The organism is [Ruminococcus] torques ATCC 27756 (assembly GCF_000153925.1).
Taxonomy (GTDB): domain Bacteria; phylum Bacillota; class Clostridia; order Lachnospirales; family Lachnospiraceae; genus Mediterraneibacter; species Mediterraneibacter torques.
This window is the reverse complement of record NZ_DS264358.1, coordinates 1-57,671: the sequence shown is the minus strand read 5'-3', so window position 1 is coordinate 57,671 and position 57,671 is coordinate 1. Positions and strand designations below refer to the sequence as shown.

41 protein-coding genes, 3 pseudogenes and 1 other annotated feature (1 of these 45 running past the window's edge) are annotated in these 57,671 nt (G+C 42.9%); of the genes and pseudogenes, 42 read left to right on the top strand and 2 right to left on the bottom strand.

All coding sequences use genetic code 11. From position 1 onward, the window contains the following. The 38 genes and pseudogenes from RUMTOR_RS07715 to malQ form a co-directional block, all read left to right on the top strand. On the top strand, nucleotides 1-1,023 hold the final stretch of the coding sequence (locus RUMTOR_RS07715; protein WP_009320101.1) for an aminopeptidase. 1,071 nt of this gene lie to the left of the window's left edge; 1,023 of the gene's 2,094 nt are visible here — the last part of the coding sequence; the start codon falls outside the window, past its left edge; it ends in the stop codon at nucleotides 1,021-1,023. Between the two features lie 25 nt (nucleotides 1,024-1,048). Continuing rightward, nucleotides 1,049-1,555, top strand: coding sequence for a 5-(carboxyamino)imidazole ribonucleotide mutase (gene purE / locus RUMTOR_RS07710; RefSeq protein WP_009243603.1), 507 nt, complete (start codon nucleotides 1,049-1,051; stop codon nucleotides 1,553-1,555). Nucleotides 1,556-1,568: 13 nt separating this feature from the next. Then, nucleotides 1,569-2,594 carry a phosphoribosylformylglycinamidine cyclo-ligase gene (gene purM / locus RUMTOR_RS07705; RefSeq protein ID WP_004846773.1) on the top strand — a complete coding sequence of 342 codons (1,026 nt, stop codon included), beginning with the start codon at nucleotides 1,569-1,571 and terminating at the stop codon, nucleotides 2,592-2,594. Continuing rightward, nucleotides 2,588-3,217 carry a phosphoribosylglycinamide formyltransferase gene (gene purN, locus RUMTOR_RS07700; protein ID WP_004846771.1) on the top strand — a complete coding sequence of 210 codons (630 nt, stop codon included), beginning with the start codon at nucleotides 2,588-2,590 and terminating at the stop codon, nucleotides 3,215-3,217. The genes purM and purN overlap by 7 nt, the downstream gene beginning before the upstream one ends. A 94-nt stretch (nucleotides 3,218-3,311) precedes the next feature. Beyond that, entirely contained in the window at nucleotides 3,312-4,598 is a 1,287-nt protein-coding gene (gene purD, locus RUMTOR_RS07695) for a phosphoribosylamine--glycine ligase (protein WP_004846769.1), read from the top strand. Nucleotides 4,599-4,904: 306 nt separating this feature from the next. Next, nucleotides 4,905-6,233, top strand: coding sequence for an ABC transporter substrate-binding protein (locus RUMTOR_RS07690; RefSeq protein ID WP_009243601.1), 1,329 nt, complete (start codon nucleotides 4,905-4,907; stop codon nucleotides 6,231-6,233). A 43-nt stretch (nucleotides 6,234-6,276) separates the two neighbouring features. After that, complete coding sequence (locus tag RUMTOR_RS07685) at nucleotides 6,277-7,143, top strand: carbohydrate ABC transporter permease (protein ID WP_004846765.1); 867 nt, start codon at nucleotides 6,277-6,279, stop codon at nucleotides 7,141-7,143. Between the two features lie 4 nt (nucleotides 7,144-7,147). After that, nucleotides 7,148-7,972: a carbohydrate ABC transporter permease gene (locus RUMTOR_RS07680; protein ID WP_004846763.1), complete on the top strand. Its 825-nt coding sequence runs from the start codon at nucleotides 7,148-7,150 to the stop codon at nucleotides 7,970-7,972. A 20-nt stretch (nucleotides 7,973-7,992) separates the two neighbouring features. Further along, nucleotides 7,993-9,141 carry an ROK family transcriptional regulator gene (locus RUMTOR_RS07675; protein WP_009320100.1) on the top strand — a complete coding sequence of 383 codons (1,149 nt, stop codon included), beginning with the start codon at nucleotides 7,993-7,995 and terminating at the stop codon, nucleotides 9,139-9,141. Nucleotides 9,142-9,150: 9 nt separating this feature from the next. After that, nucleotides 9,151-10,374, top strand: a complete 1,224-nt coding sequence (locus tag RUMTOR_RS07670; protein WP_004846760.1) for an AGE family epimerase/isomerase — start codon at nucleotides 9,151-9,153, stop codon at nucleotides 10,372-10,374. After that, complete coding sequence (locus tag RUMTOR_RS07665; RefSeq protein ID WP_009243599.1) at nucleotides 10,374-11,309, top strand: N-acetylglucosamine kinase; 936 nt, start codon at nucleotides 10,374-10,376, stop codon at nucleotides 11,307-11,309. The genes RUMTOR_RS07670 and RUMTOR_RS07665 overlap by 1 nt, the downstream gene beginning before the upstream one ends. Nucleotides 11,310-11,530: 221 nt before the next feature. Then, nucleotides 11,531-12,277, top strand: coding sequence for an SDR family NAD(P)-dependent oxidoreductase (locus RUMTOR_RS07660; protein WP_004846756.1), 747 nt, complete (start codon nucleotides 11,531-11,533; stop codon nucleotides 12,275-12,277). 137 nt (nucleotides 12,278-12,414) lie between these two features. Beyond that, nucleotides 12,415-13,227, top strand: a complete 813-nt coding sequence (locus tag RUMTOR_RS07655; protein WP_004846754.1) for a glucosaminidase domain-containing protein — start codon at nucleotides 12,415-12,417, stop codon at nucleotides 13,225-13,227. Nucleotides 13,228-13,537: 310 nt separating this feature from the next. Next, on the top strand, nucleotides 13,538-18,373 hold the full coding sequence (locus tag RUMTOR_RS07650; RefSeq protein ID WP_004846752.1) for an InlB B-repeat-containing protein: 4,836 nt from the start codon (nucleotides 13,538-13,540) through the stop codon (nucleotides 18,371-18,373). Between the two features lie 303 nt (nucleotides 18,374-18,676). Further along, complete coding sequence (locus RUMTOR_RS07645; protein ID WP_009242193.1) at nucleotides 18,677-19,930, top strand: IS4 family transposase; 1,254 nt, start codon at nucleotides 18,677-18,679, stop codon at nucleotides 19,928-19,930. Nucleotides 19,931-20,597: 667 nt separating this feature from the next. Beyond that, nucleotides 20,598-20,872: a binding site (T-box leader), on the top strand. Nucleotides 20,873-21,170: 298 nt separating this feature from the next. Then, nucleotides 21,171-23,816, top strand: a complete 2,646-nt coding sequence (locus RUMTOR_RS07635) for a valine--tRNA ligase (protein ID WP_004846750.1) — start codon at nucleotides 21,171-21,173, stop codon at nucleotides 23,814-23,816. Further along, nucleotides 23,809-26,007 carry an LTA synthase family protein gene (locus RUMTOR_RS07630; RefSeq protein ID WP_009243591.1) on the top strand — a complete coding sequence of 733 codons (2,199 nt, stop codon included), beginning with the start codon at nucleotides 23,809-23,811 and terminating at the stop codon, nucleotides 26,005-26,007. Before RUMTOR_RS07635 ends, RUMTOR_RS07630 begins: the two co-directional genes overlap by 8 nt. Further along, nucleotides 26,004-27,309 (top strand): annotated as a pseudogene (locus RUMTOR_RS07625) (bifunctional folylpolyglutamate synthase/dihydrofolate synthase). Before RUMTOR_RS07630 ends, RUMTOR_RS07625 begins: the two are co-directional and overlap by 4 nt. A 1-nt stretch (nucleotide 27,310) precedes the next feature. Further along, the gene (locus RUMTOR_RS13640) at nucleotides 27,311-27,445 is read left to right on the top strand and encodes a hypothetical protein (RefSeq protein ID WP_004846746.1); all 135 of its coding nucleotides are present in this window, start codon (nucleotides 27,311-27,313) and stop codon (nucleotides 27,443-27,445) included. A 20-nt stretch (nucleotides 27,446-27,465) separates the two neighbouring features. After that, a complete protein-coding gene (locus RUMTOR_RS07620; RefSeq protein WP_004846744.1) occupies nucleotides 27,466-28,788 on the top strand; it encodes a tetratricopeptide repeat protein in 1,323 nt (440 codons plus the stop codon). A gap of 182 nt (nucleotides 28,789-28,970) precedes the next feature. Further along, nucleotides 28,971-29,285, top strand: a complete 315-nt coding sequence (gene spoIIAA, locus RUMTOR_RS07615; RefSeq protein ID WP_004846741.1) for an anti-sigma F factor antagonist — start codon at nucleotides 28,971-28,973, stop codon at nucleotides 29,283-29,285. Then, nucleotides 29,282-29,737, top strand: coding sequence for an anti-sigma F factor (gene spoIIAB / locus RUMTOR_RS07610; RefSeq protein ID WP_004846740.1), 456 nt, complete (start codon nucleotides 29,282-29,284; stop codon nucleotides 29,735-29,737). The genes spoIIAA and spoIIAB overlap by 4 nt, the downstream gene beginning before the upstream one ends. After that, nucleotides 29,716-30,447: an RNA polymerase sporulation sigma factor SigF gene (gene sigF, locus RUMTOR_RS07605; protein ID WP_004846739.1), complete on the top strand. Its 732-nt coding sequence runs from the start codon at nucleotides 29,716-29,718 to the stop codon at nucleotides 30,445-30,447. The genes spoIIAB and sigF overlap by 22 nt, the downstream gene beginning before the upstream one ends. Before the next feature lie 76 nt (nucleotides 30,448-30,523). After that, nucleotides 30,524-30,709, top strand: coding sequence for a hypothetical protein (locus RUMTOR_RS07600; protein WP_004846736.1), 186 nt, complete (start codon nucleotides 30,524-30,526; stop codon nucleotides 30,707-30,709). Next, nucleotides 30,681-31,343 (top strand): stage V sporulation protein AA, encoded by a 663-nt coding sequence (locus tag RUMTOR_RS07595; protein ID WP_004846731.1) that lies wholly within the window; start codon nucleotides 30,681-30,683, stop codon nucleotides 31,341-31,343. The genes RUMTOR_RS07600 and RUMTOR_RS07595 overlap by 29 nt, the downstream gene beginning before the upstream one ends. Next, nucleotides 31,327-31,791 (top strand): stage V sporulation protein AB, encoded by a 465-nt coding sequence (locus tag RUMTOR_RS07590; protein WP_004846726.1) that lies wholly within the window; start codon nucleotides 31,327-31,329, stop codon nucleotides 31,789-31,791. The genes RUMTOR_RS07595 and RUMTOR_RS07590 overlap by 17 nt, the downstream gene beginning before the upstream one ends. A gap of 210 nt (nucleotides 31,792-32,001) precedes the next feature. Then, entirely contained in the window at nucleotides 32,002-35,610 is a 3,609-nt protein-coding gene (locus RUMTOR_RS07585) for an ABC transporter ATP-binding protein/permease (RefSeq protein ID WP_004846725.1), read from the top strand. A 104-nt stretch (nucleotides 35,611-35,714) separates the two neighbouring features. Continuing rightward, nucleotides 35,715-35,882 (top strand): AAA family ATPase, encoded by a 168-nt coding sequence (locus tag RUMTOR_RS12710; RefSeq protein WP_004846721.1) that lies wholly within the window; start codon nucleotides 35,715-35,717, stop codon nucleotides 35,880-35,882. 56 nt (nucleotides 35,883-35,938) lie between these two features. Then, nucleotides 35,939-36,883, top strand: coding sequence for an AEC family transporter (locus RUMTOR_RS07580; RefSeq protein ID WP_004846720.1), 945 nt, complete (start codon nucleotides 35,939-35,941; stop codon nucleotides 36,881-36,883). A gap of 402 nt (nucleotides 36,884-37,285) precedes the next feature. Next, nucleotides 37,286-41,521 (top strand): InlB B-repeat-containing protein, encoded by a 4,236-nt coding sequence (locus RUMTOR_RS07575; protein WP_416983982.1) that lies wholly within the window; start codon nucleotides 37,286-37,288, stop codon nucleotides 41,519-41,521. A 373-nt stretch (nucleotides 41,522-41,894) separates the two neighbouring features. After that, entirely contained in the window at nucleotides 41,895-42,230 is a 336-nt protein-coding gene (locus tag RUMTOR_RS07570; protein WP_004846714.1) for a nucleotidyltransferase family protein, read from the top strand. Next, nucleotides 42,217-42,630, top strand: a complete 414-nt coding sequence (locus tag RUMTOR_RS07565) for a HEPN domain-containing protein (RefSeq protein WP_004846709.1) — start codon at nucleotides 42,217-42,219, stop codon at nucleotides 42,628-42,630. Before RUMTOR_RS07570 ends, RUMTOR_RS07565 begins: the two co-directional genes overlap by 14 nt. Before the next feature lie 577 nt (nucleotides 42,631-43,207). After that, nucleotides 43,208-44,086, top strand: coding sequence for a class I SAM-dependent DNA methyltransferase (locus tag RUMTOR_RS07560; RefSeq protein ID WP_009243579.1), 879 nt, complete (start codon nucleotides 43,208-43,210; stop codon nucleotides 44,084-44,086). Between the two features lie 114 nt (nucleotides 44,087-44,200). Beyond that, nucleotides 44,201-45,076 carry an Hsp33 family molecular chaperone HslO gene (gene hslO, locus RUMTOR_RS07555; RefSeq protein WP_004846703.1) on the top strand — a complete coding sequence of 292 codons (876 nt, stop codon included), beginning with the start codon at nucleotides 44,201-44,203 and terminating at the stop codon, nucleotides 45,074-45,076. A gap of 114 nt (nucleotides 45,077-45,190) precedes the next feature. After that, complete coding sequence (locus RUMTOR_RS07550) at nucleotides 45,191-47,110, top strand: NAD(+) synthase (RefSeq protein ID WP_004846701.1); 1,920 nt, start codon at nucleotides 45,191-45,193, stop codon at nucleotides 47,108-47,110. Nucleotides 47,111-47,240: 130 nt separating this feature from the next. Beyond that, a complete protein-coding gene (locus RUMTOR_RS07545; RefSeq protein WP_004846699.1) occupies nucleotides 47,241-48,257 on the top strand; it encodes a molybdopterin-binding protein in 1,017 nt (338 codons plus the stop codon). Between the two features lie 53 nt (nucleotides 48,258-48,310). Continuing rightward, on the top strand, nucleotides 48,311-50,578 hold the full coding sequence (locus RUMTOR_RS07540) for a glycogen/starch/alpha-glucan phosphorylase (RefSeq protein ID WP_004846697.1): 2,268 nt from the start codon (nucleotides 48,311-48,313) through the stop codon (nucleotides 50,576-50,578). Between the two features lie 34 nt (nucleotides 50,579-50,612). Beyond that, complete coding sequence (malQ, locus tag RUMTOR_RS07535) at nucleotides 50,613-52,118, top strand: 4-alpha-glucanotransferase (RefSeq protein ID WP_004846695.1); 1,506 nt, start codon at nucleotides 50,613-50,615, stop codon at nucleotides 52,116-52,118. Here the strand turns inward: malQ and spoVAC are convergent. Then, nucleotides 52,111-52,572, bottom strand: coding sequence for a stage V sporulation protein AC (gene spoVAC / locus RUMTOR_RS07530; RefSeq protein WP_004846693.1), 462 nt, complete (start codon nucleotides 52,570-52,572; stop codon nucleotides 52,111-52,113). The two genes, malQ and spoVAC, sit on opposite strands and share 8 nt — an antisense overlap. A 233-nt stretch (nucleotides 52,573-52,805) precedes the next feature. Here spoVAC and RUMTOR_RS07525 point away from each other — a divergent pair, with 233 nt between their 5' ends. Beyond that, nucleotides 52,806-53,852, top strand: coding sequence for a stage V sporulation protein AD (locus RUMTOR_RS07525; RefSeq protein ID WP_004846691.1), 1,047 nt, complete (start codon nucleotides 52,806-52,808; stop codon nucleotides 53,850-53,852). Nucleotides 53,853-53,942: 90 nt separating this feature from the next. Beyond that, nucleotides 53,943-54,299, top strand: coding sequence for a SpoVA/SpoVAEb family sporulation membrane protein (locus RUMTOR_RS07520; protein WP_004846688.1), 357 nt, complete (start codon nucleotides 53,943-53,945; stop codon nucleotides 54,297-54,299). A 111-nt stretch (nucleotides 54,300-54,410) separates the two neighbouring features. Here RUMTOR_RS07520 and RUMTOR_RS07515 read toward each other — a convergent pair whose 3' ends face one another. Further along, complete coding sequence (locus RUMTOR_RS07515; RefSeq protein ID WP_004846687.1) at nucleotides 54,411-55,223, bottom strand: hypothetical protein; 813 nt, start codon at nucleotides 55,221-55,223, stop codon at nucleotides 54,411-54,413. Nucleotides 55,224-55,441: 218 nt separating this feature from the next. Here RUMTOR_RS07515 and RUMTOR_RS07510 point away from each other — a divergent pair. Both RUMTOR_RS07510 and RUMTOR_RS07505 read left to right on the top strand, forming a co-directional pair. Next, a pseudogene (locus tag RUMTOR_RS07510) lies at nucleotides 55,442-57,086 on the top strand (Na/Pi cotransporter family protein). A gap of 356 nt (nucleotides 57,087-57,442) precedes the next feature. Further along, nucleotides 57,443-57,671, top strand: a pseudogene (locus RUMTOR_RS07505) (hypothetical protein); the annotation flags it as partial.

Sequence of the window (57,671 nt, the reverse complement as noted above, 5' to 3'; positions counted from 1 at the left end):
GTGATGGAAACATTCGGAGAAAAGCCGTTTTCACCGAAAGCAGTACCGGAAGCTCCGGCTTACTGTGAAGAGCAAAGGGAGCTTGCGCTTCAATACGACAGCAGATCCGGTCAGATCACAAATGAATATATCAAAGGAGAAGAGAGAAGTTTTACGATCATTGCATATCCTGTGCCGGAGATCGGTCCGAAATATGAAGAAATTTTCGATGAAGTAATACGAATTAATACGTTAGATGCAAAATTATATGAGAAAGTTCAACAGACGATGATCGATGCGCTCGATCAGGGAGAAAAAGTCCGTGTGATCGGAAAGGGAGAGAACCGGACGGATATGGAGATTCGGCTTTGGTCGTTAAAAGATGCTCGGAAAGAGACGATTTTTGAAAACTGTGTGGCAGATGTAAATATTCCGGTAGGCGAGGTGTTTACATCACCGGTGCTGGAAGGAACGAACGGAGTTTTGCATGTCAGCCGGGTGTATCTTGACGGTTTGCAGTATAAAGACCTTGAATTGAAATTTAAAGACGGAAAGATCGTTGATTATAGATGCGGCAATTTTAAAGACGAGGAAGAAGGCAGACGATATATTTTTGATAATGTTTTGAAAAATCATGATACTCTTCCGCTTGGCGAATTCGCGATCGGAACAAATACGACTGCTTATGCCGCGGGAAAAAAATACGGGATCGAAGATAAGATGCCGATTTTGATCGCAGAGAAAACAGGACCTCATTTTGCAGTGGGCGACACATGCTATTCATGGAGCGAAGACGTCCGTGTATATAATCCGAACGGAAAAGAAATCGTTGCAAAGGATAATTCTTGTTCGCTGAAAAGAAAAGAAGATCCGTCTGCGGCATACTTTCAATGTCATACAGATATAACCGTACCTTATGAAGAGTTAGAAGAAATAAGTGTAGTGACAAAAGACGGGAAACACATTATACTAATTAAAGACGGAAGATTTGTGCTTCCGGGAACTGAGATTTTAAATGAACCATTAAAACAACTCGAAAATTGATTTGAGATTTTAAGGAGGAAATAACGTGCCAAAAGTAGGAATCGTAATGGGCAGTGACTCTGACCTGAAAGTGATGAGCAAAGCTGCGTCAATGTTGGAAAAATTCGGAATTGATTATGAAATGACGATCATTTCCGCACATCGTATGCCGGATGTATTTTTTGAGTGGGCAAAAGCTGCGGAAGGAAAAGGGATTAAAGTAATCATCGCAGGAGCCGGAATGGCTGCACATCTTCCGGGAATGTGTGCGGCGCTGTTCCCGATGCCGGTGATCGGAGTGCCGATGTCAGGAAAGAATCTGGATGGTATGGACGCTCTTTACTCGATCGTTCAGATGCCGCCGGGAATTCCGGTTGCGACTGTTGCGATTGACGGTGGAATGAACGCTGCGATTCTTGCGGCAAAAATCCTCGCTGTATCAGATGAAGAGGTATTAAAAAAGTTAAAAGACTATTCGGCAGAGATGAAAGATACCGTTCAGGCGAAAGCCGATCGTCTTGCCGAGGTCGGATATGAGGAGTATTTAAAGTAAAGGAGAAAGTGGTATGGATTATAAGAAAGCAGGAGTTGACATAGAGGCCGGTTACAGATCAGTAGAACTTATGAAAGAGCATGTGAAAAAGACGATGCGTCCGGAAGTGTTCGGAGGACTCGGAGGATTTTCGGGAGCATTTTCTCTTGATAAGATCAAAGAAATGGAAGAGCCGGTACTGCTGTCGGGAACAGACGGCTGCGGAACGAAAGTGAAGCTGTCGATGGTGCTTGATAAGCATGACACGATCGGAATCGATGCTGTGGCAATGTGTGTGAATGATATTGCCTGTGCGGGAGGAGAACCACTGTTTTTCCTTGATTATATTGCATGCGGCAAGAATGAGCCTGAGAAGATCGCATCAATCGTAAGCGGAGTGGCAGAAGGATGTCTTCAGTCGGGAGCGGCGCTGATCGGAGGCGAAACGGCGGAACATCCGGGACTTATGGCAGAAGACGAGTACGATCTTGCCGGATTTGCGGTAGGAGTATGCGATAAAAAAGATATGATCACAGGAGAAAATCTGTCTGCCGGAGACGTTTTGATCGGAATGGCGTCTACGGGAGTTCACAGCAACGGATTTTCACTTGTAAGAAAAGTATTTGATATTACAAAAGAATCTCTTGATACATATTACGATGAATTGGGATGTACTCTCGGAGAGGCGCTTCTCGCTCCGACAAGAATTTATGTGAAAGCGCTTAAGAGTATTAAAGAAGCGGGAATAACGGTGAAAGCATGCAGCCATATTACAGGCGGCGGTTTCTATGAGAATGTTCCGCGTATGCTGATCGACGGTACTCGAGCGGTGATCGAAAAAGACAGTTATCCGATCCCGCCGATCTTCAAGATGCTTGCAAAAGAAGGCGATATCGAAGAGCAGATGATGTACAATACGTTTAACATGGGACTTGGAATGATCGTTGCCGTTGATCCGGCAGATGTGGAGAAAACTCTGGAAGCGATCAAAGCGGCAGGAGATGCGCCGTATGTAGTCGGCCGCATCGAAGCGGGAGAAAAAGGAGTAGACTTATGCTAAAGGTCGTTGTGCTCGTATCCGGAGGAGGTACGAATCTGCAGGCGATCATTGACGGCGTAAAAGGCGGCGTCATCAGGAATACAAAGATCGTCGGAGTTATCAGCAATAACAAGAATGCATATGCGCTTGAGCGGGCGAGAGAGAATCACATCCCGGCAAAATGTATCTCGCCGAAAGATTATGAATCCAGGGATGTGTTTAATGAAAAACTTTTGGAAGCCGTCAACGAGTACGAACCGGATCTGATCGTTTTGGCAGGATTTCTTGTTGTTATCCCTCCGGAAATGATCGCGGCTTACAGAAACCGGATGATTAATATTCACCCGTCGTTGATTCCGGCGTTTTGCGGGAAAGGATATTATGGATTAAAAGTGCATGAAGCAGCGCTTGCAAGAGGTGTTAAAGTAGTCGGCGCGACCGTTCATTTTGTAGATGAAGGAACCGATACAGGCCCGATCATCCTGCAGAAAGCAGTAGAAGTTGAGCAGGGTGACACACCGGAGATGCTTCAAAGAAGAGTGATGGAGCAGGCAGAGTGGAAAATCCTTCCGGAAGCGATCCATTTGATCGCGAACGGAAAAGTGCATGTTGAAAACGGACATGCTTTTATAGAAAATTTATAGAATGTCGAAACATTAAAAAATGACCGCCGGGACGAAAAAACCGGGCGGTCATTTCGGAACGTAAAACGGTTTGTACAGACAGGAGGAATCTATCATGAAAATATTGATCGTCGGAAGCGGCGGAAGAGAACATGCCATTGCGGCAAGTGTGGCAAAAAGTCCCAGAGCAGATAAGATATACTGCGCGCCCGGAAACGCGGGAATTGCAGAATACGCAGAGTGCGTGGACATCGGAGCAATGGAATTTGAAAAACTGGCAGAATTTGCCAAAGAAAAAGAGATCGATCTTTGCATCGTCGGAATGGATGATCCGCTTGTCGGAGGTCTTGTGGACGTATTGGAAGATGCGGGAATCCGTACGTTCGGTCCAAAGAAAAACGCCGCTATTTTGGAAGGATCAAAAGCGTTTTCAAAAGATCTTATGAAAAAATACGATATTCCTACGGCAGGATATGAGAATTTTACAGATCCAAAGGAAGCAATCGCCTATCTTGAGAATGCAAAGTTCCCTATCGTATTGAAGGCAGACGGACTTGCACTTGGTAAAGGAGTGCTGATCTGTCAGAATTTTGAAGAGGCAAAAGAAGGCGTAAAGACGATCATGCTTGACAAAAAATTCGGCACAGCCGGAAACGAGATGGTCATTGAAGAGTTCATGACAGGTCGCGAAGTATCTGTTCTTTCATTTGTAGACGGAAAGACGATCAAAACGATGACAAGCGCGCAGGATCACAAACGTGCCGGTGACGGTGATACAGGGCTGAATACAGGCGGAATGGGAACATTTTCACCAAGTCCGTTCTATACAAAAGAAGTAGAAGAATTTTGTGAAAAATATATTTACCAGAGAACGGTAGATGCTATGGCTGCAGAGGGCCGCCCGTTTAAAGGCGTTATTTTCTTCGGTCTGATGCTTACAGAAGAAGGACCGAAAGTGTTGGAGTACAACGCCCGCTTCGGAGATCCGGAGGCTCAGGTTGTGCTTCCGCGTATGAAAAATGATATTTTGGACGTTGTTGAAGCATGTGTGGACGGAACTCTGGATCAGATCGATCTTCAGTTTGAAGATAATGCGGCCGTGTGCGTTGTGCTTGCATCTGAAGGCTATCCGGTTCAGTACGAAAAAGGCTATCCTATCACAGGTCTTGAAGAATTCAGTAAACATGAAGGGTATTACTGTTTCCATGCAGGAACAAAATTTGAGGACGGAAACATCGTGACAAACGGAGGCCGTGTGCTTGGTGTAACTGCAAAAGGCGCTAATCTGAAAGAAGCAAGAAAAAATGCCTACGCAGCGACAGAATGGGTACAGTTTAAAAACAAATATAAGCGTAATGATATCGGAAAAGCGATAGATGAAGCTTTTTCTGACGGTCAGTAATGCAAAAATAAAAGAAAATCCATATTCAGAATGACTGCAATCCCCCTTACTATTTAGAAAATGATAGTAAGGGGGATAGTTTTTTGTATATGGTTTTCAAAATAGGAATCTTGCTTATGATATAGCTATACTATCTTTTGAATCCTCCACCCGGAATTAATCAGAAAAAAAACAGTACAAAACAATGCAAAACAGAAAAACATAAAATAATACATAAATATTCAGACAAATATTGACAAATATATATTTTATGATATTATTTAATTAAATTAATAAATGTACTTAAATAAAAGAAAGGAGAAAAGTATGAAAAAGATTTCTGTGGTGTTGATTGCGGCGTTGGTCGTATCTTTGCTTTTTGGATGTGGAAAGAGCGACGATGCGAAAGGTACAGGGAAAACAACTTTGAGCGTTTGGTATTGGGGAGAACAAGAAGTGCCGGGATATAAGGCGTATATGGAAGAGATGGTAAAACGGTATGAAAAAAAGAACCCTGATATTAAAGTGGAAGCTGTTCTTCAGGAAAGTGATAATCTGTATACGGCATTTCGTACGGCAGAGGCGGCAGGGGAAGGTCCGGATATTCAATATATGTGGGGCGGAACTCAGGCAATGGAAGATGTTTGGAAAGGAAACGTAGCTCCGATTAGTGACTATATTTCTGAAGAAGAACTCTCGGTTATTCCGAAGTCGGCATTGGCTCAGACGAATTGGAACGGGAAACAATGGGGAATCCCGGCATATGGATTTACATATGGGATTGCCTATGATAAAGAAGCAATGCGTACTGCCGGAGTAGATCCGGAAAATCCGTTTACTACATGGGATGAATTTTTAGAGTGTTGTGAGAAATTAAAATCATCAGGAATTACGCCGTTAGGAATGGGGTTAAAAGACGGATATTTACCGGCGTGGATCGGGATTTTTTTGGGACAGCAAAATATGGACAGCGTGAATGATATGATTTCCCTTATGAGTGGACAAGAAAGCTTTACAGATAAAAAATACTCTGAATGGCTGGAAAAAATTGCAGAGCTGAAAGAAGCCGGATATATTAACGAAGATATACTTTCATTAGACTTATATCAGGGGCAGCAGTTGATCGAAAGCAAAAAAGCGGCAATGACACTTCATACACAGCCGTATGCGGTATCATTGGAAAAATCATTAGGGTCAGATCAGATCGGTTTTGCAAAAGCGCCAGTATTCGGAACCGGAAAATTTGCGGATTCAGTTGCAACTCCGAGTCAGGTATATGTAATACCAAACAGTGCGAAACATAAAGAAGAGGCGGCAGACTTCTTATTGTTTTTACAGGAAGAAGATAATATTAAATATCTGTATGAATCGGCAAATGCGATGATGCCGAATAATAACTTTGATGAAAGCTGGGTATCCAGCGAAATTGACAGAAAAGTTTTGGAATGGCAGAAAGAAGACAATAATTTTTGTTATCAGTTGTATTTTGCACCTATGTTTGAAACAGATGGTCTGATTCCGACGGTACAGAAGATGTTTTCAGAAGGGTTAGCGCCAAAGGATGCAGCGGTGGAATTAGATGAGGCACTCGGGAAATGTATGGAACAAAATCCTGAGGTTCATGATGCGTTTTTAGAATGGAGTGTAGAAGAATAGTTCTGAAAAGAGGAAAGCCTCTGTTTCAAAGGAAGGGATTGATATGAAAACGAACAGGATGAAAAAGTTCACGCCGTATTTCTATATATTACCAACCTTTATCATTTTGGCGGTTGTAATTGTAATTCCGATTATTTATGTTATTATCCAAAGCTTCTATACGACCTTTGCAAATGAGAGTGTTTTTGTAGGTCTGAGAAATTATAAGATGGCATTTGAAGACGAACTTTTGCTGACTGCGTTGAAGAACAACTTGAAATTATTTTTATGCGTTCCGATATTGACAGTGCTTTCACTTGCCATTGCATCAATTTTATATAACAAAATCAGAGGGTGGAGGTTTTACAGAAGCGTTATTTTTATTCCGTACATACTGGCAATTCCGGTTGTGGGCATTGTATTTTCATATTTACTGCAGTACAACGGAGTTATCAATTCTATTTTGCGGACAATCGGGTTGGAGAATATGGCGTTGGATTGGTTGGGAGATCCGAATTTGGCATTCCCGAGTGTGGCAATAGTTATTATGTGGAAGCAGATCGGTTTCGGAGTTGTTTTGTTTTTGGCGAGAATGATGTCAATAGATAAAACATTGTATGAATCGGCTGATGTAGACGGAGCTACATGGTTTCAGAAATTTATGCACATTACCGTGCCGCAGACAAAATCGATTATTGAATTTTATGTGATCATCACTCTTATTGAAATGTTGAGTTGGGTGTTTAATTTCATTTATGTCATGACGGCAGGCGGCCCGGGAAATAAGACGCTTGTGTTGGAATATTTGATTTATAAGAAAGCGTTTGGCGGTGGTGATTTCAATATTGCAATGGCGATCAGCGTAGTACTTCTTGCTATTGCGGCAATATTGATTGTAATACATCAGATTGTTATGAGAAAAGAGGAGTGAAAGAATGAAACGAAAAAGAGGAGGAATAGTCTCCCAGCTATTGATGATTTTACTTGTGGTCGTTATTATCTTTCCGTTATATTTTATGACAGCGAATTCGTTTAAAACGCATGAAGAATATGTCAATAATATGGCAGGCCTTCCGCAAACATTTACAGTACAAAACTTTGTGGAAGCTTTCCGGGGAAAACCGTTCGGACAATGGTTTATGAATAGTTTGATTCTTACAGTTGCAGCGGTTTTTATTACGGGAATCATTGCACTGCTGGCAGGATATGCCTTTGCAAAGATGAGGTTTAAAGGGAAAAAAGTGTTGTTCAACATGATCGTTCCGCTGATGTCTGTTCCTCCGGTTGTTATGATTATACCGCAGTTCCGGATTATTAAAATATTGGGTCTGGTAAATACACGTGTTTCTGTGATATTAATATATATAGGAATTATGTTGCCTATGACGATATATTTGATGAGAAATTTCATGAAAACAGTACCGGATTCTTTGTTAGAGGCAGCGGAGATTGACGGGTGCAGTAAGCGGAAGGCGTTGACAAAGATTATGATTCCGCTGAGCGTTCCGGCGCTTATTACTTCATCACTTGTAAATCTTGTATGGGTATGGAACGAGCTGTTGATTTCGCTTGTTTTTCTTCAGAAAGAAGAATTGCGAACCTTAATGGTAGGGATTACTTTATTTAAAGGACGTTTCACATTAAATATACCTGTTATTATGGCAGGGTTGGTTATTGCGACAGTGCCGATCGTGTTGATATATATATTTGCGCAGAAATATCTTGTTGAAGGTATGTTGGCAGGTTCGGTCAAAGAGTAAGAAATAAAGGGGGATATGCTTTGAAAATCTATAATCCGACAGATATAGGAGATCGAAATAAACTAATGATCTTACGGCTGATAAAAGTATATGATGGAATTTCCAGACAGGAAATTTCAAAAAGGATGCATTTAAGTGCACCGGCGGTAAGTAATAATGTAGCGGCCTTGATCGAAAACGGGATTGTATATGAAAACGGCTGTGACGATACGAGCTTGGGAAGAAAGCCGAGACAATTAAGTTATAAAGGAGACCTTTATTATGTGATTTCGGTTGAATTGATGCCTAAAAAAGTTCGTGCAGGTATTGCAGATCTGTACGGTGAAGTTCAGCAGTGGACAGAAAAGGAGATCATAGTAGAAAACGGAGTGGACGAGGTTCTCGGGCAGTTGGATTCTGCGATAGACGAGTTGCTTGAAAAGCGAAAAAAGGATGTAGATGTGATTGTGATCGCAGTAGGTGTTCCTGCGCTGACAGGCCAGAATGATTTAAACGATCTCTTTGGAACATATTTGCCGGAATGGAAAAATGTCGATTTGAAAGAGCATATTTTACAGAAATATAATGTAGAAGCGATTATTGTAAATGACGTTGAATTGGCGCTGATCGGAGAACGTGAAAGAGGCGTAGGAAAAAAACAGACGAATATTGTTTACATAAAATACGGAGAAGGCTTTGCGGCAAGGGCGATTGTGGACGGATATCTTCTAAAAGGAAATAATATGGCGGCGGGAGAATTAGGTTATTATCTAGAATCATTGGAAGAGATGACAGATGAGTTTGTATGTCCCGGACGATTTGAAAAAAAGGTGTGTCAAAATATTTTCTCAGAATGCGGTGAAAAAAACGGCTTGTCAGATCTTATTTTGCGAGCTGAACAAGGTGATGAGGCGGCAGATGCCATTGTGAAAAAAATTATAAGAAAAATCGCCGTTGTCATCGCCAATACCGTATTGATGTTAAACTCTGAGATGGTGATATTAGGCGGAGATTCAGAAATTTTTACAGAGGAAAATATTGTTGAGATCAAGAAAATATTAGAAAAAGTTTGTCCGTTTGTTCCTGAAGTCGTAACTTCAAAGTTAGGCGCAGATGCTCCGATCATAGGTGGGATAAAAGTTGCATTGGATTATGCGGAAGAGCAGATCATTATGCTCTGGAAATCATAGGAGAATGATATGGAGGCATATATGGACATATTACTGAAAGAAAGACTGGTATCTTATTATGAAAAACATATTTTAGAAGATGTGATGCCATTTTGGGATCGGAGGTGCATAGATAAAGAATACGGCGGATATATTACTTGTTTTGACAGAGAAGGAAAGATGACAGATGATAAGAAATATATTTGGTTTCAAGGGCGTCAGCTATATATATATTCACTGCTTTATAACAAAGTACGCAAAAAGAAGGAGTGGTTGGAAAATGCAAAGCATGGTTTTTCATTTCTTGTAAAATATGGGTATGCGGGCGATGGAAGATGGAATTATGTATTGGACAGAAAAGGGAATGTTTTGGAAGGTACAATCTCAATATTTTCTGATTTTCATGTTTTGCAGGGGGTGGCAGAATACCTTAAAATAGAAGAAGTAAGAACGCCGGAAAATATGGAACTTTTAAAAACTTGTTATGAAACGATGGAAAAAAATGTATTTGATCCATGGTTTAAAGAAATATATGAAAATACATGGAGCCCGGTTTTTATATGGCATGACATGTATCTGACATGTCTGTCTACAACGGAAACATGTGCGGAAGTATTGGGGACGGATGTTACAAAAAAACTTTTGAATGAATGTGTCGATAAGATTGCTAACTGGTTTGCAAATGATGAATATAACGTAGTGTTTGAAGCGGTTACAAGAGAAAATAAAATTGATATTGAGTCAGACAAAGGCCGCTTTATTAATCCGGGACATATGCATGAATCAGCATGGTTTCTTATGAAGGCAGGAGTATTGCTGGAAGACAAGCAGATTACTATGCGCGGTATACAGATTGCCCGTTGGGCAAATGCCGTCGGAAAAGATGAAGAGTATGGTGGAATTATTTCATATGCAGACGCATTGGGGGAAACACCTCGCCCGATCGACTGGTTTAAAGAAACGAACTCTTTATGGAATGAAAAAGTATGGTGGCCGAATGCAGAGGCGTTGACAGCTTATGCACAGGCGTATTGCTATACGAAAGACAGTTATTTTCTTCAAGAATTTTTAGATCAGCATAATTATTGTAAAGAAAAGTTTTTTGATTCACAATATAAAGAGTGGTTTGAACGACTGGAATATGACGGAACCGTAAAAAACAGTGCAAAAGGAACACCGTGGAAATGTGCGTTTCATCTTGTGAGAGCGCTTGTGTTTACATTAGAAGCATTTTCGGAAATGGAGGCGGTATAGTGTATTTTCTGGGGATTGACGGAGGGGGAACAAAAACTGATTTTTTACTGTTAGATGAAAACGGAAAAACGATTGCACAGCGCAAGATAGGAACTATTTCTTATAAGCACGTTGGAATGGATTATGTGACAGAATTACTGAGAGAAAATATAAATCAAATATTAGACGGGAATGATGCCTATATATGTCTTGCCTTTCCGAATTGGGGAGAATCAAGAGTAAATGATGAACGCTTTTTATGCCGGATTGACAAAATTACAGATAGGCCGATGAAAATTGTAAACGACAGCGCCGCGGGATGGGCAGGATCTTTGGGATTAGAAGAGGGGATCAATCTTGTGGCAGGAACAGGTTCGATCGCTTATGGACAAAATAAGTTTGGCACAGAAGCTCGTGCGGGCGGATGGGATGATGGTTTTTCTGATGAAGGCTCTTGTTATTGGTTGGGAAAGAAAGCGTTGGAGCTGTTTTCAAAAGAGAGTGACGGAAGGGTAAAAAAAGGAAAGTTACTCGAGATTTTCCGATACAATTTTAATTTAAAAAATGACTTTGACCTTATAGACATTTTTGATGAAGTGTATAAAAATAATCGTACAAAAACAGCTGAACTTCAAAAATTGCTTTTACAGGCAGCGATGCAAGGAGATGAAGAAGCAATACGTTTGTATGAGGCTGCGGCAGAAGAATTAGCGCTGATCATAGGCGCTGTTTATAGAAAACTGGAATTTTCGGGAGACACGATCGTATCTTATTCAGGTGGATTGTTTCATGCAGGAGATTTTATATTAAAGCCACTGGTGCGGAAGCTCGAGGAAAATGGAATTTGTCTTTGTCCTCCTAAATATTCGCCTGTACAGGGAGCGGCGCTTTTGGCGGCGAGAGAATATAGCAGAGACGGTGAATTTTTATCACGAATAAAAGCAGGCTTAGAATAAGAAAAAGAGAATATCCGCGGCAGATTGCGATTTTTTGCTGCGAGATATTCTCTTTTATTTTATATTATGTTTATAATTATTTTGCCGGATATTTTTATTTGGTGATAAAATCACAGACATAATTTCTATTATGTGTTATTATACTTATATAATGTGCAATGAAAATTATAAGAGAGTAAGATCGACACATAAAAACAAGAGAAAAACAGGAGGAACGATTTATGAGATTAAAAGATAAAGTAGCGATTATTACAGGAGGAAGCCGTGGAATCGGATTTGCGACAGCAGATGCATTTTTAAGAGAGGGTGCGAAAGTTGCTGTTGCGGCGAGCAGTGAAAAAAACGCGGAAGCGGCAGTCGAGAAGTTAAAAGCGATTCATCCGGATGCAGAAGTGGTAGGGATCAGTCCGAACCTCGGAAGTTTTGAAAGTGTGAAAGAAGAATTTGATAAAGTAGAGAAACAGTTCGGACGTATTGATATTTTGGTGAATAATGCGGGGGTTTCCGAGAGCACTCCGTTTACATCTTATACAGAAGCTGATTTTGATCGTGTGATCGATCTGAATGTAAAAGGTGTATTTAACGCAACACGCGCGGTAGTTGACGGAATGATTAAAAATCACAGCGGGGTTGTCCTGAATACGTCTTCAATGGTAAGTATTTCCGGTCAGCCGAGCGGATTTGCTTATCCGGCGTCTAAGTTTGCGGTAAACGGTACGACGATCTCTCTGGCAAGAGAGCTTGGGCCAAAAGGAATCCGTGTCAATGCAGTTGCTCCGGGAATTACGGAAACAGACATGATGAAAGCCGTTCCGAAAAACGTGATCGAGCCGATGATCGCACAGATTCCGCTTCGCAGACTCGGACAGCCGGAAGACATTGCAAATGCATTTGTATTTCTTGCATCTGATGAAGCGTCCTATATTACAGGCGTAGTTCTTAGTGTAGATGGAATGGCGCGCGCGTAAATATGGCGTTGCAATATTGTTTGCAAAATAATTTACCGGGAAGGGATTCCTTTTCATATATTTGAACATGTGCTAATATAATATCTCAGCGGAAGTTGTTCCGTTGAGATATTTTAAATTTCTGGGATGGTGAATATATGGCGCGTCAAAATGAGCGGAAAATGAAATTATATATGGAAGCGGGTCTGGCGGTACTTCTTGTTTTAACGATTGCACTGGCATCAGTATCAGGGCGGCTCTCTTCGCAGGCACATGAGAAGGACAAGAATAAGCAGGAAGCGGCTGTACAAGGAGAAGCGGAAGTTTACGAAAAAAACAAAGGAAATGATCAAGAGAAAAATGAAGTGAAAGACCAAAGGGAAAACAACGCTCAAAATACAGCGGGAAATGCTGAAGAATCACAGGAAACGATCGCTGACGGACAGTATCCGATTATGGGAAACAGCCGCGTAACAGTTGATGAGATGGTAGATTATTTTCAGACGGCAGGAAAACCTTATCCGAAAGAAGCTCTTTCCAAAGGTGGAGCAGAGTCTATAGAAGTGTTTTGCAGGATGTATTATGATGAAGCGGTGGCAGAAGGCGTTCGTCCGGAAGTTGCTTTTGTGCAGACGATGAAAGAAACGGGATTTTTGCAGTATGGCGGAGATGCTTCTGTCGAACAGTTTAATTTTGCGGGATTAGGTACAACAGGCGGGGGTGTGCCCGGGAACTCTTATCCTGATGTGCGGACCGGGATCAGGGCGCAGATTCAACATCTGAAAGCATATGCCACAGCAGACCCTTTGAATGGGAAGTGTGTAGATGATCGGTATGAGTATGTAAAAAAAGGAACGGCTCCATATGTGGAATGGCTGGGGCAGCAGGAAAATCCTGAAGGGCTTGGCTGGGCAACGGGAGATAACTACGGATATGATATCGTCCGAATGATCCACGATATGAAGAAATAGAAATATTGTTAGCTAAAATTGTGTAAAATACACAAAAAATTGAAGGGAAACACTGTTGTTTAGCACGAAAAATTCAGTGGTTTTGTCAAGGGCAATCTCATTGAAAAACAATATGGCGAATAGTATAATTTAAAATAAGGTGTAAAATGGAAAATCGTAGATGGTTTAATACGGTTTTTCTTTTTTGTAATGGCGATAAGCCAAAGTCTGAGTTCGCCGAGAACTTGGCGATCGCTTACAATCCCGGAATATGCCTTTTGGCACTTCGGGGGGATTGACATGAGCCTAAAAATAAACGGAGGGAAAAAGTATGAAAAAAAGAGGAAGGGCTTTAGCGCTTCTGCTTGCCGCGGTTTTAACGGTCAGTAGTGTGCCGGGAACAGTTATGGCGGCAGATGGCGTGAAGCCCCAAGACGGAACAACGAAAGAACAGCCATTCTGGAGTGGAACGGGAGGAAGTACAAGGTTTAGAATTCCGTGTCTTGTATCTCTTGATGACGGCACATTGGTAGCCGGCTGCGATGCCAGATGGAATACGAGTTTAGACGGTGGTGGACTGGATACGATCGTATCCCGTTCGACAGACAAAGGAAAGACATGGCACTATACGTTTGCTAATTACCTTGGTGATAACGGGAACACGCATAATAACAATTCTACAGCGTTTATCGATCCTGCCATGGCAACGGACGGAGAAAAGGTGTACATGATTGCAGACCTTTTTCCGGCAGGATATGCGCTGAATGGCGCGAGTCATGCACCGGTCGCAGGTAAAAGTCATGATGAGAACGGAAATATTCTTCTGGCAGACGCAAGGAAATGGCAGAATTGTTGGGTAAATGATCGTCAGAATGAAGCTAACTATACATATCATTTGGAAAAGAATGATAAGAAAGAATCTGATTCTGCATATGTGATTAAAGATGCGAATGACGCAATCGTAGAAGGTTATACAGTTGACGCTTATTTTAATATTAAAGGGAAAGATGTAGATGCGAATCTGTTTGAAGCTGATTCGCCGTTTCAGGTATGGCCGACAGATTATTTGTACCTGACAACATCGGAAGATGCAGGAGCAACGTGGTCTGTACCTACGATTGTCAATATGAGAAAAGATCATGAGCAGTCTCTTTTAGTAGGACCGGGACGAGGTATGGTTACTTCTAAAGGCAGGATCTTATTTACGGCATATGAATTTACAGGTTCAGATAAAAATAGCGTGGCTATTTATTCGGATGATGGCGGTAAGACGTGGGAAAGAGGAAAGTCTGTATCTGGATGGAGTTCAGAAGCAGTTGTAACTGAGGCAGATGGAAAATTGTATATGTTTACTCGCCATGGCGGATATTATACATCGGATGATTTTGGAGAAACATGGTCAACGCAAAAAAATATGGGGATTAGTTACTGGCTGAATTGTCAGTTGACAGCAATTACATATCCGAAGAAAATTGATGGTAAAACAGCAATCTTGTTTGCAACTCCATCGTCTTCATCGGGACGTGCGGCGGGAAAGATTTTCGTAGGCTTAGTGCAGGATGACGGAACACTTGACTGGAAATATAACTACAGCATTAACGGATCTGCATATTACGCATACTCTTGTCTGACAATTCTTCCTGACGGAACGATCGGTCTTCTTTATGAGAGTGACGGAACTGTGATTACGTATGAAGATTTTGATATTGAAGACGTTGCAAAAGGCGCAGCAATCGGAAATATCTGGTGCACAGACGAAAACGGTACTGTGGCAGATGTTACAATGACATCTGATATATCGAAAAAACTGACAGTAAACGGCTTAAAAGATGGCGCAAAAGTGGAAGTTTCTTCTGACAATGAAAACGCAGTAACAGCAGCATATGCTGACGGCGAAGTGACATTGACATCTAAAACAGTAACAGGAATGGAAAAAGCGACTGTAACAGTTGAGTCTGAAGGTGAAAAGACGACAGTCGATGTAATCGTAACAGATGAAAAAGATTATGAGATCGTAGATCTTCGTGTAGGAGATACGAAAACATATACAGACAAGACAGGAAATTACAGTGACAGCACATTAGACGGTCTTGATAAAAATATTGCAGATGTGACATTGGTAGGAGAGGATGCACAGGCAGTTGAGAAACAGGTAAAAGCACAGCTTGCAACTGCACAGGCGAATTTTAATGGAGAGAAAGTCTCCTTGGATAACTGCATGTTTACATTTGAGAGTGTGGCAAATAAAGAAAATACATATAAAATTTCCGCACAGGCTGGAGATAAGAAAGTATATGTGAACCATAAAAAAGCACCGTCACAGTGTGTAAGCACAGAGACAGAGACAGAAATTTTATTAGAGTCACATGAGGATGGAACGGTATCTTTAAAAGATATGACAGAAGGAACAGGCGGTGCATATCTTTATTTCTGGAAGGGCGATACTTCTAAGCTGCACTTTGACAGATACAGCAGTGATGTGGCACAGTGTCATATGGAATTATGGAAAGCGGCGCCAGGTGCAAAAAATGATCTGGGAATGCCGGGGTATGAGAAAGTGACAGATATTTCTCAACTTACAAGCGGTACGAAATATTTAATTACGGCAAAGGCGGATGATGGAACTTATTATGCGGTAAATCCATCTGCTGCAAGCAGTAATTTTAATCATGTTGCAAAAGTAGTTGAAGAAAATATCCCGATAAAAGAAGAGGCTTCGGTAGCGCTTGGAACTAATGCACAGTTTGATAATGGCGGTGAGAAGAAGATCAGTAAATGCCTGTTTACGTTTGATAAACAGGAGGGAACAGAAAACCAGTATAAGATCACAGCAGTAACAGAGGATGGGAAAAAGGTTTATCTCGGACCAAAATCATCATCAGGAGCTAACAGACCACTTGTCGAGACAGAGGCGGTTATTACGGTTGCTAAAAATGGAGAAGCATTTACGTTACAGCAGGCAGAAGACGCTTCAAACAGCAAATATTTGTATTTTTGGAAAGATGATGCAAGTAAATTCCATTTCGATAGAAATGGTTCTGTAGATAGTAAAGGCAAATGTGATTTTGAACTTTATCGAAAAGATGACAATGTAGTTGATAGTGAGATCCCAGGATATACAAAAATCAGTGAACTCTCAGAAATTGAGAACGGTGGTCAATACTTGATCGCTATGAAGGCAACTGTAGAAGGCAATAATTACTATTTGTTGAATCCGGCAACGGGAAATGAAAAATATAGCTATGTTGCGAAGGTAACAGGCAAAATGTATGAAGATGAGACAATCGGTGCTAAGACAGATATCACAATTACCGGAAAAGCAGAAGGCAAAACATCTGTGAAGATCGGTAACAAGACATACTTCATCTTCGTGAAAAATGATGTGGAAGAAGTAACAATCAAGATCGGCGAGACATATAACGTACCGGGCAAGATTTTAAATGAATCCGAAGTGACAAAAGACGGTATCGTAAGTTTGGAAAAACGTGAGAACATGCCGCCTTACAAAGCAATTTCAGAAATCACAGAAGGAACATATTTATTCGGAAATAATAGTCATATCATGCTGAATACGGTAAGTACAGCAGCAGGTTCTGAAAAAGGTCTTGGAATGAAAGCGGTCAACTTTAATAATGATGAGACTGCGAAAGACTTTATGTGGACGCTTACCAAATCAGGCGAAGGCTATACGATGAAAGATGCCGCGTCAGGCAAATACATTAATATTTCTGGAAATAATGTGGAACTGAAGGATGCAGAGCAGGTATTGACGATCAGAGCAAGAGCAAACGGAGGATTCTCTGTTTCGGCAAATAATTATTATCTGAACAACTGGGCAGGAAATAATAATAAAGTTGCAGCTTATCCGAGTGATGATAACGGATGGAGCTTCTACAAAGCATCTGCCGGAAACGTAGTAACAGGTGTGAAAGAAGGAACAGTAACTGTAGCGGCATCAGAAGGAATAAACTATAAGATCACGGTGGTAAAAGACGTTCCTGAAGTAAAAGAGTACACAGTAACGGCAACAGTAAATGATGAAGCGATGGGTACGGCAAAGCTTAGCCCGGAAGTTGATAAGTACAAAGAAGGAACAGAAGTAACGGCAACTGCGAAAGTAAAAGACGAAAGCAAATATGAGTTCGTAAACTGGACAGTAGGCGATGAAGAAGTTTCTAAGAAGGCAGAGTACAAGTTTACAGTTGACAAAGACATGGAGCTTAAAGCGAACTTCAAAGCAAAAGAAGAGCCGCAGCCGCCTGTAGAAAAGACATACACAGTAACGGCAACAGTAAACGATGAAGCGATGGGTACGGCAAAGCTTAGTCCGGAAGCTGATAAGTACAAAGAAGGAACAGAAGTAACGGCAACTGCGAAAGTAAAAGACGAAAGCAAGTATGAGTTCGTAAACTGGACAGTAGGCAATGAAGAAGTTTCTAAGAAAGCAGAGTACAAGTTTACAGTTGACAAAGACATGGAGCTTAAGGCGAACTTCAAAGCAAAAGATCCTGTAGAAGAAACATTTACAGTAAAAGTAAAAGCAAATGACGACAAGATGGGAACTGTAGCGGTCGATCCGGTGAAAGAAAACTATGCAAAAGGCGATACAGTAATCGTGATCGCAGAAGCAAAAGAAGGATATGAGTTTGTAAACTGGACATCGGAAGGTAAAGTATTCTCCGATTCTGCAGCGTACGAGTTTGCTGTAGAAAAGGATATGGAACTGACAGCGAACTTCAAAGCGAAAGAAGAGCCGAAACCGCCGGTAACAGAAGATACATTCAAGCTGAACGTAACTGTAAACGACGACAAGATGGGAACAGTAAAACTTGATCCTGCAAAAGAAAGCTATAAAGCAGGAGATGTCGTAACGGCAACTGCAACGGCAAAAGACGGATACAAGTTCGTGAACTGGACAGTAGACGGTAAGGAAGTTTCCGATAAAGCAGAGTATGCATTTAAAGTGGACAGAGATGTAACATTGAAAGCAAACTTTGAAAAAGTAGCGGCAGATCCGAAACCTGAAACTCCAAAACCGGAGGATCCGAAAGATGAGGATAAAGCAATTCAGACAGGAGACAACGGCGTATCACCGATCATTCCGCTTGCAGGATTAGCATTAGCGGCAGGAGCGGCAGTTACAGTTCTTCGGAAAAAAGAAGACTAATCGCCGGATATTCAAACTGATGAGAATAATTTGAAATCAGAATGAAAAAATAAAGATTTAAAACAGTGAGACGGCGCTGATCTATTTTACGGATCAGCGTCGTTTTTACATATTAGGCTTTAGCCTGTCTCAAATAAGTGCGTGGTGTGCAGTTATTTGAGACTAAAATCCACCTGCTATGCGGGCAATGTCATCAACTTAAGATATATCAAAAATATAAAATAAAAATGTCTAAAAGCACTTGATAAAATGCGAAAAAAATGTTGCCTTGCGTTGATTACTTTTTCAATGCGAGGTGATTTTATGAATACAAAACTTTTAACATCCATTTTACAATCTTCCAATGACCTTATTACATCAGAAGATTTCTTGACAAGGCATCGTATAGGTAATGCTTTTACACGTTCTGGAAAGCTTTCTTTTTCTAACTTGATTTATTTTGTGCTCCAGTCGGTTCATAAATCCATTCCTATAAACTATGCCCGATTTTTAGAAAATTTTCCATCTGATCTTCCAATATTTGTATCAAAACAGGCAATTTCAAAGGCAAGACAGGGTATTTCTCATAAAGCATTTCTTGAATTATTCCGTCTTTCTGTGAAACAATTCTATTTTCAACCAGTAAATTTACGCACTTGGAATGGTTTCCATATTTATGCCGTTGACGGAAGTACGATACAGATTCCGGAATCAAAAGAGAATTATGAAGTGTTTGGAGGTAACCCAAACAAGACAAAAATCATATCGCCTCTTGCTTCCGCATCCGTTCTTTATGATGTAATAAACGATATTCTGATTGACGTTTCTCTTCATCCCTATCGTTACAATGAACGGGAATCGGCTAAAGCTCATGTAGATTTTTTACCTAGGTTTCCAAACAGTATCATACTTTTTGACAGAGGATATCCTTCCGAAGACATGTTTCACTATCTAAACTCCAAAGGAATTCTGTTTCTTATGCGTGTGCCAAAGACGTTTAAGAAAGCTATATCGGAACAGGAAGATGCTTTGTTTACATATCCTGCTTCTTGTAATAAAGAATCCCTTACTTTAAGGAGCATTCACTTTTTATTGGAAGACGGCAGCACAGAATATCTAGTGACAAATCTGATGCCCGAGCAGATAGCTAAGGAGAACTTTCCAGATTTATACCAGTTTCGTTGGGGAGTTGAAAGCAAATATAGAGAACTTAAGAACAGGCTTGAAATAGAAGCCTTTAACAGCATTAAGCCTGCCAGTATCCAACAGGAGTTCTTTGCAGCAATGTATTTATCCAATCTAGTTGCGGTTATAAAGTCGGAATCAGATTCAAAAATCATTGTGTCTATCAATAATAGGCATGCTTACCAGGCTAACCGTAGTTATATATTAAACCGTATAAAAAACTGTATCGTACACCTTTTGCGGTCGCCCTTGTCCATATGTTACGAGATGATATGCCGGATAGTGGAAGAAGCTTCCAAAACATGTCCCATTATCCGCCCTGATAGAAAGTTTGGTAGATACCGAAAACATACACGTCGGAGATATTACAGCCATATGAAAAGCTGTATTTAAATAAAAACATAACCAAAAGGCTATCGGACTGTTAAAAAAATCAGCAGTCCTATTTGTGATGCGATTATTTGTAACAATAAATCCAATCACTTTATTAGCATACAGCTTTTTTTAACAAATACTCTTAAGTTAACGACATTGCCCGTTTTACGGGTGGGGGGGGGGGGCGACTGGCGCTCGGCACATACAGATGTCCGCTCGCAAAAACATGCAAGCATGTTTTGTGCTTCCCGAACACTGTATGGCAGGCTTGGTTGAGAGCAACAGTTCCGCCCGCGCCATTCGTAAAACCGCACTGCGTGCTTATTGTGGCTGCCGCCACTGTTTTACTCATAAAAAGGCGCTCAGCACATACAGATGTCCGCTCGCAAAAACATGCAAGCATGTTTTGTGCTTCCCGAACACTGTATGGCAGGCTTGGTTGAGAGCAACAGTTCCGCCCGCGCCATTCGTAAAACCGCACTGCGTGCTTATTGTGGCTGCCGCCACTGTTTTACTCATAAAAAGGCGCTCAGCACATACAGATGTCCGCTCGCAAAAACATGCAAGCATGTTTTGTGCTTCCCGAACACTATATGGCTGAACTGTTGCGTTAAAGTCTTAAGATTCTCTAAAAATCTTGACAAATACGGCGCTTATGTCTATAGTATGTGGTAGTTATTTTAAGGTAAAGGTATTGATGAAGAGGAGTACATTATTCCAACCGCCAGAGAGAACTGCCCGGAGAATTTAAGGAAGCTTTGCAGGAGATTGAGCAAAAGATGAAGAAGATCCGGCTGAAAGGCAGTTTCGGAAAAAGGATGATGGAAGGTAGCTTCTGAACCGGATGATTGAACGATTGAAGTAGGTTATCCCGGAGTAGTTCCCGTTATAGAATGTGAGAGATATATGTGTGACAGCATATATGAAATAAGGTGGTACCGCGGAGAATTCGCCCTTTACAGATGTAAAGGGCGTTTTTTGTATAGGCGACGAGCCAAAGTCCGGGCTTGCCCGAGACCTTGGCGACCGCTTACAATCCCGGAATGTGCCGTTTGGCACTTCCGGTGATTGTTGCCAAGCATGCGATAAAACAGTCCGGTGGACTGTTTTGAGTATCGGCGGCTGGTCAAAGTCGGGTTTGTCCGAAATTTTGGCGCGTGCAAAGTGCCAAGCCCCTCACTTATGAGGGGCGGAGAGTTGAAGTGGGCTTGCTCACTTTGTTCAATAAAATGAGGGAAAGCAAAGAAAGGAAAAAAGAATGAGCAAAGAACTGGCAAAGACATATGATCCGAAAGCGATCGAAGAAAAATTATATGAGAAGTGGTGTGAAAACAAATATTTTCACGCTGAGGTTGACAGGAGCAGAAAACCGTTTACAACGGTGATGCCGCCTCCGAACATTACCGGAAAACTTCATATGGGTCATGCGCTTGACAACACATTGCAGGATATCCTGATCCGTTATAAGAGAATGGAAGGCTACAATGCGTTATGGATTCCGGGAACGGACCATGCGGCTATCTCTACAGAAGTAAAAGTTACGAATCAGCTCAAAGAAGAAGGTATTGATAAGAAAGAACTTGGACGGGAAGGATTCCTTGAGCGTACATGGCAGTGGAAAGAAGAGTATGCCGGAACAATCGAGAATCAGCTTAAGAAGCTCGGTATTTCCTGCGACTGGGACAGAGAGCGTTTTACGATGGATGAGGGATGCTCGAAAGCGGTTGAAGAAGTATTTATCAAATTATATGAAAAAGGATATATTTACAAAGGATCAAGGATCATCAACTGGTGTCCGAAATGTAAGACATCTCTTTCAGATGCAGAGGTAGAGCATGAAGAGCAGGAAGGACATTTCTGGCATATCAAATATCCGATCGTAGGAACAGACCGTTTCCTTGAGATCGCGACAACGCGTCCGGAGACGCTTCTTGGAGATACGGCGATCGCGGTACATCCTGATGACGAGAGATATCAGGATATTATCGGCAAAAACGTGATCCTTCCGCTTGTAAACAGAGAGATCCCGATCGTGGCGGATTACTATGTAGACAAAGAGTTCGGAACAGGAGCGGTAAAGATCACTCCGGCACATGACCCGAATGACTTTGAAGTAGGAAAACGTCATGATCTGGAAGAGATCAATGTAATGAACGATGACGCTACGATCAATGAAAAGGGCGGAAAATACGCAGGTATGGAACGCTATGAGGCGAGAAAGGCAATCGTAAAAGATCTTGAAGAGCAGGGATATCTCGTGAAAGTTGTTCCGCATACACATGCAGTCGGAACACACGACCGATGCGGTACGACAGTTGAGCCGCTCATCAAACAGCAGTGGTTCGTGAAGATGGAAGAGCTTGCAAAACCGGCGATCGAGGCGCTCAAAAGCGGAGAATTAAAATTTGTGCCTGAACGTTTCGATAAGATTTATCTTCACTGGCTTGAAAATATCAAAGACTGGTGTATTTCCAGACAGATCTGGTGGGGACACAGAATTCCGGCATATTACTGTGACGAATGCGGAGAATTTGTCGTAGACAGACACGCTCCGGAGAAATGCCCGCATTGCGGATGCACGCATTTTACACAGGATGAAGATACGCTTGATACATGGTTTTCATCAGCGCTCTGGCCGTTCTCTACACTCGGCTGGCCTGATAAGACGGAAGATCTTGATTACTTCTATCCGACAGACGTGCTTGTGACAGGATACGACATCATTTTTTTCTGGGTGATCCGTATGGTATTCTCAGGATATGAGCATACAGGAAAATCTCCGTTCCACACAGTACTGATCCACGGACTTGTAAGAGATTCACAAGGCCGAAAGATGAGTAAGTCTTTAGGAAACGGAATCGATCCGCTGGAGATCATCGACAAGTACGGCGCGGACGCACTTCGTCTGACTCTTGTTACCGGAAATGCACCGGGAAATGACATGCGTTTCTATAATGAGAGAGTTGAGGCAAGCCGTAACTTTGCCAATAAAGTATGGAACGCATCCCGTTTCATTATGATGAATATGGATGAAAATATTATTGACGAACCGTCTCATGATCTGTTTACTCCGGCAGACAGATGGATCTTATCGGCTGCGAATACGCTTGCAAAAGACGTGACGGACAATATGGACAAATTTGAGCTTGGTATTGCGGTTCAGAAAGTATATGACTTTATATGGGATGAGTTCTGCGACTGGTATGTAGAGATGGCAAAATTCCGTATTTACCACAAAGAGGAAGCTCCGGAGGCCGCAAACTGCGCTCTCTGGGTATTGAAAACTGTGTTGGCTCAGGGATTGAAACTGCTTCACCCGTTTATGCCGTTTATAACAGAAGAGATTTACGGGGCGCTCGTTCCGGAGGAAGAGTCGCTTATGATGTCCGAGTGGCCGAAATACAAAGAAGAGTGGAATTTTGCGCAGGATGAGTTTGTCATGGAACGCGTGAAAGCGGTGACAAGAGGCATCCGAAACATCCGTGCGGAGATGGACGTTCCGAACAACCGTAAAACAAACGTATTCATCGTCAGCGAAAAAGAAGAACTGACAAAAGCGATTGAAGGATTTAAACAGTCGGTAATGCCGCTTATGTTGGCGTCCGACATCATCGTGCAGAGCACAAAAGAGGGAATAGAGGACAATGCGGTATCCATCGTAGTTCCTGATGCGGTCGTATATCTGCCGCTTGAGGATCTTGTGGATTTCGAGCAGGAAAAAGAGAGACTTACAAAGGAAGAAGAGAGACTGAACAAAGAGATCAAACGTGCGAAAGGAATGCTTGCAAACGAGAAGTTCGTAAGCAAAGCTCCGGAGGCAAAAGTTCAGGAAGAGAGGGACAAACTCGAGAAATACGAGCAGATGCTCGCACAAGTAAAGGAGAGAATGGTAGGTCTTGGCTAATATAAAAGGTTTTTTTACAAAAGTCAGAAATCTGAAAAAAGAAGATATTAAGGAACACTTTAAAAAGAGGAAAGAACGCAGGCAGATGATCTTGGAAAAACGGCGCAATGGAAAGTTCGCCAAGAAGATGCAGCCGGTTTATAAGTGGATGAACCGGCTGTCTGTTCCGCTTCAGTTTCTGCTTGCATGTATCATTAACTTTTTCATCGAAGTCATCTCAAGACTTTCGTTTGGAGAGGCGTGGGCGTATCTTACAAAAACGCCGCTTGTGTTTTTGTATAATTCATGCATGATATTCGTTACATTTACGATCGTTTATCTGGTGCGAAGGCGTGTGTTTACAAGAATATTGCTCAGCGTGTTCTGGCTGTTTTTGGGAATCTGCAACGGATATCTGCTGACGAAGCGTGTAACCCCCTTTAATGCACAAGATTTGAAAGTCCTTTCAGACGCATTGGAGTTGACGGGAAATTATTTTAACACGTTTGAGCTTATTATGATCATTATCGGTGTGACCGCTTTGATCGTATGGGTCGTTTCGATGTGGAAACGGGGCGGACAGTACACAGGAAAGATGCACCGCTGGATCGCGCTTGGCGGAGTTGTCGCTTCCTTTGTCGGCTGTATGGCGCTGACAAATCTGGCGATTGACAAACGTGTCATTTCTAATTACTTCGGAAACATTGCGTTTGCATATGAAGATTATGGATTTCCGTATTGCTTCTCGGCAAGTTTGTTTAATACAGGGATCAACGAGCCGACAGGATATGGCAAAGAGACGATGGAGAAGATCAACGAAGAAGAAAAACTGACGAAAAGTTCGACGGGAAGATCGGAAGAACAGCGTCCGAATATTATTTTCGTACAGCTTGAGTCGTTTTTCGATCCGACAGAGGTAGAGTGGCTTCGCTTCTCCGAAGATCCGATCCCGAATTTGAGAAAAATGTTCAGCGAATATTCAAGCGGATACTTTAAAGTGCCGTCAGTCGGCGCGGGAACGGCAAACACAGAATTTGAAGTTCTCACAGGAATGAGTATGCGTTTCTTCGGACCGGGAGAATACCCATATAAAACATATGCAAAGACTCGTACGTTAGAGAGCGCGGCGTCTGCCCTTAAAGGGCTTGGATACGGCGCCGAAGCTCTTCATAATAACGGAGGAAATTTCTACAGCCGCGCCCAGGTATTTAACAACATGGGATTTGATCATTACACAAGTAAGGAGTTTATGAATATACTCCAGACAACGCCGAAAGGATGGGCGACAGACGATATTCTCGTTCCGAATATTATGGAGTCTATGGATACGACCGAAGGGCAGGACTTTGTGTTTACAGTCAGCGTAGAAGGTCACGGAGAGTATCCGACAGAAAAAGTGTTGGAAGATCCGGAGATCGTTGTAAGCGGCGTGGAAGATGAAGGCGAAAGAAATGCATGGGAATATTATGTAAATCTTGTCCATGCAATGGATGAATTTGCCGGAGATCTCGTACGCGCCGTGGAGGAAAGAAACGAGCCGACTGTACTTGTGTTCTACGGCGATCATCTTCCGACGATGAATCTGGAAGCAAAAGACCTAAAGAGCAGATATCTGTACAATACAAATTATGTTATATGGGATAACATCGGGTTAGAGAAAAAGGACGGAAACGTAGCGGCATATCAGGTGATGGCAGATGTGTTTGAAAGACTGGATATCCATGCCGGAACAGTATTCAACTATCATCAGCAGCGCCGCCATACGAAAAATTATCTGGCAGACCTGGAACTGCTGCAGTACGATATCATGTACGGCGATCAGTACGTTTACGCAGAAGAAGGCTCTCCGATGAAAGAAGGCCATATGTATATGGGCGTAAAAGACGCCGTGATCTCACAGGTGACAGAACAATATAATAAAACATACAGTATTTACGGAGAGAATTTTACGAAACAAAGTAAAGTATTTATTAACGGGGAAAAGCAAAAGACGACGTTTTTAAATAACACCCGTCTGGATCTGAAAGAGTCAAAACTTTCCGACGGAGACACGATCATGGTAGCGCAGGTCGGATCGAGCAATACGACGTTTCGGACGACGAAGACGTATAAGTATAACGCCGGAACGCTGACCGAGATGCCGCCGGAAAAAGATGCGCCGGAAAACGGCAGACAGGCGTTTGTCGTTGAGAAGGAAGAAAAAGAAAAATGACATACAGTGAAGCAGTAGACTATATACTGGACATTCCCAAATTTACAAAAAAAAAATGATGCGGCACACACGAAAGCTTTTCTGAAAACGCTCGGAGATCCTCAGCGGAAAATGAGGATCATCCATGTGGCGGGAACAAACGGAAAAGGTTCTGTGTGCGCGTATCTGGACGGAATGCTCCGTTCGGAACAGAAACGAACGGGGCTTTTTACGTCTCCCCATCTTGTAAAGATCAACGAGAGGATCGTTATAGACGGACAGATGATTTCGGATGAAAGATTTCTCGAAGTATTTGAAGAAACGATGCAGGCAGTGGACAAGATGAAAGAAGCAGGGCTTTCTCATCCTACTTTTTTCGAGTTCCTTTTCGGTATGGCGGTGCTTGCATTTGCAGAAAGCGGCGTGGAATATGCCGTTCTTGAGACAGGACTGGGGGGAAGGCTTGACGCGACGAACGCCGTGGAATCTCCGGCGGCATCAGTGATCACTTCGATCGGTTTTGATCATGAACAGTATCTCGGAGATACGTTGGAGAAGATCGCATCTGAAAAAGCGGGCATTATCAAGCCTCATGTTCCCGTATATTATGCGCAGACGACGGGAGAAAGCGATTCGGTAATTGAAAAAGAAGCAAAAAAGCGCGGAAGTTTCTGTAAAAAAATAGGGAAAGATGCGTACGAAATTCTTGGAATCGAAGACAAACATATTGCATTTTCATGTTTGAATGATTATTATGGAACTACCACGTGGAAATTGAACAATATCGGTTTGTACCAGCCGCATAACGCATTGCTTGCGATGGAGGTGATGCGTGGTCTGTTCGGAGAAAACGGACATCCGCATTTATGGAAAGAGGCTCTTGAGGCGGTGAGATGGCGCGGAAGGATGGAAGAAGTTCTGCCCGGAGTATATGTGGATGGAGCACATAACATAAGCGCGGTCAAGGCGTTTGCAGAGACAGTGGAAAAGGCCGGGTTTGCAGATGCGGTTTTGTTTTCCGCGGTTCGGGATAAAGACTATGAAGAAATGATAAAATATCTCTGTGAGCATACAGAGGCGGCATGCTATATCGTGACGCAGATTGAAGACGCGAGGGGGACGCGGGCGGACGAACTGGGAGTAGTTTTTCGGAAGTACACCGACAAACCCGTCCGTGTGATCGGTTCGGTGAAGGATGCTTTTGAATATGCGGTGAGCAGCAGAAGAGGCGGCAATGTATACTGTCTTGGGTCGCTGTATCTGACCGGAATGATCGAGGGGTATCTCGGCAGCAGGGAAAACCAGATTCGGGGAGGTAGATAAAATGCTGGATTACGAAGAAGAATTAAAAAAATTCAAGCCAAGCCTTGAAGTGGATGATATTGAAAATGCGGTTTATCAGGAAGACTTGACGGATATGACCGATCTGTTAAAGCAGGTAATGGATCAGAAGAAGTAGAAAGATAATGGTGGGTATAAATGGAATATACGAAAAAGATCGTATATCAGTCAAACTACTGGTATAACGACGGTCTGAGAAAGGCGAAGATCCGCGATATGTCGGGAGCGATCATGTCTTTGCGGAAAAGTCTTCAGTTCAACAGGGAGAATATAGCCGCGAGAAATCTTCTCGGTCTCGTGTATTATGGGATCGGAGAAGTGCCGGAAGCTCTTGTGGAATGGATCATCAGCAAGAATTTAAAGTCCCGGGACAACATTGCGGATTATTACATTAAAAATGTTCAGTCGTCCGCCAAGGAGCTTGAGCAGATCGATCTTGCGATCAAGAAATACAATCAGTGTCTTACATATTGCAGACAAAACGGGGAGGATCTGGCGGCGATTCAGTTAAAACAGGTGATCGCGGCACATCCGACATTTTTAAAGGCGTATCAGCTTTTAACCTTGATCTATCTGCATACGGGGCAGTATTCTCAGGCGAGACAGACGATCAAGACGGCGAGAAAACTTGACACGACGAATGAGATCACTCTTTTGTATATGCATGAGCTGACAAAAAAGGGGAAAAAGAAAACAAAAGAAGAGAAAAAGAAAGAAGAAGCGGTTGAATACAGTTTTGGAAACGAGACGATCATACAGCCGAAGCATTCCAGATTCAGACAAGTTACGGCCCAGCTTGCGGTTGCCAATATCTTTATCGGAGCGGCGATCGGAGCGGCGATCATCTGGTTTCTTGTGGCGCCTGCCGTGAATCAGTCCAGATCTGAGCGGATGAACGATCAGATGAGAGAATACGCAGACGAGATCAAGTCGTTAGAAGCGCAGGTCAGCGCTCAGACGCGGACGCTTGACAATTACAGAGCTTCAGGCGAAGATGCGCAGGCGAATGCCGAGCTGGCACAAAAGACAGCGGAAGGCTATGAAAAACTGCTGAGTGTGGAAGGGCAGTTCCTTTCAAATGATTATGATGACGCCGCATTGGCAGATGCTCTTCTTGGGATTAGCAGAGACACGTTGAAACAGACAGGACAGGTCAAGTATGATGAGATAGCGGCTGCCGTTTATCCCGGAGCGTGTGAGGTGAAATTAGCAGAAGGAACACAGGCGCTGAATTCAGGTGATTATGCAGGGGCGATAGACCCCTTGTCTAAAGTTGTGCTCATGAACGAAGGATATAACGACGGGCAGGCGCTTTTGAATCTGGCGCAGGCTTATAAAGGAAGCGGAGATAACGAAAACGCGACAGTTTATTTCCAAAAAGTGATAGAAAAATACGCGGGTTCGGAATATGCCGCAGAAGCTCAGAGCGGACTTGATGAGATTACAAATGAAAATAATTAATACATTACGAAAGAAAAGGAGATGCCGGGAGGCATGTCCTTTTTTTGTATAGGCAACGAGCCAAAGTCCGGGCTTGCCCGAGACCTTGGCGACTGCTTACAATCCCGGAATGTGCCTTTTGGCACTTCCGGTGATTATATAGATTTTTGAATTTAAGATGCCGAAAAGGAGACGACGAAGCGATGGAATATCAGGTACAGGAAAATTGTCTGACGATTTATCTTCCGGCAGAAGTGGATCATCATAATGCGGAGGAGATGAAGCGTAAGGCAGATAAACTAATCGATCGAAATCACATTAAATACGTGATCTTTGATTTTGAAAATACAGATTTTATGGATAGTTCCGGTATCGGAGTTATTATGGGGCGATATAAAACGATTTCTCTGATCGGAGGAGAAGTGTGGGCGGTGCATACAAATGCACGCATCCGTAAAATACTGACTTTGTCAGGGGTGACAAAAATAATGCAGATCTATGAGGAGGAAGAAGAATGACACCTGCAAATGAAATGGAATTAAAGTTTGACAGCAGGTCGGCGAACGAAGGCTTTGCCCGCGTGGCGGTAGCGGCGTTTATGACGCAGTTGAATCCGACGGTAGAGGAGGTTGCAGATGTGAAAACCGCCGTGTCGGAAGCTGTGACAAACGTCATTATCCACGGATATGAAAAAGAAGTACGCAAAGTATATATCAAATGTATGATTGAAGAAAACATATTTACAGTGGAAGTGTGCGATCAGGGAAAAGGAATTGAGAATATCGAGGAGGCAATGTGTCCGATGTATACAACCAGACCGGATCAGGATCGGTCAGGTATGGGATTTGCGTTTATGGAGGCGTTTATGGACAGCGTGGAAGTAGAGTCTGAACTCGGGAAAGGAACGCGGGTGCGGATGAAAAAGGCAGTCGGAAAAGGCAGAGATATATGGACGACACAATCGCTTTGATCAGAAAGTCACACAGTGGGGATAAGGCGGCAAGAGAACAGCTTGTAAAAGAAAATGTCGGACTGGTGCACTGTGTCGTGAAACGTTTTCTTGAAAGGGGCGCGGAACGCGAAGACTTGTTCCAGATAGGGAGCATCGGCTTGCTTAAGGCGATCGATAAGTTTGATCTGACATATAATGTAAAGTTTTCTACTTATGCAGTTCCGCTTATTTCCGGGGAAATCAAGCGTTTTCTGCGGGATGACGGAATGATAAAAGTGAGTCGTTCGCTAAAAGAGATCGCTTATAAAAGCGTACAGGCAAGAGAACGTCTCATCAGTTCGCTGGGGCGCGATCCGACAATAGAAGAGTTATCAGAAGAAGTCGGAGTGGAAAGAGAAGAACTTGTACAGGCGATGGAGGCGGGATGCGAGATTGAATCCATTTACCGGCCGGTTCATCAAAAAGAAGGAAGCGAGATACGGCTTCTTGATAAATTAGAAGAAAAAGAGAAAAGAGAAGACAAGATCTTGGATCTGATCGTTCTCAAAGAACTTCTCGAGACACTGGATGAAGAAGAAAAACAGTTGATTTTTCTTCGGTATTTTGCTGATCGGACACAGAGCGACGTAGGAAAGATCATGGGAATTTCTCAGGTACAGGTGTCGAGATCCGAGAAACGGATCATTGAAAAATTAAGAAAAAAGGAGGAAGATAAAAGAATCGTATAAAATCCGGCAAAGGCAGCATACTACAGTAAAAAGAAGTGGATTTACTGAAAAATGCAGTGAAAAGGAGTCGGATCATATGATGGAAGATGGAAACGGACGAAAAAAAGTATGGATTTGTCTGTCGATTGTCGTGCTTGCGGCGGTTGTAATCGGAGCAGTGTATTACATGAATATGCCGAAGGAACACTCGGAAGAAGGATTTTTAATCCGGAGAGAAAGCGAGGACTGTGCGGATGGCATCAGGGAAAACGCTCTATATTAAAGGTGATAGAGATGTGGAGGTGACTAAGCCGGATGTAACACTTGCAGATCTGCTTTCTATGGAGTGCTCCGATCAGTCGCTTCTTCCGAAGCTTAAAACAATGAAAATATTGAAGTTTAAGAAAACGGGCAATCAAAGATGTGTGATTTCGGTGCTGAAAATAATCGCATGTATCCACGGCCAATATCCGGATATGGAAGTGCAGAATCTGGGAGAAACAGATATGATCGTAACATACGAAGATCAGAAAACACCGTCTTATGCATGGCATCTTACAAAAACTGCCTTTGTGACGGCTGTGACATTTTGCGGGGCGGCATTTTCGATCATGGCGTTTAATAACGATGTAGATGTAACGCAACTGTTTGATCAGATTTATCATCTTGTCACCGGAAATAAGCCGGGCGGCATAACGATTTTGGAAATCGCATATTCTGCCGGGCTTATGATCGGTATTTTGATCTTTTTCAATCATTTCGGGAAACGCCGTTTTACAGTAGACCCTACGCCGATGGAAGTGCAGATGCGGGTGTATGAAAACGATATTCAGACAACGCTTATTGAAAATGCGGCAAGAAAAGAAAAAGAGATCGATGTCGGAAAAGGAGGCGGTATTCATGGGACAGGCGGCTGAGGTGATCGTGGAACAGCTTGTGCTGGCTCTTGTCGGATTGAGTGCAGGGGCGGCTGTGGCAGGCGGCTTATTTTCTTTTATCGTGGAACTCGGAGTGATCGCTGATTTTGCCGATCGGACACACACGGGAGACAAATTGCTTTTCTATGAAACATGTGTGGCGCTTGGCGGAATAATCGGAAATATCGTTTTTCTTTTTTACTCTTTTGCGCCGAATGCGGTATCGTTTGCTTCTGCGTCTTTTGCGTCCGGGGCGGTACAAGTTCTGTTTGGGATTTTTGCCGGGATTTTTGTCGGATGCTGGTCGATGGCGCTTGCGGAGATATTAAATGTTTTTCCGATCTTTATGCGCCGCGCGCGAATCGTCAGATACGCGTCTGTTTTTGTGATCGGCGCAGCCATAGGAAAAGGATTGGGAGCAGGATTGTTTTTCTTAAAAGGCTGGTAGAAGATGAAAGACAAGGCGGGATTTCAACAGGAAAATTATCTTGAAAGAGGCAGGGTTTTGGACTATCATTAATCTTAGTATTCTGAAAACAGGAAGCCCCTTGGCTTCAGACAATGGTAGTTCACTGCAGAAAGTCTGTCATATAGGGTGTATGAGATATTGTTTGGAAGATGACGATAGATTTAAGACACGGAAAGGAACGAAAACAGTATGCTTCAGATAAAAGAAATATGTAAGGAATACCGGACGGGAAGTCTTGTTCAAAAAGCGCTTGATAAAGTGAGCCTGAATCTGCGTGATAATGAGTTCGTGGCGATTTTAGGACCAAGCGGTTCGGGGAAAACGACGCTGTTAAATGTCATCGGAGGATTGGACAGGTATGACGGCGGAGACTTGATCATAAACGGGATTTCGACGAAGAAATACAAAGACCGGGACTGGGATTCGTATCGGAATCACACGATCGGTTTTGTGTTTCAAAGTTATAATCTGATCCCTCATCAAACACTTTTGGCAAATGTGGAACTGGCGCTTACGATTTCGGGAGTAGGCAAAGCGCAGCGCAGAGAACGTGCGAGACAGGCGTTGGAGAAAGTTGGCTTAGGCGAGCAGATCCACAAGCGCCCGAGTCAGCTTTCCGGCGGACAGATGCAAAGAGTTGCCATTGCAAGAGCGCTTGTAAATAACCCGGATATCCTCCTTGCCGATGAACCCACAGGGGCGCTTGACAGCGAGACAAGTATTCAGGTGATGGAGCTTCTTAAAGAGGTTGCGCAGGACAGGCTTGTTGTTATGGTAACTCATAATCCCGAGCTGGCGCAGCAGTATGCTACAAGAATCGTTGAGTTAAAAGACGGAAAGATTCGTTCGGACAGCGATGCATTTTATGTGGATGAAGAAACGGCAGACGTTCCGGAACATAAAAATATGGGGAAATCATCCATGTCGTTTCTGACGGCGCTTTCACTTAGCTTTCATAATCTCAAGACGAAAAAAGCGAGAACATTATTGACTTCTTTTGCCGGATCGATCGGAATTATCGGCATTGCGCTTATTCTCTCTTTGTCCGCAGGAGTGAATGACTACATAAAAAATATAGAAAGAGAAACGCTTTCCCAATATCCGCTTCAGATCCAAAGTACAGGATTTGATTTTACTTCGATGATGACAGGCGGGGAAGATTCGGAAGAAGTAAAAGCGGTGTCTGCGGGAACGGGAACATCTTCAAAAGAGCGGCGGGAAAAAGAAAATATATGGGTGATCGACATGGTCACGAATATGTTTTCGACAATGGATTCAAATGATCTGGAATCTTTGAAAAAGTTTTTAGACAGTAAAGAAAGCCGGATCGATCAATACACAAATGCAGTTGAGTATTCTTATCAGGTTGTTCCGCAGATCTATGCGCAAGACGGAGAGAAAGTCCGTCAGGTACATCCGGACCGCTCTTTCGAGGCGGCAGGGCTTGGTTCGTCTGTCGGCTCAAACAGTCTGATGTCTTCGATGATGAGTACAGACGTCTTTTATCAGATGCCGGCAGATTCCGATCTGTATAAAGATCAGTACGATGTGAAAGCCGGCAGGTGGCCGAAATCATACAATGAATGCGTGCTTGTGCTGACGTCCGGCGGAGGTATGAGCGACCTTTTGCTGTACACGCTGGGCTTAAGAGATCCGTTGGAGCTGGAAGAGATGGTTGCGGGATTCGTCGAGGAAGAGCAGATCGAAGTTCCGAAAGATTCAACTGTCTATACATATGATGATATTCTCGGAAAAGAGTTTAAACTGGTAAACAGTGCGGATTACTATGAGTATGACAACAGTTATCATGTGTGGAAAGATCGTTCGGGAGATCAGACGTACATGGACAAAGTTGTGAAAAATGCCGAGCCGATCCGGATCGTCGGCATCGTTCAGCCTGTAAAAGATGCAAACGGAGCAGCTTTGATGTCAGGCATCAATTATCCCGCTTCATTGACAAAACATGTCGCAGAAGAAGCGGAAAACTCAAAAATAGTCAAAGATCAGAAGGCAGATCCGAAACGAAACGTTCTTACAGGGGAACATTTCGGGACAGAAAATGTAAAGGGCAACGTTAATATGGATTCTCTGATTACGATCGACGAACAAAAACTTGCCCGGGCATTTGCATTTGATCAAAATGCCTTTTCGGGAATGCAAAAAACGGATGGTCTTTCTGAGATTTTCCGTTCTGCCGGAAGTTCAGTCAATCTTTCGGGAATGTTAGATCTAAGTAAGATTCAAGTTCAGCTTCCCGAACTGCCGCAGATGAATCTGGAAGAATTGCTGGGAGACCTTGATCTTACAGTTTCGCCGGAAGGATTTTTGCCGCTGGCAGAAAGCCTGACAGAAGGGTACGCAGAATATGCGGCCGCGCATCCGGAGGCGGACTATTCTGCGCTTGCACAACAGTTCGGACAATACCTTGGAACGCCAAAAGCGCAGGAAATCATACGAAGAAATATCAGTGAGATCATCCAGTCGGGCGGCGGGATGTCCGTGACGATGGAACAGCTTCAGGCAATGGTGAAAGAAATAGCGGAAGGATACGGAAAATTTATCGTTGAAAACGGCTATCAGGATCCGTCTAAGTTTGATGAATATTTGGCGGAATATATGCAGACAGAAGAAGCGAAAGCGATATTGAACCGATATGCAAATGAGATTTTCGGAGGTATTGCAGGTAATGTTCAGATTACCGCAGAACAGCTTCAGAAGCTTTCAAAAGAGCTCACGGAAGGGTATCTTCTCTATGTGGCGGAAAACGGGCTGGCTGATCCGACAAAGATCGGAGAGCATTTTATTGCATATTTAAAAACGGAAGACGGACGGCAAAGACTGTCTGACGGGATGAAAGGAATCGTAGACGCGGACAGTCTGGAACAGCAGATCACAGACGCGTTCGGTTCTTATATGAAAGGCGCGGTTTCCTCTTATGCGGGAGCCGTAGGAACAGCGGTTGAGAGGCAGATCACATCGGCTATGGAGCAGGTTATGAATCAGATGGCAGAAGGACTGCAGTTTTCTGTAGGACAGGCAATGACACAGATCGGAAGCAGTCTGCAAAATGCTATGCATGTAGATGAAGATGCGTTTGCCGAGGCGTTTCAGATGAATATGACAGGAGAGGAACTGGCAGAACTGATGATGTCTATGGGAGCAGCGAAAAATGCGACGTATGACAATAATCTCAAACAGTTAGGTTATGTTGATTTCGCTGTGCCGACTACGATTTCGATCTATCCGAAAGATTTTGAAAGCAAAGAAGAAGTCGTCAGAATTCTTGATGATTATAACAGAAAAATGGAAGAACAAGGAAAAGAAGAACAGGTTATCACATATACGGATATGGTCGGCGCGCTGATGTCGTCTGTGACACAGATCATAGACGTTATCAGTTATGTGCTCGTTGCGTTTGTAGCGATTTCCCTTATCGTATCATCGATCATGATCGGTGTGATCACCTATATCAGTGTTCTTGAGCGAAAGAAAGAAATCGGGATACTGCGCGCAATCGGAGCTTCTAAAAGTAATATTTCACAAGTATTTAATGCCGAGACGTTTATTATCGGTTTGTGTGCGGGCGTGATCGGGATCGGGATAACGCTTCTGCTTTTGATCCCGGGAAATGCTCTGATCCATCATTTGGCAGGAACGAATGACGTAAGTGCGGTTCTTCCGGTAATTCCGGCGATCATACTTATTATTCTCAGCGTAATACTGACGCTGCTCGGAGGACTGCTTCCGTCTAAAAAAGCTGCGAAAAGTGATCCTGTAACTGCCCTTCGGACAGAATAATTTCTTGCATAAGCAATCAAGACAGATAACCAATGCTTGCGGCTGTGTATGTATAGAAAATCTTGATATGAACTATAAAAGCGATGGAGAAGTGATTTTTGATTATGGAAAATAAAATTGTCATACAGAATTTTGGACCGGTAAAAGAGGCACAGATTAATTTGAATAAAAAATTTCAGATATTTATAGGCGCTCAGGCTTCCGGTAAAAGCACAATTTGCAAGGTGGTATATTTTGTTCAAAATATAGAAGAAAATATATCTTTTGTCTAAAGAACGGATGCCATATTACAAAAAGAAATACCGATAAGATATGAGGTGGAAGAAAAATGAAAAATTTAATCTTTAGTTTAAATGCGACAGTACCGGTTTTCCTGTTAATGGCGCTTGGGTTTCTCTTTCGGAAACTCGGATGGCTCGACGAAGTATTTGCATCGAAAATGAATCAGTTCGTCTTTCTTGTGCCGCTTCCGCTTCTTGTGTTTGAAGATCTTGCATCTGTCGATTTTCAGAAAGTGTGGAATTTAAAATTCGTTTTATTTTGTTTCTTCGTGACTCTTGCAAGCATTGCTCTTGCCGGTATACTTTCGTTATTATGGAAGAACAGGGGAATAAGAGGAGAGTTTATACAGGCGTCATACAGAAGCAGCGCGGCGCTTCTTGGGATCGCATTCATCCAAAATATATACGGAGATGCGGGTCTGGCGCCTCTTATGATCATCGGAAGCGTGCCGTTATATAACATGATGGCAGTCGTCGTCCTGTCCTTCTTTCAGCCGGAACAAAGAAAACGAGATAAGTTGTTATGGAAAAAGACGCTGAAAGGGATCGTGACCAATCCAATCATAATCGGCATAGCCGCAGGTCTTTTCTGGTCGGCGCTTCGGATACCGATGCCGTATGTAATAGAAAAAACAGTGTCAAATATAGGCGCTGTCGCGACGCCTCTTGGATTGATGGCGCTCGGCGCTTCTTTTGATGTTCAAAAAGCGCTTGGAAAGATCAAACCTGTCATTGCTGCCTGTATGTTGAAGCTTGTCGGATTTACAGCGGTGTTTCTGCCTTTTGCGGTGATGCTCGGATTTCGCAGAGAAGAATTGATCGCGATTCTCGTCATGCTTGGATCGGCGACAACAGTAAGCTGCTATGTTATGGCAAAAAATATGGGACATGAAGGCACGCTGACGTCAGGCGTCGTCATGCTGACTACAGTATTCAGTGCGTTTACATTAACAGGGTGGCTGTTCATTTTAAAAAGTATGAATTTGGTATGAATAAGAATGGTTTCCTTATAAAGTGAAACTTCGTATCCGCTTCTCTTTGGAAAACCTGAAGTTGGTCTCATACAGTATAAAATTATCTGTGTGAGATTAGGAGCGCATTGCATCAGTTGTGTTTTGTGTACAAAACTCACATAAAACAAACGAAAATAGGCACATATTATTACGGGAAATCATAAAAAATTCCGTTTTTACTCTAATCTATAAGGAAAAATGCATAAAAAACTTTAAAAAAAATTAATTTATGATAGAATATAAACAATACTGGTCTTTCGTGGGAGGAGAAAAACCAAAAGACAGTTTAGCAATAGCAGAAAAAACAGTATCGTAGAATGGAGAAAAAGTATGAAAAAGAAAATGTGGAGGACGGGGTTGTGCGGATTGACAGCGTGCAGCATGTTGTTCACTATGCCGGCGTTGGCATGGGCGGCAGATGAACCCCAAAACACGAACATTGATAACGGACTCATTGCGTATTATGACTTTGAGAATGTGAATGAGAAGAAAGTCCCGAATGTACAAGGTGAGGAGAAATATGCGGGAACATTGTCAGGAGATAATGTTTCGGTTGAGGACGGTACACTTTTTGGAAAATCTCTGAAGTTTACAGAGGGCACACAGGGTGTGATGACCATTCCTCAGATTATGAATACAGGGGAGAAAAGCTATTCTGTTTCTATGTGGTTTAAGTATGATACAACTACAGACAGAGGGGGCAAAAAAACAGTTCTTCTGCAGCAGAATGGAGCTGGACGTACGTTCTTACAGTTTACGAGTGATAACAAGTATGCAACATATGTAAATCAGACAGATGTGTTTAGTGACAAGACATTTGATGCAAAACAATGGCAGCACGTAACGATTACATATGATACAGATACGAAAAAAGTTACGTTTTATGTAAATGGTGAGTCTGACGGGGAAAAAGCAGCAGGTAATGCGGAGACGAATGCGTTGACAGATCTTCTGATCGGGCGTCATAAAAATGCAGGAAATGACCCACTTTCTATGAGAGGTCTTGTGGACGAAATCCGTGTATATGATAAAGTTCTCACAGCAGAAGAGGCAAAAGCTGTTTATGAATCAAAAGCAGGAGCAATGCTCTTCCCACAGTTACAGGAAACTCTTAAAGAGGCGAAAGCATTAGATGAATCGGGAAGTTTGGGCGCAGAAGTAGAAGAAGCGAAAGTTTTGAAAGAAGCGATTACAGAAGCGGAAAAATTAACTTCTCAAAGTCCGTTGTCTGAAATATCCGAGATGATTGAAACTCTTGAAGAAGCAATGAAGAATTATCGTGCTGAGGTCGGAGTTGTACTTACAGTTTCTCCGACAAAAGAGGAGCGCTCTATTGACAGAGGAACAATAGGTATCAACCACCGTTATGCGTTCAACGGATATGGTTCTTTTGACAGCACGACAATGAAAATGAAAGATGAGTTTACAGAGCTTTACAAAGATGCGGGATTTGGTTCTATCCGTTATCCGGGAGGAACGATCTCGAACCTGTTCCGTTGGAAAGATACGATTGGGGATAAAGAAGACCGTGTAAATCAGATCCATGGCTTTTACAACAATCCGAATCAGGGTGGAATCGCTCCGAACTTCGGTTTGACAGAAGTTGCTGATTTTGCATATCGTGATGACGTTCAGTCAGAGATTGTTTATGTATACGGTTTCGGACGTGGTTCGGCACAGGATGCTGCAGATCTTGTAGAGTATTTGAACGCTCCGGCAGGAAGTAATCCGGGCGGTGGTGTTGCATGGGCAGATATCCGAAAAGAAAACGGACATGCAGAGCCGTACAACGTACGTTACTTTGAGATTGGAAATGAAAATAATCAACCGGGTACTGATGGAACAACATCTCAGCAGTATTGGATGATAGGAACGCAGGATGCCGAAAAAGCGTATGTAGAAGGTGGAGTTGCAAGCTTTACAAAACAGTATGCGGTGAAAAAAGATGACTGGAATAAGGCAGCATCTGTCAGTGACGGAACTGCAAATCAGGTTCGTTACATGCGTTATGCAAACCCGAATCCGATGACAGGAAAAGATGGAAAGACATTGGTTGAGAACTTTGAAGCTGTTCAAAAAGGAAGCGTTGAAGTATGGGTAGGCACTGACGGTGAAGGAAACAATCATAAATGGGAGGTTGTAGAAAGTCTTGACAACGCAGGAGCGAATGACCAGAAAGTGACAATCGACTACAGAGACGGATCAATCCACTTCGGAGACGGAACACATGGTAAAATCCCGGCGAAGGGACAACAAATCTATGTAACATATAAAGTTAAAAGAGACGGATTTGTAGCTGTTTCTAAAGCGATGAAAGATATGACGGCAGAGATTAACGAAATCAATGCTAAAAGCGGAAGTGCAGAAAAGGCATCCTGCTATGTATACTCCAGTTGGGAAACAAAAGGTTTTATTGATAAGATGGCAGCAGGTAACTGGAACAATTATTATGATGGTCTGACAATTCATCCATATTGTGGAGATCCGGGTGCGGATCAGGACAAAGGTGCGTTTTATGACTCGGCAATGCGTCTTGCGGAAAATGTAGGTATTCAGAAAGTTAAAAATTATGTAAACATGCTTCCGCAAGGAAAAGTTCCGGTTATATCTGAGTATGGTATTTTCAGATCTACATCGCCGCTTCTTCGTTCTCAGACACATGCAGTATATATTGCAAAAGTGCTTATGGAGTACGTTCGTCTCGGTAGTCCGTACATCCAGAAACACTGTCTTGTAGACTGGTATAGTAGTGGTGCAGACTCACTTGGACCTACACAGCAGGCGGTTATCCAGGCAGTACCGCAGACGGGCGCTAATCAGGGAACAGGAGAAGGGAACTTCCGTTTCTTCTCAACACCTTCAGCAAAAGTGTTCGAGTTATTCTCTAACTCATTTGCAAAAGGAACGAAAGTAGTCGGAACAGAGTTTGAACACGTAGAAACATTGGCAAACGGAACAAAAGCATATTCCGCAATCGCAAGTAAAGGTGATGACGGAACGTTGTATGTAACTGTAGTAAATACAGACCGTGAAAATGATAAGAAACTTCGCGTGAAAGTAGACGGCGTAGATCTGACAGGAAAAACAGTAGAAGTACAGACGCTCGCGGGTGAAAGCTTCGTTGATGAAAACAGCTTGGCAGAGCCGGATAAAGTAACGATTGAAAACTCAACAGTTACGGCAGAAGGCACAGATCTTGAGCTGACGGCAAAAGCACACTCCGTAATGTCAATTACAGTGAAAGAAAAAGTGGATCCGCCTGCACCGGAGACATATACAGTAACAGCAAAAGCAAACAATACGGACATGGGAACTGTAACGATTGACCCTGTAAAAGATAAATACAATGCAGGCGAAAAAGTAACAGCAACAGCGACAGCAAAAGAAGGATATGAGTTTGTAAACTGGACAGTAGCCGGTCAAGAAGTTTCTACAAAAACTACATATGAACTTACAGTAGAAAAGAACACAGAACTGACAGCTAACTTTAAAGCAAAAGCTCCGGTAGAAGAGAAGTTTACAGTAACAGCGAGAGTAAACGACTCTAAGATGGGAGAGGCGAAAATTGATCCTGACAAAGCAGAATATGTTAAGGGAGAGAAAGTAAAAGCCATAGCGACAGCAAAAGAAGGCTATGAGTTTGTAAACTGGACAGTAGCCGGTCAAGAAGTTTCTACAAAAACTACATATGAACTTACAGTAGAAAAGAACACAGAACTGACAGCTAACTTTAAAGCAAAAGCTCCGGTAGAAGAGAAGTTTACAGTAACAGCAAAAGTAAATGACTCTAAGATGGGAACAGTAAAACTTGATCCTGACAAAGCAGAATATGCTAAGGGAGAGAAAGTAACGGCAACAGCAACGGCAAAAGAAGGCTATGAGTTTGTGAACTGGACAGTAGCTGGTAAAGCGGTTTCTACAGAAGCTACATATGAATTTACAGTAGATAAGAACGTAGAACTGACAGCGAACTTCAAAGAGACAGAAAAGCCGGTAGAGAAGTTTACAGTAACAGCAAAAGTAAATGACTCTAAGATGGGAACAGTAAAACTTGATCCTGACAAAGCAGAATATGCTAAGGGAGAGAAAGTAACGGCAACAGCAACGGCAAAAGAAGGCTATGAGTTTGTGAACTGGACAGTAGAAGGGAAAGCGGTTTCTACAGAAACTACATATGAATTCTTAGTAGATAAGAACGTAGAACTGACAGCGAACTTCAAAAAGACAGAAAAACCGGTAGAGAAGGTTACAATAACAGTAAAAGCAAACGACTCTAAGATGGGAACGGTAAAACTTGATCCTGCAAAAGAAAGCTATGAAAACGGCGAAATTGTAACAGCGATTGCGACAGCAAAAGAAGGATACAAGTTTGTGAACTGGACAGTAGCCGGCAAAGTAGTTTCTGATAAAGCAGAGTACAAGTTTAAGGTTGACAGAGCAGCGGAGCTGCAAGCAAACTTTGTAAAAGTGTCAGAAGATCCGAAACCGGAGAATCCGAAGGATGAGGATAAAGCAGTTCAGACAGGAGACAACGGCGTATCACCGATCATTCCGCTTGCAGGGTTGATGTTAGCGGCAGGAGCGGCAGTCGTAGCTCTTCGCAAAAAAGAAGACTAATCTGAATATTTGAACAGTCTGAAAAACAGATCGGATAGCATAAAGATTGTCTTGATAAAAAGCAAAAAATGAAACAAAACCAGAGGCGCCGCGCTATGCGGCGTCTCTTTCTGTATAACGAATGGCGCGGGCTGAACTGCTACATATTTATAATCAGGTATCAAATAAAGATAGGAAAAGAAATAAAAATCGGTTATAATAAGTATAAGAAGGTTGACTGGTGGAGCAAATAAAAATGGATAGATATTTGAAATGAATGCTTATGAACGATTGATTTCGTGGAATAAAGGATAATGTTCATAAAATACAAATTTAAGGTATTGGAAAGTATGATTTTTAATAATAGAGAGTTGGTAAAAGAGGTGGTATATCTATGACAACAAGAGAGTTAGTGAGTCAATATGTTGAAGTGCTCTGTAAAATATACGGAAAACATTTGAAAACAGTTATTCTGTATGGTTCTTATGCAAGGGGCGATTATACAAAGGACTCGGATATAGATATTATGGTGCTTTTGGATTTAAGTGATATAGACATTAAAAAGTATCGTCATGAGTTATCTAGTGCAACCTATGATTTTAATATGGATTATGATGTAGATATTAAGCCGATAGCAAAGAATCAAGAGCATTTTAATAAGTGGGTAGAAGTGTATCCGTTTTATTCAAATGTGGCAAGTGAGGGGGTAAAGTTATTTGACGCAGCATAATGAAAAAGGTACAAGGCGAGATTTGGTTCTATATAGGTTGGAAGTTGCTAAAAGTGATATAAAATCAGCAAAAATTCTTTTAGATGCAGGAGAATGCAGGGGAGCGAATAACAGAGCCTATTATGGAATTTATCATGCTATTTCAGCTATTCATGCTTTAGATGGAAACGCATATAAGAGGCATAAGGATGCCCTTGCAAATTTTAATAAAAATTATATCAAGACAGAAATCTTCCCAAGAATTTTGGGAAGGAAAATTGCTGAGGCTGAAGAAATACGACATGCCAGCGATTATGATGACTTCTATATAGCGACTAGAGAAGAAGCTGAGGAACAAATTGACACAGCAGTAGAATTGGTTGAAAAAATAGAAGAATACGTCTTGAAAGAGATGGGATAATCGTTTTTGTATCATTCATGAAATATCTATGGAGATTTTTGAAGAGCAAAATGCATTGTGGGTATTGGAAGATACTGATATATATAAATATAGACTTATAGAATTGTGACAAAATAATATATTATTATCCTACACAGAAAGTGATATCGTTTGCATAAGCGCGGAGGTATCACTTTTTCGTTTGTGTTATAATCTGATATATAAAAATAAGAATAAAGAAAAGGAGACTGTTGCTATGAGATACATAGAAGAAAGGTGTTTTGATATGAAAGAAAACAAACGAACAATTTCTGTAGATTAACTTCTTTTTTGTAAAGATTGTGAAAATGAAACACTGTTTCTACATACGAAAAGACTCTATGCAGACAACGAAGAATATCTCTGTTATCCTCTAAACATTCTATTGTGAAATTACAGTGCAAATTGTCCGTAAAATGTGTTACACTTCTAATACAGCAAAAAATAGCTTTTGATTTATCACCGCAGGCTGATCGGTTTCTATAATGGCAGAACGATGAGCGCGGCGGAGCTGATAGGCTGATTTTTGTATGCTGTGTTGATATAGGAGGGAACGACTGTGGAAGCGTATACAAGTTTTGCGTATGTTTATGATACATTTATGGATAATGTTCCTTATGGCGAATGGGCGAGGCACATCCGCGAGAAGCTTTGCGAACATGGCGTGACAGACGGGATCGTGCTCGACCTCGGATGCGGAACAGGAACGATGACGGAACGGCTTGCCGGATATGGATACGATATGATAGGGGTCGATAATTCGGAGGAAATGTTAGAACTTGCGATGGAAAAGAAAACGGAGTCAGGATATGATATCCTCTATCTGCTTCAGGATATGCGCGGGTTTGAGCTGTACGGAACCGTTCGGGCGGTCGTAAGCGTCTGCGATTCCGTTAACTATATAACAGAACCAGACGAACTGGAAGAAGTCTTCCGACTTGTAAACAATTACCTTGATCCGAAAGGGATTTTTTTATTTGACTTCAATACTGTTCACAAATACCGCGATGTGATCGGTGACAGTACGATCGCGGAAGACCGCGGCGTGTGCAGCTTTATTTGGGATAACAGATACTATGAGAAAGAACAGATCAACGAGTACGATCTGACGCTGTTTATCGCGGAAGATTTTAACCCTATGGAAAATGCATATGTCTCAGAAAGAACGGCAGATTCGGAAGATGCTCTGCTTTCAGAAGAAGGAGCGGGTGACTTGGAAGATACTATGTTTTCAGAAGAAGAGGGTGGCGAAAACGGAAGTTTATATCGGAGATATACGGAGACGCATTATCAAAGAGGGTATACGCTTGCCGAGATACAAGAACTTCTGGAACGTGCAGGTCTTGTATTTATAGAGGCTTACGATGCGGATACGAAAGAGACGCCGAACGATACGAGCGAGAGGATATGCGTGATCGCCCGTGAAAACGGAAAATAAACAGAATGAGTAATAATAAAATAACGATAAATTCATGATAAATAAACAGAGCAAGCGACAAAAAGAAAATAGAATGAAGTAATGATAAAATAAAACAGAACAGGAGAAAGAGTGATGAAAGATTATATTGTAAGAGCATCTGCGGCGAATGCACAGATTCGCGCATTTGCGGCAGTGACAACAGAACTGACAGAGGAGGCTCGCAAGCGTCATGAGACAAGTCCTGTCGCAACGGCGGCTCTCGGAAGACTGCTCACAGGCGGAGCAATGATGGGAAGCATGATGAAAAATGACACAGATATGCTGACGATACAGATCAAATGTTCCGGTCCGATCGGAGGTCTTACAGTGACAGCGGACAGCAAAGGGAATGTCAAAGGTTATGTTCATGAACCGAATGTGATTCTTCCTCCGAAAAACGGAAAACTCGATGTAGGCGGAGCGCTCGGACAGGGCGTAATGACGGTGATAAAAGACATGGGGCTTAAAGAGCCGTATTCAGGACAGACGATTCTTCAGACAGGGGAAATCGCGGAAGATCTGACGTATTATTTCGCTACGTCAGAACAGGTTCCGTCTTCCGTAGGGTTGGGCGTTCTCATGGAAAAAGACAATACGGTGCGCTGTGCAGGCGGATTCATTGTGCAGGTAATGCCGTTTATCGAAGATGAAGTGTTGAACAAACTGGAAGAAAATATTCAGAACATCCGATCTGTAACTTCTATGCTCGATCATGGACATACGCCGGAAGAAATGCTTGCGCAAGTATTAGAAGGACTTGATCTTGAGATTACAGATACGATGCCTGCAAAATTTTATTGCAACTGTTCAAAGAAGCGGATCGAAAAGGCAATTATCAGCATCGGTAAAAAAGATATTCAGTCAATGATCGATGATGGAAAAGATATCGAAGTAAAATGTCATTTCTGTAATGAAGCATATAATTACACTGTAGACGAGCTGAAAGAATTACTGAAAAAAAGCAGATAAGGCAGAAAATCAGGCAAAACAGTTATTACGGATGAAGATAGAAAATAGAGTAAGACGGCTTGTGCCGATGATGGGGAAACCAGAAAAGCCGGGAGCGGAAAGGTGGAGTTAAAGATGAGACATGGTTTTGTGAAAGTAGCGGCTGCCACGCCTGATATTCGAGTGGCAGATGTGGAATATAATACAGAACAGATATGCAGGGCGATCGATCAGGCATATGAAAAAGGGGCGAAGATCGTCGCATTTCCCGAATTATGCGTAACAGGATATACATGCGGAGATCTTTTTACGCAGAACGTTTTGCTGAACGCGGCATACGGCGCAGTGAAAAAGATTGCAGGGCATACAAAAGGCAAAAACATTCTGGCGTTTGTAGGAATGCCGCTTACAGAAGGCGGGAAACTTTATAACACGGCGGCGGCAGTCAACGATGGAAAAGTGATCGGATTTACAACGAAAACATTTCTTCCCAATTACGGAGAGTTTTACGAGATGCGTCAATTCACTCCGGGACCGGACAGTGTGAGGTGGATTCAGTTTGACGGAGAAAAGGTTCCTTTCGGGCCGAAGATCCTGTTTCAGGATGATGAGACGGCGGATCTTATAGTAGGCGCGGAAATATGCGAAGACGTCTGGTCTCCTGTTCCTCCGAGTATTGAGGAGGCTTTGGCAGGAGCGACGATCATTGTCAACTGTTCTGCAAGTGACGAAACGGTCGGAAAAGGAAGTTACAGAACCCGTCTGATCGCAGGTCAGTCCGCGCGCCTGATCGCGGGATATGTCTATGCGAACGCGGGAGAAGGAGAGTCAACGACGGATCTCGTTTTCGGAGGACATAATATCATTGCGGAAGACGGAACGATCCTCCGGCAGTCAGAACGTTATAAAAACGAGATCATTTATTCAGAGATCGATCTTGAAAAAATTGTAGGAGAGAGACGTAAAAATACGACGTTTTCACCGGAAAAGCTAAATTGCGGTTGTCCGGTAGTTGTGCCGTTTCATGTGGGAATATGCGATACTGTTCTTACGAGAAACTTTTCACAGCATCCGTTCGTGCCGTCTGACGAGGCGGCGCGAGCGCATATTTGTGACGAAATCTTGACAATTCAGGCAATGGGTCTGAAAAAAAGGTTGTCGCATACGAATGCAAAATCAGCGGTTGTCGGCATTTCGGGCGGTCTGGATTCTACATTGGCTCTGCTTGTCACGGCAAAGGCGTTCGATATGCTGGGACGGGATAAAAAAGAGATTATTGCGGTTACGATGCCGTGCTTTGGGACAACAGACCGCACATATAATAATGCGTGTGAGATGACGAGACAGACCGGAGCGACGTTGATTGAAGTGCCGATCGGAGAAGCGGTGAACGTTCATTTCAGAGATATCGGACATGATCCCGATGTGCATGATGTAACTTATGAAAATGCACAGGCAAGAGAGCGGACTCAGGTGCTTATGGATATTGCGAATCGGGAAGCCGGTATGGTGATCGGAACAGGCGATATGTCGGAGCTTGCTTTAGGGTGGGCGACATATAACGGAGATCACATGTCTATGTACGGCGTCAATGCGTCTGTACCGAAAACGCTTGTGCGTCATCTTGTTCAGCATGCGGCGGATACAACAGAAAATGAATCATTAAGACAGGTGCTTTATGATGTGCTTGATACGCCTGTAAGTCCTGAACTTCTTCCGCCGAAAGACGGAGACATAGCACAGAAAACAGAAGATCTTGTCGGACCGTACGAACTGCATGACTTTTACCTTTATTATATGCTCCGCTTCGGTTTCTCACCGGAGAAAATTTTTACTTTGGCGGTGAATGCGTTTGCAGGCGTTTATGAAAAAGAGACGATTTTGAAATGGCTGAAAATATTTTATCGTAGATTTTTCTCGCAGCAGTTCAAACGTTCTTGTCTGCCGGACGGACCGAAAGTCGGAAGCGTAGCTCTTTCGCCGCGAGGCGACTGGAGAATGCCAAGCGACGCATGCGCGGCGTTATGGCTGAAAGAGTTGGAACAACTGCAATAACTGTAAATAACAGGAATAACCGGAAACAACAAGGATAGATAGAAACAACAGGAATCATCGGAACATCTCTTTGGGAAACGAGGTGTTGACGGAACTGTTATATAAAATGAGTGGGAAAGTGTGAGAATATATGAAACTGATCAAGACAGAAGAAGCGGTCGGAAGTGTACTCTGCCATGACATTACACAAATCATTCCCGGCGTTGTAAAAGACGCAGTTTTCCGAAAAGGGCATGTGGTAACGCAAGAGGATATTCCGGTACTGCTCTCGGTTGGAAAAGAGCATCTGTATGTATGGGAGAAACAAGAAGGAATGCTTCATGAAAACGAGGCGGCGGAAGTTTTAAGACGAGTATGTCAGGGGAGATTTCTGAAAGCGTCAAAGCCGAAAGAAGGGAAGATTGAGCTGACGGCGGAAACAGACGGATTGCTTAAAGTTGATAAAGAAAAACTGAACGCGGTAAATGGGTTAGGACAAATCGTGATCGCATCACGCCACGGGAATTTTCCTGTGAAAAAAGGAGACAAGGTCGCAGGAATGCGTGTCGTACCTCTCGTGATCGAAGAAGAAAAGATGGAACAGGTTAACCGGATGTGCGGAAACGAACCGATTTTTACGATTCTGCCGTTTTGTCAGATGAAAGCGGCGGTCGTGACAACCGGAAGCGAAGTGTATCACGGAAGGATCGAAGATAAATTTACTCCTGTTGTAAAAGAAAAACTAAGAGAGTGCGGTATGGAAGTAATCGGCGATACTCTTTGCAGTGACGATGCCGATATGGTTACAGAAGCTGTGAAAAAGTGGATCGAACAGGGGGCGGAACTGGTTGTCTGCACCGGAGGAATGAGCGTTGATCCTGATGACCGTACACCTCTTGCAATCCGAAATGCGGCAGATGAAGTGATCACTTATGGAGCTCCGGTTTTACCCGGCGCGATGTTTATGCTCGCATATGCAGGAAAAGTTCCGATCATGGGACTCCCCGGATGCGTAATGTATGCAAAACGGACGATATTCGATCTGATACTGCCGAGAATTGCGGCTGGGGAACGGCTGAAAGCAGAAGATTTTACCGCGCTCGGAGAAGGCGGTTTGTGTTTGAACTGTCCGGTGTGTACTTTCCCGAACTGCAGTTTCGGAAAATAGGAAGAAAAATAAATCATAAAAGGAATGAGAGGAAAATTTTCGGAGGTAGTAAAATGAGAACCGGTATACAGGAAGAATTAGAATTGTATATGAGTAAATCTGTGGCGCAGGCATCAAACAGAGAGATTTATGAAGCGTTGCTTTTGTTTGTGCAGAAACTGGCGGCAGGAAAAGAAAGAGCTGCAGGGAAAAAGAAGCTTTATTACATTTCGGCAGAGTTTTTGATCGGAAAACTGTTGTCAAACAATATGATCAATCTCGGTATTTATGATGAAGTAAAAGAAATGCTCTTTCAAAACGGAAAAGATATATGTCAGATCGAGGAGGTTGAGCCGGAGCCATCTCTTGGAAACGGAGGGCTTGGGAGACTGGCGGCATGTTTTCTTGATTCGATCGCAACACTCGGACTGCCCGGAGACGGGATCGGACTGAATTATCACCTCGGCCTGTTCAAACAGGAGTTTAAAGACCATCTTCAAAAAGAGCTTCCGAATCCGTGGATTGAGAAACAGTCATGGCTGACAAAAACGGATGTTGTCTATCCGGTTTCTTTCAGAGGATTGAAAGTTAATGCAAGAATGTACGATATCGCAGTGACGGGATATCATGATCAGACAAACAAACTGCACCTTTTTGACATCGATTCTGTTGATGAGGGAATCGTGGAAGACGGAATTCATTTTGATAAAGAAGATATCGCAAAAAATCTGACGTTGTTTTTATATCCTGATGACAGCGATGAAAAAGGAAGGCTTCTGCGCATTTATCAGCAGTATTTCATGGTAAGCAGCGCCGCACAGATGATCTTGGATGAATGTGTGCAAAAAGGAAGTACATTGTATGATCTGCCGGATTATGCTGTCATCCAGATCAACGACACTCATCCTACAATGGTCATTCCCGAACTGATCCGGCTTCTTGTGGAAAGAGGGCTTGATATCGATGAAGCGATCGATGTCGTATCCCGTACATGCGCGTATACGAATCATACGATTTTGGCAGAAGCGCTTGAAAAATGGCCGATCGGATATTTAAAAAAGGTTGTGCCGCAGCTCGTTCCGATCATTGAGATACTTGATGATAAAGTTCGCAGAAGATTCAGCGATGAATCAACAGCCATCATAGACAGAAACGATACTGTTCATATGGCGCATATCGACATTCATTACGGATTCAGCGTTAACGGAGTGGCGGCGCTTCATACGGACATCTTAAAACAATCGGAACTGAATCATTTTTATAAAATCTATCCTGATAAATTCAATAATAAAACAAACGGGATTACGTTCCGCAGATGGCTTCTTCACTGCAACCCGCGTCTTACGGCGCTGCTTGATGAAACAATCAAAGACGAGTATAAAGAAGATGCCTCTAAACTTGTCAAACTGCTTGAATACAAAGACGACGAGACTGTTTTGAAACGCCTTTTAGAGATTAAAAAAGAAAATAAAAAAGATCTTGCCGCGTATCTGAAAGAGACACAGGCAATAGAGATAGACGCAGATACGATTTTCGATATTCAGGTAAAAAGACTTCACGAGTATAAACGGCAGCAGTTAAATGCACTGTATATTATTGATAAATATTTGGAGATCAAGGAGGGGATTCTTCCGAAAACTCCGATCACAGCGATCTTCGGGGCGAAAGCGGCTCCGGCATATGTGATCGCAAAGGATATCATTCATCTTATACTTTGCCTGCAGGAGATCATTAATAATGATCCGGAAGTAAGTCCTTATCTGAAAGTTGTCATGGTAGAGAATTATAATGTGACAAAGGCTGAAAAACTGATTCCTGCATGTGATATATCCGAGCAGATCTCTCTTGCGTCAAAAGAGGCAAGCGGCACGGGGAATATGAAGTTTATGTTAAACGGTGCAGTCACTCTCGGTACAGAGGACGGGGCAAACGTAGAGATACATGAACTTGTAGGAGACGATAATATTTTCGTGTTCGGAGCGTCAAGCGACGAAGTAATCGAACATTATAAAAAAGCGGATTATTCGGCAAAAGATTATTATAAAAAGAATCCGAAGATCAAAGCGGCGGTTGATTTCATTACAGAAAAACAGATGATGAAGATCGGATGCAAAGAAAGTCTGGAGCGTCTGCAAAAAGAGCTGATAGGAAAAGACTGGTTTATGACATTTCTTGATTTTGATGCGTACAAAAAGGCAAAAGACAAGGCGCTGGCGGCGTATACAGATCAAAAGGAATGGGCGAAAAAGATGCTTGTCAATATTGCCGAAGCAGGCTACTTCTCATCAGACAGAACGATTGAACAGTATAATAGAGATATTTGGAAATTAACAAGATCATAAGATTAAAGAAAAATATTAGTAAAACGGTATATTGATGAAAAGGGGGATGGTTATGGAACGGGCAAGCGGCGTGCTGCTTCCGATATTTTCACTGCCGTCAAAATATGGAATCGGATGTTTTTCAAAAGAAGCCTATCAATTTATTGACAGGCTTAAGGCGGCAGGGCAAAGTTACTGGCAGATTCTTCCGTTAGGGCCGACCGGATACGGAGATTCTCCGTATCAGTCTTTTTCTACATTTGCAGGCAATCCGTATTTTATCGATCTTGAAACGCTTACAGGAGAAGGTTTGTTGACAGCGCAGGAGTGCGAATACGGATGTGAGAGAATACGGGAAGATAAGATAGATTATGAAAAAATATATAAGATACGGTTTCAAATACTTGAGAAAGCGTTTTCGCGTTTTGGAGAAAATGACGAATACCGCGCATTTGTTTCGGAAAATCAATTTTGGCTGGAAGATTATAGCCTCTATATGGCGATCAAAGACCGAAACGGCGGCGTGAGTTGGAATGAATGGGAAGAACCGCTTAAAAACAAAGAGTCACAGGCGATTGAAAATGCAAAAGCAGAGCTGTCGCGTCAGATTGCCTTTTACAAATTTCAGCAATATGAATTTGACAGACAGTGGAAACGCCTTCGCTCTTATGCGAACGAAAACGGCATAGAGATTATCGGAGATATTCCGATCTATGTTGCGTTTGACAGCGCGGATACATGGTCGGCGCCGGAGATGTTCCGTTTTAATGACGCTCTTGAACCGATCGATGTTGCGGGATGTCCGCCGGATGGATTTTCGCAGACAGGACAGTTGTGGGGGAATCCGCTCTACGATTGGGAATATCATAAAAAAACAGGGTACGACTGGTGGATTCGCAGGATCGAACACTGTTTCCGGCTGTATGATGTCGTGCGGATCGATCATTTCCGCGGTTTTGATGAATATTATGCTGTTCCGTACGGAGAAAAAACGGCAGTACACGGAAAGTGGATGCCGGGACCGGGGATAGAGCTGTTCCGGACGCTGGAAGAAAAGATCGGCAGAAAAAGGATTATTGCCGAAGATCTCGGCTTTTTAACTCCGAGTGTGATACAGCTTTTAAAAGAAAGTGGATTTCCGGGGATGAAAGTGCTTCAGTTTGCATTCGATTCAAGGGAAGATTCAAACTATCTCCCGCATACATATACAAGAAACTGCGTTGTATATACGGGAACTCACGATAATGATACGACAAAAGGATGGTATCACACGGCGGCAGGATCAACACGGCAGTTTGCAAAAGAATACATGTATAAGCCCCGTCTTGATGAAGATACGCTTGCGGGAGATTTTATTGCTATGGCAATGGGAAGCGCGGCGGATCTGTGCATCGTTCCGATGCAGGATTATCTGGGACTTGGAAGCGATGCACGAATTAATACGCCGTCCACACTTGGCGGGAATTGGGAATGGCGTATGAAACCGGGAGAGCCGGATGAAGGGACAGTTCGGGAGATGGAGCGAATGACAAAAATATACGGACGGCTGCGTTTTACTTAAATAAAGTTCCGAACCAGTAGATCAGTCCCAGTCCCCAGCTTGTGAAAATACCGTACAGGATAACAGGACCGGCGATCGTAAAAATTTTACATCCGATGCCGAATACCTGACCTTCTTTTTTGTATTCGATGGCAGGGGCAGCTACTGAATTTGCGAATCCGGTGATCGGCACGAGCGCTCCGGCGCCTCCCCAGGCTGCAAGTTTCTGGTAAATTCCGGTTCCGGTGAACAAAACGCTTAAAAGGATGAGCGACAGAGACATCCAGCGGCTGCACTCATCGGGAGAAAGATTTCGTAATTCAAAATAATGATAAATAACTTGTCCGAGCAGGCAGATCAGCCCGCCGAGGAAAAACGCTTTGCACATATTCAGAAAAAGATTATGTCGGGGCGTTTTTTCTTTTACATATTGTTCATATTGTTTTTCTTGTTTCAGTTTTTGTATCTTATCCATAGATGAAACACACTCCTTGCATTTCGCGCAACACGCGCGTTTTTAATTTCTTTTCTGTTAGTATCTGAAATAATTTTCCGAATATGTATATAAATTCATAATAATTTTTCGCAAATATGCCGACAATAAAAATAATAAAAATAAAACTGTAACAGTTCAGCCCACGCCATGTGTAAAACGCAATGTGTGCGTAACATGGCTGATGGAAGACGGAGTCAGGGAAAGGAAGGATTATGGATCAGATAAAAGGGGCGCAAAGCATTATGTTTCGGGAAGCGCCGTATCTTATCAGCGCTGCGTCTGTCGCAGGCAGCAAAGAGGCGGATGGACCAATCGGGAAATTATTTGACGTGACAGATAAAGACGACCTGTTCGGAGCACAGACATGGGAAGAAGCGGAGAGTAACATGCAGAAAGAAGCGTGTGTTCTTGCGGCAGGAAAGGCACATGTGGACTTGAAAAAGATCCGATATCTTTTTGGAGGGGATCTTTTGCGGCAGGGAATAGCAACTTCAATGGGGGTAGAGGCTTTGCAGATTCCGATGTTCGGCCTCTACGGAGCATGTTCTACATCAGGAGAAGCGCTTGCGCTTGCATCTATGAGCGCTGCCGCAGGATACGGAGGAACGATGATCGCCGTCACATCAAGTCATTTTGGAAGTGCGGAAAAAGAGTTTCGCTTTCCGTTAGGATATGCGAATCAGAGACCTCTTTCTTCACATTGGACAGTGACGGGAAGCGGCGCGTTTCTTGTGCAGTCGGCAGAGGAATACAGAAAACAAAATACAAAGTCGTACTTTTCTAATATTCGCATTACAGGAGTAACTGTCGGAAAGATCGTAGATTATGGCTTGAAGGATTCTCAAAATATGGGCGCGTGTATGGCTCCGGCGGCCATGGATACGATTGTACAGAACTTTCAGGATATGGAAAGAAAAGAAAAAGATTACGACAGGATTATTACAGGAGATTTAGGAAGCATCGGAAGAACGATTTTATTCGATCTTATCAGAGAAAAAGGGTACGATATATGCGAAAAACATATGGATTGCGGAATGACGATTTTTGATAAAGAACGGCAGGATACGCATGCCGGTGGAAGCGGATGCGGCTGCGCCGCCGTAACGCTGGCATCGTATGTACTTCCTAAATTAGAAAAAGGAGAATGGAAGCGGGTGTTGTTTGTTCCTACAGGGGCGCTTATGTCTACCGTCAGTTTCAACGAGGGGGCGAGCGTACCGGGGATCGCTCACGGAATTGTTCTGGAAAGCGATGCATAGCATAAGGAAATTAAAAAGCAAGAAGATAGAAGGCAAAATGATAAAAGCAAGAAGAATGAGCAGAGTAGAAAAGAGAAAGGGTGAAACAAAATGGATTATGTAAAAGCGTTTATCGTAGGAGGTCTTATATGCGCGGCTGTGCAGATTTTATTAGACAGGACAAAGCTGATGCCGGGAAGGGTTATGGTGCTTTTAGTATGTGGCGGAGCTTTGCTTGGATTTTGCGGACTGTACGATCCGTTTCAGAAACTTGCCGGGGCAGGGGCAGGCGTTCCCCTTCCGGGATTCGGCAATGTGCTTTGGCAGGGCGTGAAAGAAGCTGTTGACAAATATGGATTTATGGGTGTGTTCATGGGTGGATTTCAGGCGAGTGCCGTCGGTATTTCCGCAGCGCTGATCTTCGGTTATATTGCGTCCTTTATCTTTGAACCGAAAATGAAAAAATAGATTTTTATGAAAATGTGTACAGAAATCAAGAAAAATAAAATAAAGAAGATTTCTGTACACACTGTGTCTGCAGAGAATTATAATTGTTTTTCTCTATATAAGTCGCTTCGGTTATTGGGGTATTTCAAGATGAAACTGTTCGATCAGGCGTCCGATATTTTCTTCCGTATCTTCAAGCTCGTCTGCAATCTGGGAAAGAGTTTTTCCTTTCTCGAGTTTTTTCTGAATGAGATTGCAAGTTTTCCCTTTTTCGCCCTTCCGAATACCTTCTTTAAGTCCTTCCTTTTTTCCGTCTTCCCAGGCGTAACTGCGTTCCAGCCGGATATGTTCTTCTTCGTCATATTCGTAAATGCACACGTTTTTCACCTCCGCTCGATTTTTCTCAAGAAATGATTTTAAAATCCCTTCGTGGATACATTCTGTGATGGCATGTTCAACCGCATCTTCAAGCGACATTGTTTTTGTGTACCGACGAACCCGGTCTGTATACTCTGCGTATTGATGCAGCATCGTACATGCATTCATTAAGGCTGGATTATGTCCGAGATTAATGTTGAGCATGACAGCTTCTAATTCTAATTTGCAGTGTTGATCCCGTATGGAATATAAATCGGATAATCGTAAGATCCGGCGGTCCGGCTGATCCTGGATCCCATTATAAAAGATGACGAATTCCGGCGGCGGAATCAAAATTTTTCGTGAACCGTATAATTTGTTTTTGTCGATCATACCCGAGTATAAGTCCGAAATATAAAACAGATATCTCAGCGGTAAATTAGGATTAAAAGTTGACTGATGTTCGTATAAAGACAGCCGAAGTCCGATCATGAATGAAACATCGTTCTGCATTGCCATATAGATCGCGTTTTCTAAGGTGTTGATTTCCAACAGTTCTGGATCGGTATAATGCTTTATCGACATCATAGCATGAAAGTGTAGAAAACGCCAGTTTTTTATGTGTATATTACATCCACAAAACGTCTGTGAAAATTGCGCTAAGAAAATGCAAAGATTTTGTTGTTTTTTGACGCTGATAATGGTATCGTAAGAATGCAGGGTTGCACACTTTTGCAGCTCTGCATAAATTATGTGAAAAAAGTGAATGAAAAAACTCTTATAGCTACGGAGGAAAGAGTAGAATTATGAACTATGCATCTATTATCATCCCGTTTGTGGGTGGCTTGGGAATGTTTATCTACGGAATGCAGATCATGGCGCAAGGTTTGGAGAATGCCGCGGGCAGCAGGATGAAGTCTCTATTGGAAGCGCTGACGAAAAATAAACTTTTTGGAGTGATGCTCGGCGCATTTATTACGGCAGTGATCCAGAGTTCGTCGGCAACGACAGTTATGGTCGTAGGGTTTGTAAACGCAGGTATCATGAATCTGTCTCAGGCGATGGGCGTCATCATGGGAGCAAATATCGGAACGACGGTAACGGGCTGGCTCGTGTCGAGTGTGGAATGGGCGAAGTTTTTAAGTCCTGCCAATCTCGCGCCGATTGCGATTATTATCGGTGTGATCATCATGCTGACGGGCAAGAGACGTTCATCAAAAGATATTTCCAGCATTATCGTAGGGTTCGGTATCCTTTTCGTCGGAATTACAACGATGTCGTCGGCGGTTGCGCCGCTTCAGGAATCAGAAGCATTCTGCAGCATTTTCGTGAAGCTTGGACACAATCCGTTCCTTGGTATTCTTGCAGGTGCGCTTGTGACGGCGATCATCCAGAGTTCGTCTGCATCGGTCGGCATCTTGCAGAGTCTCGCGGCAGCAGGACTTGTACCGTTTAATGCGGCGGTATATATTATCATGGGGCAGAATATCGGAACATGTGTGACGGCGATCATGTCAAGTATCGGAGCGAAAAAGACAGCAAAGACAGCGGCGATCATGCATCTTTTGTTCAATGTGATCGGAACAATCATATTCAGTGTTGCGGCGATCTTTTTCTTCAAAGTGCTCAACCCGGGTATGGGCGCGGGTATGATTACGCAGACAGAGATCAGTACGGTACATACAATTTTCAACATCGGAACGACACTGCTGCTCTTCCCGGTATCCGACTGGATCATCAAACTGGCAAGAAAACTCCAGAAAGAGGAAGACGGAGTAGTAGATGAAAGCCGTGTGCTCCTTGATGAAAGGATGTTAGAGACTCCGAGTATTGCGATTCAGTCTGTTGTAAGCGAAGTATGCCGGATGGGATATATTGTAAAAGGAACGATGGACAAGACTCGCCGAGTATTATTTACTCAGGATGAAGAGACGATGAACGAGATCCGAGAGGAAGAAAGTATCGCGGACCGGCTCTGCAAGGGAATTACAGATTATCTGATACGGATCAGCTCTCTGGCGATTAATGAAAAAGAGCATCAGCACGTGGCAAGCCTTCTTCAGATTGTTTCAGACATCGAAAGAATCAGCGACTATTGTGAAAATATTTCCGAGTATGCAGAAAACCTTGCGAACCAGAAAAAAGAAGTTCTCGGGTGTCGGGGCAGCAGAAATGAAAGAGATGCTGGAAGTCTGTTCAGACAGTTTCACTTATGCGGTTGAAGCATTTGAAGAGAACAGTGCGGAGAAGGCGCTGAAAGTGATTGAAAAAGAAAGAAGCGCCGATGATCTGGAGATCCGCCTTCGGGCAGATCATATGCAGCGTCTTGCAAATAAGCAGTGCGATACGGAGGCGGGAATCGTATTTCTTGACGCGCTTGTCGGCTTAGAGAGGATTTCCGATCACTCAAGAAATATTGCGGAAGAAGTGCTTTCGGCAAGTAATAAATAAAAACTTATTCCGGCTGCATGGCAGTGAAAGCTGCGGTGCAGCCGTATTCTTTATCGTATACTGACGTTAGAGTGCAGATCCTTGTAATAAAATATCATTGTTCCTGATTTGTAAATATGTTATGATAAATCCACTCACAGAAATTCTTTCTGTGAAAAGCGCCGGCAGTCTCGTCTGTCCGCGGAGAATGCTGACAGTATCGTCAGTCCGAGGAATTCCCTCAAAGTTACCCGATTAACAAAATTATTTTTGCATGGAGAGTCTTGTAGAGCACCGCTTTTTTTCGTATACTGATTCTTAAGAAAGAAAATAAAGTTTATTGTGAAAACTTTTCTCTTAGTTCATAGGACTCGTTCATGTGCATGAAAGGAGAAGCCTATGACAGGAAAAGAAAACAGAGAAATCAAAAACAGCGTCTTCGTAGATCTGTTCTATGAAGACGAATCAGCAGAAGCAAATGAAATCGCGCTCTTTAACGCCATCCACGACGAGCCCCTCCCGGAAGGAACGAAGATCCGGAAATTCCGCGTAGACAATACGATCTATATGAATTTTCAAAACGACATTTCTTTCGATGCAGGTGGG

Bases quoted from the DNA above. Each gene is read 5' to 3' on its own strand.
- purM (WP_004846773.1), top strand. From the start codon at position 1,569: ATGGATTATAAGAAAGCAGGAGTTGACATAGAGGCCGGTTACAGATCA.
- purN (WP_004846771.1), top strand. From the start codon at position 2,588: ATGCTAAAGGTCGTTGTGCTCGTATCCGGAGGAGGTACGAATCTGCAG.
- purD (WP_004846769.1), top strand. From the start codon at position 3,312: ATGAAAATATTGATCGTCGGAAGCGGCGGAAGAGAACATGCCATTGCG.
- RUMTOR_RS07690 (WP_009243601.1), top strand. From the start codon at position 4,905: ATGAAAAAGATTTCTGTGGTGTTGATTGCGGCGTTGGTCGTATCTTTG.
- RUMTOR_RS07685 (WP_004846765.1), top strand. From the start codon at position 6,277: ATGAAAACGAACAGGATGAAAAAGTTCACGCCGTATTTCTATATATTA.
- RUMTOR_RS07680 (WP_004846763.1), top strand. From the start codon at position 7,148: ATGAAACGAAAAAGAGGAGGAATAGTCTCCCAGCTATTGATGATTTTA.
- RUMTOR_RS07670 (WP_004846760.1), top strand. From the start codon at position 9,151: ATGGAGGCATATATGGACATATTACTGAAAGAAAGACTGGTATCTTAT.
- RUMTOR_RS07660 (WP_004846756.1), top strand. From the start codon at position 11,531: ATGAGATTAAAAGATAAAGTAGCGATTATTACAGGAGGAAGCCGTGGA.
- RUMTOR_RS07655 (WP_004846754.1), top strand. From the start codon at position 12,415: ATGGCGCGTCAAAATGAGCGGAAAATGAAATTATATATGGAAGCGGGT.
- RUMTOR_RS07650 (WP_004846752.1), top strand. From the start codon at position 13,538: ATGAAAAAAAGAGGAAGGGCTTTAGCGCTTCTGCTTGCCGCGGTTTTA.
- RUMTOR_RS07645 (WP_009242193.1), top strand. From the start codon at position 18,677: ATGAATACAAAACTTTTAACATCCATTTTACAATCTTCCAATGACCTT.
- RUMTOR_RS07635 (WP_004846750.1), top strand. From the start codon at position 21,171: ATGAGCAAAGAACTGGCAAAGACATATGATCCGAAAGCGATCGAAGAA.
- RUMTOR_RS13640 (WP_004846746.1), top strand. From the start codon at position 27,311: ATGCTGGATTACGAAGAAGAATTAAAAAAATTCAAGCCAAGCCTTGAA.
- RUMTOR_RS07620 (WP_004846744.1), top strand. From the start codon at position 27,466: ATGGAATATACGAAAAAGATCGTATATCAGTCAAACTACTGGTATAAC.
- spoIIAA (WP_004846741.1), top strand. From the start codon at position 28,971: ATGGAATATCAGGTACAGGAAAATTGTCTGACGATTTATCTTCCGGCA.
- spoIIAB (WP_004846740.1), top strand. From the start codon at position 29,282: ATGACACCTGCAAATGAAATGGAATTAAAGTTTGACAGCAGGTCGGCG.
- sigF (WP_004846739.1), top strand. From the start codon at position 29,716: ATGGACGACACAATCGCTTTGATCAGAAAGTCACACAGTGGGGATAAG.
- RUMTOR_RS07600 (WP_004846736.1), top strand. From the start codon at position 30,524: ATGATGGAAGATGGAAACGGACGAAAAAAAGTATGGATTTGTCTGTCG.
- RUMTOR_RS07595 (WP_004846731.1), top strand. From the start codon at position 30,681: ATGGCATCAGGGAAAACGCTCTATATTAAAGGTGATAGAGATGTGGAG.
- RUMTOR_RS07590 (WP_004846726.1), top strand. From the start codon at position 31,327: ATGGGACAGGCGGCTGAGGTGATCGTGGAACAGCTTGTGCTGGCTCTT.
- RUMTOR_RS07585 (WP_004846725.1), top strand. From the start codon at position 32,002: ATGCTTCAGATAAAAGAAATATGTAAGGAATACCGGACGGGAAGTCTT.
- RUMTOR_RS12710 (WP_004846721.1), top strand. From the start codon at position 35,715: ATGGAAAATAAAATTGTCATACAGAATTTTGGACCGGTAAAAGAGGCA.
- RUMTOR_RS07580 (WP_004846720.1), top strand. From the start codon at position 35,939: ATGAAAAATTTAATCTTTAGTTTAAATGCGACAGTACCGGTTTTCCTG.
- RUMTOR_RS07575 (WP_416983982.1), top strand. From the start codon at position 37,286: ATGTTGTTCACTATGCCGGCGTTGGCATGGGCGGCAGATGAACCCCAA.
- RUMTOR_RS07570 (WP_004846714.1), top strand. From the start codon at position 41,895: ATGACAACAAGAGAGTTAGTGAGTCAATATGTTGAAGTGCTCTGTAAA.
- hslO (WP_004846703.1), top strand. From the start codon at position 44,201: ATGAAAGATTATATTGTAAGAGCATCTGCGGCGAATGCACAGATTCGC.
- RUMTOR_RS07550 (WP_004846701.1), top strand. From the start codon at position 45,191: ATGAGACATGGTTTTGTGAAAGTAGCGGCTGCCACGCCTGATATTCGA.
- RUMTOR_RS07545 (WP_004846699.1), top strand. From the start codon at position 47,241: ATGAAACTGATCAAGACAGAAGAAGCGGTCGGAAGTGTACTCTGCCAT.
- RUMTOR_RS07540 (WP_004846697.1), top strand. From the start codon at position 48,311: ATGAGAACCGGTATACAGGAAGAATTAGAATTGTATATGAGTAAATCT.
- malQ (WP_004846695.1), top strand. From the start codon at position 50,613: ATGAAAAGGGGGATGGTTATGGAACGGGCAAGCGGCGTGCTGCTTCCG.
- spoVAC (WP_004846693.1), bottom strand. From the start codon at position 52,572: ATGGATAAGATACAAAAACTGAAACAAGAAAAACAATATGAACAATAT.
- RUMTOR_RS07525 (WP_004846691.1), top strand. From the start codon at position 52,806: ATGGATCAGATAAAAGGGGCGCAAAGCATTATGTTTCGGGAAGCGCCG.
- RUMTOR_RS07520 (WP_004846688.1), top strand. From the start codon at position 53,943: ATGGATTATGTAAAAGCGTTTATCGTAGGAGGTCTTATATGCGCGGCT.
- RUMTOR_RS07515 (WP_004846687.1), bottom strand. From the start codon at position 55,223: ATGATGTCGATAAAGCATTATACCGATCCAGAACTGTTGGAAATCAAC.